General features: G+C 57.1%; 67 protein-coding genes and 1 tRNA gene (1 of these 68 only partly in view). 30 read left to right on the top strand and 38 right to left on the bottom strand.

Annotated features, from left to right (window positions below):
- Positions 1-416: 416 nt before the first annotated feature.
- Together Q1B21_RS19650 and Q1B21_RS19645 are read right to left on the bottom strand one after the other, a co-directional pair.
- Positions 417-492, bottom strand: a tRNA-Ala gene (locus Q1B21_RS19650).
- 143 nt (positions 493-635) lie between these two features.
- Positions 636-962 carry a TIGR02300 family protein gene (locus Q1B21_RS19645; RefSeq protein ID WP_298937178.1) on the bottom strand — a complete coding sequence of 109 codons (327 nt, stop codon included), beginning with the start codon at positions 960-962 and terminating at the stop codon, positions 636-638.
- A 100-nt stretch (positions 963-1062) separates the two neighbouring features.
- Here Q1B21_RS19645 and Q1B21_RS19640 point away from each other — a divergent pair, with 100 nt between their 5' ends.
- The 3 genes from Q1B21_RS19640 to Q1B21_RS19630 all read left to right on the top strand — a co-directional run bounded on the left by Q1B21_RS19640 (position 1063) and on the right by Q1B21_RS19630 (position 3679).
- Entirely contained in the window at positions 1063-1758 is a 696-nt protein-coding gene (locus tag Q1B21_RS19640; RefSeq protein ID WP_299892374.1) for a M48 family metallopeptidase, read from the top strand.
- 30 nt (positions 1759-1788) lie between these two features.
- Positions 1789-2436: a GntR family transcriptional regulator gene (locus tag Q1B21_RS19635; RefSeq protein WP_298937176.1), complete on the top strand. Its 648-nt coding sequence runs from the start codon at positions 1789-1791 to the stop codon at positions 2434-2436.
- A 112-nt stretch (positions 2437-2548) separates the two neighbouring features.
- Positions 2549-3679: a lytic murein transglycosylase gene (locus tag Q1B21_RS19630; protein WP_299892371.1), complete on the top strand. Its 1131-nt coding sequence runs from the start codon at positions 2549-2551 to the stop codon at positions 3677-3679.
- 4 nt (positions 3680-3683) lie between these two features.
- Here the strand turns inward: Q1B21_RS19630 and Q1B21_RS19625 are convergent, their stop codons facing one another.
- Entirely contained in the window at positions 3684-4646 is a 963-nt protein-coding gene (locus Q1B21_RS19625) for an acetyl-CoA carboxylase carboxyltransferase subunit alpha (protein ID WP_298937174.1), read from the bottom strand.
- Positions 4647-4770: 124 nt separating this feature from the next.
- On the opposite strand from Q1B21_RS19625, the gene Q1B21_RS19620 reads away from it, so the two are divergent.
- A complete protein-coding gene (locus tag Q1B21_RS19620; protein WP_299892367.1) occupies positions 4771-5604 on the top strand; it encodes a GyrI-like domain-containing protein in 834 nt (277 codons plus the stop codon).
- Position 5605: 1 nt separating this feature from the next.
- Here Q1B21_RS19620 and Q1B21_RS19615 read toward each other — a convergent pair whose 3' ends face one another.
- The gene (locus tag Q1B21_RS19615) at positions 5606-6202 is read right to left on the bottom strand and encodes a LysE family translocator (protein ID WP_299892364.1); all 597 of its coding nucleotides are present in this window, start codon (positions 6200-6202) and stop codon (positions 5606-5608) included.
- A 73-nt stretch (positions 6203-6275) separates the two neighbouring features.
- Here Q1B21_RS19615 and Q1B21_RS19610 point away from each other — a divergent pair, with 73 nt between their 5' ends.
- The gene (locus Q1B21_RS19610; RefSeq protein WP_366525418.1) at positions 6276-6728 is read left to right on the top strand and encodes an Lrp/AsnC family transcriptional regulator; all 453 of its coding nucleotides are present in this window, start codon (positions 6276-6278) and stop codon (positions 6726-6728) included.
- A gap of 116 nt (positions 6729-6844) precedes the next feature.
- Positions 6845-7423, top strand: coding sequence for a PA14 domain-containing protein (locus Q1B21_RS19605; protein WP_299892358.1), 579 nt, complete (start codon positions 6845-6847; stop codon positions 7421-7423).
- A 72-nt stretch (positions 7424-7495) separates the two neighbouring features.
- On the opposite strand, the gene Q1B21_RS19600 is transcribed toward Q1B21_RS19605, so the two are convergent.
- Positions 7496-8458 (bottom strand): L-malyl-CoA/beta-methylmalyl-CoA lyase, encoded by a 963-nt coding sequence (locus tag Q1B21_RS19600; RefSeq protein WP_299892355.1) that lies wholly within the window; start codon positions 8456-8458, stop codon positions 7496-7498.
- Positions 8459-8752: 294 nt separating this feature from the next.
- On the opposite strand from Q1B21_RS19600, the gene dgcN reads away from it, so the two are divergent.
- The 3 genes from dgcN (at position 8753) to Q1B21_RS19585 (ending at position 11661) form a co-directional block, all read left to right on the top strand.
- Entirely contained in the window at positions 8753-9754 is a 1002-nt protein-coding gene (gene dgcN, locus Q1B21_RS19595; RefSeq protein ID WP_299892352.1) for an N-acetyltransferase DgcN, read from the top strand.
- 69 nt (positions 9755-9823) lie between these two features.
- Positions 9824-10789: an N-acetyl-D-Glu racemase DgcA gene (dgcA, locus tag Q1B21_RS19590; protein ID WP_299892349.1), complete on the top strand. Its 966-nt coding sequence runs from the start codon at positions 9824-9826 to the stop codon at positions 10787-10789.
- Positions 10790-10800: 11 nt separating this feature from the next.
- Positions 10801-11661: a D-amino-acid transaminase gene (locus Q1B21_RS19585; protein ID WP_299083651.1), complete on the top strand. Its 861-nt coding sequence runs from the start codon at positions 10801-10803 to the stop codon at positions 11659-11661.
- 58 nt (positions 11662-11719) lie between these two features.
- On the opposite strand, the gene Q1B21_RS19580 is transcribed toward Q1B21_RS19585, so the two are convergent.
- The 3 genes from Q1B21_RS19580 to Q1B21_RS19570 all read right to left on the bottom strand — a co-directional run bounded on the left by Q1B21_RS19580 (position 11720) and on the right by Q1B21_RS19570 (position 13208).
- A complete protein-coding gene (locus Q1B21_RS19580; RefSeq protein ID WP_298937166.1) occupies positions 11720-12034 on the bottom strand; it encodes a DUF1244 domain-containing protein in 315 nt (104 codons plus the stop codon).
- A gap of 108 nt (positions 12035-12142) precedes the next feature.
- Positions 12143-12382, bottom strand: coding sequence for a DUF6868 family protein (locus tag Q1B21_RS19575; RefSeq protein WP_298937165.1), 240 nt, complete (start codon positions 12380-12382; stop codon positions 12143-12145).
- A gap of 88 nt (positions 12383-12470) precedes the next feature.
- On the bottom strand, positions 12471-13208 hold the full coding sequence (locus Q1B21_RS19570) for an N-formylglutamate amidohydrolase (protein ID WP_299892346.1): 738 nt from the start codon (positions 13206-13208) through the stop codon (positions 12471-12473).
- A gap of 117 nt (positions 13209-13325) precedes the next feature.
- Here Q1B21_RS19570 and pyk point away from each other — a divergent pair, with 117 nt between their 5' ends.
- The 5 genes from pyk (at position 13326) to rplT (ending at position 17814) form a co-directional block, all read left to right on the top strand.
- A complete protein-coding gene (pyk, locus tag Q1B21_RS19565; protein WP_299892344.1) occupies positions 13326-14771 on the top strand; it encodes a pyruvate kinase in 1446 nt (481 codons plus the stop codon).
- Between the two features lie 276 nt (positions 14772-15047).
- Positions 15048-15485 carry a universal stress protein gene (locus Q1B21_RS19560; protein ID WP_120634485.1) on the top strand — a complete coding sequence of 146 codons (438 nt, stop codon included), beginning with the start codon at positions 15048-15050 and terminating at the stop codon, positions 15483-15485.
- Between the two features lie 13 nt (positions 15486-15498).
- Positions 15499-17052, top strand: a complete 1554-nt coding sequence (locus Q1B21_RS19555) for a sodium:alanine symporter family protein (RefSeq protein ID WP_298937161.1) — start codon at positions 15499-15501, stop codon at positions 17050-17052.
- Between the two features lie 181 nt (positions 17053-17233).
- The gene (rpmI, locus tag Q1B21_RS19550) at positions 17234-17434 is read left to right on the top strand and encodes a 50S ribosomal protein L35 (protein ID WP_010443552.1); all 201 of its coding nucleotides are present in this window, start codon (positions 17234-17236) and stop codon (positions 17432-17434) included.
- A gap of 14 nt (positions 17435-17448) precedes the next feature.
- Positions 17449-17814: a 50S ribosomal protein L20 gene (gene rplT / locus Q1B21_RS19545; RefSeq protein ID WP_120634483.1), complete on the top strand. Its 366-nt coding sequence runs from the start codon at positions 17449-17451 to the stop codon at positions 17812-17814.
- 132 nt (positions 17815-17946) lie between these two features.
- Here rplT and Q1B21_RS19540 read toward each other — a convergent pair whose 3' ends face one another.
- The 3 genes from Q1B21_RS19540 to Q1B21_RS19530 form a co-directional block, all read right to left on the bottom strand.
- Complete coding sequence (locus Q1B21_RS19540) at positions 17947-18765, bottom strand: DUF2189 domain-containing protein (protein WP_299892340.1); 819 nt, start codon at positions 18763-18765, stop codon at positions 17947-17949.
- 174 nt (positions 18766-18939) lie between these two features.
- Complete coding sequence (locus Q1B21_RS19535) at positions 18940-19389, bottom strand: hypothetical protein (protein WP_298937159.1); 450 nt, start codon at positions 19387-19389, stop codon at positions 18940-18942.
- A 144-nt stretch (positions 19390-19533) separates the two neighbouring features.
- Complete coding sequence (locus Q1B21_RS19530) at positions 19534-20925, bottom strand: aminotransferase class III-fold pyridoxal phosphate-dependent enzyme (protein ID WP_298937158.1); 1392 nt, start codon at positions 20923-20925, stop codon at positions 19534-19536.
- Positions 20926-21146: 221 nt separating this feature from the next.
- Between Q1B21_RS19530 and Q1B21_RS19525 the strand changes: the two genes are divergently transcribed.
- Entirely contained in the window at positions 21147-22775 is a 1629-nt protein-coding gene (locus Q1B21_RS19525; protein WP_299892337.1) for an acyl-CoA synthetase, read from the top strand.
- Here Q1B21_RS19525 and Q1B21_RS19520 read toward each other — a convergent pair.
- From Q1B21_RS19520 to hmgA, 7 genes are all read right to left on the bottom strand, one after another.
- On the bottom strand, positions 22772-23113 hold the full coding sequence (locus tag Q1B21_RS19520; protein ID WP_299892335.1) for a DOPA 4,5-dioxygenase family protein: 342 nt from the start codon (positions 23111-23113) through the stop codon (positions 22772-22774). The two genes, Q1B21_RS19525 and Q1B21_RS19520, sit on opposite strands and share 4 nt — an antisense overlap.
- A 99-nt stretch (positions 23114-23212) precedes the next feature.
- Positions 23213-23851: a maleylacetoacetate isomerase gene (gene maiA / locus Q1B21_RS19515; protein ID WP_299892333.1), complete on the bottom strand. Its 639-nt coding sequence runs from the start codon at positions 23849-23851 to the stop codon at positions 23213-23215.
- An 11-nt stretch (positions 23852-23862) separates the two neighbouring features.
- A complete protein-coding gene (locus tag Q1B21_RS19510) occupies positions 23863-24060 on the bottom strand; it encodes a DUF2783 domain-containing protein (RefSeq protein WP_299892331.1) in 198 nt (65 codons plus the stop codon).
- A gap of 5 nt (positions 24061-24065) precedes the next feature.
- Entirely contained in the window at positions 24066-25676 is a 1611-nt protein-coding gene (locus tag Q1B21_RS19505) for an FAD-dependent oxidoreductase (RefSeq protein ID WP_299892329.1), read from the bottom strand.
- Positions 25677-25809: 133 nt separating this feature from the next.
- Complete coding sequence (locus Q1B21_RS19500; protein ID WP_299892328.1) at positions 25810-26760, bottom strand: MBL fold metallo-hydrolase; 951 nt, start codon at positions 26758-26760, stop codon at positions 25810-25812.
- Positions 26761-26823: 63 nt separating this feature from the next.
- Positions 26824-28080 carry a fumarylacetoacetase gene (fahA, locus tag Q1B21_RS19495; protein WP_299892327.1) on the bottom strand — a complete coding sequence of 419 codons (1257 nt, stop codon included), beginning with the start codon at positions 28078-28080 and terminating at the stop codon, positions 26824-26826.
- A gap of 30 nt (positions 28081-28110) precedes the next feature.
- Positions 28111-29466, bottom strand: a complete 1356-nt coding sequence (gene hmgA, locus Q1B21_RS19490; protein ID WP_299892326.1) for a homogentisate 1,2-dioxygenase — start codon at positions 29464-29466, stop codon at positions 28111-28113.
- A 57-nt stretch (positions 29467-29523) separates the two neighbouring features.
- Here hmgA and Q1B21_RS19485 point away from each other — a divergent pair, with 57 nt between their 5' ends.
- Complete coding sequence (locus tag Q1B21_RS19485; protein WP_299892325.1) at positions 29524-29976, top strand: MarR family transcriptional regulator; 453 nt, start codon at positions 29524-29526, stop codon at positions 29974-29976.
- Between the two features lie 60 nt (positions 29977-30036).
- Positions 30037-31272 (top strand): adenylate/guanylate cyclase domain-containing protein, encoded by a 1236-nt coding sequence (locus Q1B21_RS19480; protein ID WP_299892324.1) that lies wholly within the window; start codon positions 30037-30039, stop codon positions 31270-31272.
- Here the strand turns inward: Q1B21_RS19480 and Q1B21_RS19475 are convergent.
- The 3 genes from Q1B21_RS19475 to rplS form a co-directional block, all read right to left on the bottom strand.
- Positions 31269-32078, bottom strand: a complete 810-nt coding sequence (locus tag Q1B21_RS19475) for a division plane positioning ATPase MipZ (RefSeq protein WP_298937147.1) — start codon at positions 32076-32078, stop codon at positions 31269-31271. The two genes, Q1B21_RS19480 and Q1B21_RS19475, sit on opposite strands and share 4 nt — an antisense overlap.
- 999 nt (positions 32079-33077) lie before the next feature.
- On the bottom strand, positions 33078-33299 hold the full coding sequence (gene rpmE / locus Q1B21_RS19470) for a 50S ribosomal protein L31 (protein ID WP_170636256.1): 222 nt from the start codon (positions 33297-33299) through the stop codon (positions 33078-33080).
- Between the two features lie 11 nt (positions 33300-33310).
- Complete coding sequence (rplS, locus tag Q1B21_RS19465; RefSeq protein WP_120634534.1) at positions 33311-33694, bottom strand: 50S ribosomal protein L19; 384 nt, start codon at positions 33692-33694, stop codon at positions 33311-33313.
- Positions 33695-34074: 380 nt separating this feature from the next.
- On the opposite strand from rplS, the gene Q1B21_RS19460 reads away from it, so the two are divergent.
- Positions 34075-34878 carry a GH25 family lysozyme gene (locus Q1B21_RS19460; RefSeq protein WP_299083611.1) on the top strand — a complete coding sequence of 268 codons (804 nt, stop codon included), beginning with the start codon at positions 34075-34077 and terminating at the stop codon, positions 34876-34878.
- A 115-nt stretch (positions 34879-34993) separates the two neighbouring features.
- Here the strand turns inward: Q1B21_RS19460 and trmD are convergent, their stop codons facing one another.
- From trmD to Q1B21_RS19395, 13 genes are all read right to left on the bottom strand, one after another.
- Positions 34994-35803: a tRNA (guanosine(37)-N1)-methyltransferase TrmD gene (gene trmD, locus Q1B21_RS19455; protein WP_298937145.1), complete on the bottom strand. Its 810-nt coding sequence runs from the start codon at positions 35801-35803 to the stop codon at positions 34994-34996.
- Positions 35800-36615, bottom strand: a complete 816-nt coding sequence (locus Q1B21_RS19450) for a hypothetical protein (protein WP_299892323.1) — start codon at positions 36613-36615, stop codon at positions 35800-35802. The genes trmD and Q1B21_RS19450 overlap by 4 nt, the downstream gene beginning before the upstream one ends.
- Positions 36615-37118 carry a ribosome maturation factor RimM gene (rimM, locus tag Q1B21_RS19445; RefSeq protein ID WP_298937143.1) on the bottom strand — a complete coding sequence of 168 codons (504 nt, stop codon included), beginning with the start codon at positions 37116-37118 and terminating at the stop codon, positions 36615-36617. Before rimM ends, Q1B21_RS19450 begins: the two co-directional genes overlap by 1 nt.
- Positions 37111-37260 (bottom strand): hypothetical protein, encoded by a 150-nt coding sequence (locus Q1B21_RS19440; RefSeq protein WP_299892322.1) that lies wholly within the window; start codon positions 37258-37260, stop codon positions 37111-37113. Before Q1B21_RS19440 ends, rimM begins: the two co-directional genes overlap by 8 nt.
- Positions 37261-37266: 6 nt before the next feature.
- Positions 37267-37902: a 5,6-dimethylbenzimidazole synthase gene (gene bluB / locus Q1B21_RS19435; RefSeq protein ID WP_299892321.1), complete on the bottom strand. Its 636-nt coding sequence runs from the start codon at positions 37900-37902 to the stop codon at positions 37267-37269.
- Between the two features lie 12 nt (positions 37903-37914).
- Positions 37915-38304, bottom strand: coding sequence for a 30S ribosomal protein S16 (gene rpsP, locus Q1B21_RS19430; RefSeq protein WP_298937140.1), 390 nt, complete (start codon positions 38302-38304; stop codon positions 37915-37917).
- A gap of 70 nt (positions 38305-38374) precedes the next feature.
- On the bottom strand, positions 38375-38671 hold the full coding sequence (locus tag Q1B21_RS19425; protein ID WP_298937139.1) for a chorismate mutase: 297 nt from the start codon (positions 38669-38671) through the stop codon (positions 38375-38377).
- Positions 38668-39225: a GNAT family N-acetyltransferase gene (locus Q1B21_RS19420; protein ID WP_299892318.1), complete on the bottom strand. Its 558-nt coding sequence runs from the start codon at positions 39223-39225 to the stop codon at positions 38668-38670. Before Q1B21_RS19420 ends, Q1B21_RS19425 begins: the two co-directional genes overlap by 4 nt.
- Positions 39225-39752, bottom strand: a complete 528-nt coding sequence (locus Q1B21_RS19415) for a GNAT family N-acetyltransferase (RefSeq protein ID WP_299892315.1) — start codon at positions 39750-39752, stop codon at positions 39225-39227. The genes Q1B21_RS19420 and Q1B21_RS19415 overlap by 1 nt, the downstream gene beginning before the upstream one ends.
- Positions 39749-40300 carry a GNAT family N-acetyltransferase gene (locus Q1B21_RS19410; protein ID WP_299892312.1) on the bottom strand — a complete coding sequence of 184 codons (552 nt, stop codon included), beginning with the start codon at positions 40298-40300 and terminating at the stop codon, positions 39749-39751. Before Q1B21_RS19410 ends, Q1B21_RS19415 begins: the two co-directional genes overlap by 4 nt.
- Positions 40297-40854 carry a GNAT family N-acetyltransferase gene (locus Q1B21_RS19405; RefSeq protein WP_299892309.1) on the bottom strand — a complete coding sequence of 186 codons (558 nt, stop codon included), beginning with the start codon at positions 40852-40854 and terminating at the stop codon, positions 40297-40299. The genes Q1B21_RS19410 and Q1B21_RS19405 overlap by 4 nt, the downstream gene beginning before the upstream one ends.
- Positions 40851-42356 (bottom strand): signal recognition particle protein, encoded by a 1506-nt coding sequence (gene ffh / locus Q1B21_RS19400; RefSeq protein WP_299083585.1) that lies wholly within the window; start codon positions 42354-42356, stop codon positions 40851-40853. Before ffh ends, Q1B21_RS19405 begins: the two co-directional genes overlap by 4 nt.
- A gap of 162 nt (positions 42357-42518) precedes the next feature.
- Positions 42519-43037, bottom strand: coding sequence for a hypothetical protein (locus Q1B21_RS19395; RefSeq protein WP_299892305.1), 519 nt, complete (start codon positions 43035-43037; stop codon positions 42519-42521).
- 88 nt (positions 43038-43125) lie between these two features.
- On the opposite strand from Q1B21_RS19395, the gene Q1B21_RS19390 reads away from it, so the two are divergent.
- Positions 43126-43656: a prolyl-tRNA synthetase associated domain-containing protein gene (locus Q1B21_RS19390; RefSeq protein ID WP_299892302.1), complete on the top strand. Its 531-nt coding sequence runs from the start codon at positions 43126-43128 to the stop codon at positions 43654-43656.
- Positions 43657-43664: 8 nt separating this feature from the next.
- Here the strand turns inward: Q1B21_RS19390 and Q1B21_RS19385 are convergent, their stop codons facing one another.
- Together Q1B21_RS19385 and Q1B21_RS19380 are read right to left on the bottom strand one after the other, a co-directional pair.
- Positions 43665-44408, bottom strand: coding sequence for an aspartate/glutamate racemase family protein (locus Q1B21_RS19385; RefSeq protein WP_299892299.1), 744 nt, complete (start codon positions 44406-44408; stop codon positions 43665-43667).
- Positions 44409-44482: 74 nt separating this feature from the next.
- Positions 44483-45064, bottom strand: a complete 582-nt coding sequence (locus Q1B21_RS19380; RefSeq protein WP_299892296.1) for an NAD(P)H-dependent oxidoreductase — start codon at positions 45062-45064, stop codon at positions 44483-44485.
- A 121-nt stretch (positions 45065-45185) separates the two neighbouring features.
- Between Q1B21_RS19380 and Q1B21_RS19375 the strand changes: the two genes are divergently transcribed.
- From Q1B21_RS19375 to Q1B21_RS19360, 4 genes are all read left to right on the top strand, one after another.
- Positions 45186-46064 carry a LysR family transcriptional regulator gene (locus Q1B21_RS19375; protein WP_298937131.1) on the top strand — a complete coding sequence of 293 codons (879 nt, stop codon included), beginning with the start codon at positions 45186-45188 and terminating at the stop codon, positions 46062-46064.
- Positions 46061-46960, top strand: coding sequence for a DMT family transporter (locus Q1B21_RS19370; RefSeq protein WP_299892293.1), 900 nt, complete (start codon positions 46061-46063; stop codon positions 46958-46960). The genes Q1B21_RS19375 and Q1B21_RS19370 overlap by 4 nt, the downstream gene beginning before the upstream one ends.
- A 96-nt stretch (positions 46961-47056) precedes the next feature.
- On the top strand, positions 47057-47335 hold the full coding sequence (locus Q1B21_RS19365; RefSeq protein ID WP_299892290.1) for a hypothetical protein: 279 nt from the start codon (positions 47057-47059) through the stop codon (positions 47333-47335).
- Positions 47336-47431: 96 nt separating this feature from the next.
- The gene (locus Q1B21_RS19360) at positions 47432-47845 is read left to right on the top strand and encodes a universal stress protein (protein ID WP_299892287.1); all 414 of its coding nucleotides are present in this window, start codon (positions 47432-47434) and stop codon (positions 47843-47845) included.
- Between the two features lie 7 nt (positions 47846-47852).
- On the opposite strand, the gene Q1B21_RS19355 is transcribed toward Q1B21_RS19360, so the two are convergent.
- A complete protein-coding gene (locus Q1B21_RS19355) occupies positions 47853-48188 on the bottom strand; it encodes a helix-turn-helix transcriptional regulator (RefSeq protein ID WP_298937127.1) in 336 nt (111 codons plus the stop codon).
- A gap of 232 nt (positions 48189-48420) precedes the next feature.
- Between Q1B21_RS19355 and Q1B21_RS19350 the strand changes: the two genes are divergently transcribed.
- From Q1B21_RS19350 to Q1B21_RS19330, 5 genes are all read left to right on the top strand, one after another.
- Complete coding sequence (locus Q1B21_RS19350) at positions 48421-48753, top strand: AtpZ/AtpI family protein (protein WP_298937126.1); 333 nt, start codon at positions 48421-48423, stop codon at positions 48751-48753.
- A 2-nt stretch (positions 48754-48755) separates the two neighbouring features.
- The gene (locus tag Q1B21_RS19345; protein ID WP_299892282.1) at positions 48756-49514 is read left to right on the top strand and encodes a F0F1 ATP synthase subunit A; all 759 of its coding nucleotides are present in this window, start codon (positions 48756-48758) and stop codon (positions 49512-49514) included.
- A gap of 48 nt (positions 49515-49562) precedes the next feature.
- Positions 49563-49787 (top strand): F0F1 ATP synthase subunit C, encoded by a 225-nt coding sequence (locus tag Q1B21_RS19340; RefSeq protein WP_005981269.1) that lies wholly within the window; start codon positions 49563-49565, stop codon positions 49785-49787.
- A gap of 86 nt (positions 49788-49873) precedes the next feature.
- Positions 49874-50425, top strand: a complete 552-nt coding sequence (locus Q1B21_RS19335) for a F0F1 ATP synthase subunit B' (protein ID WP_298937124.1) — start codon at positions 49874-49876, stop codon at positions 50423-50425.
- 5 nt (positions 50426-50430) lie between these two features.
- A complete protein-coding gene (locus tag Q1B21_RS19330) occupies positions 50431-50991 on the top strand; it encodes a F0F1 ATP synthase subunit B (protein ID WP_298937123.1) in 561 nt (186 codons plus the stop codon).
- 149 nt (positions 50992-51140) lie between these two features.
- Here Q1B21_RS19330 and Q1B21_RS19325 read toward each other — a convergent pair whose 3' ends face one another.
- The gene (locus tag Q1B21_RS19325) at positions 51141-51911 is read right to left on the bottom strand and encodes a FadR/GntR family transcriptional regulator (protein ID WP_299892277.1); all 771 of its coding nucleotides are present in this window, start codon (positions 51909-51911) and stop codon (positions 51141-51143) included.
- Between the two features lie 151 nt (positions 51912-52062).
- Between Q1B21_RS19325 and Q1B21_RS19320 the strand changes: the two genes are divergently transcribed.
- Positions 52063-53262: a PLP-dependent aminotransferase family protein gene (locus Q1B21_RS19320; RefSeq protein WP_299892275.1), complete on the top strand. Its 1200-nt coding sequence runs from the start codon at positions 52063-52065 to the stop codon at positions 53260-53262.
- A 58-nt stretch (positions 53263-53320) separates the two neighbouring features.
- Positions 53321-53360: the 5' end (the start) of a hypothetical protein gene (locus tag Q1B21_RS19315; RefSeq protein WP_299892272.1), read on the top strand. Its footprint extends 368 nt past the window's final position; the window shows 40 of its 408 coding nt (coding positions 1-40); it begins with the start codon at positions 53321-53323; its stop codon lies beyond the right edge, outside the window.

Here is a 53360-nt window from a genome sequence, read left to right as displayed (position 1 = left end):
TAGAGGTGGATTGAGGTATACATGCGCTCTTTCTCAAGCTCGGCATAGCGGCCGAGTTCATCCCAGCGCGCCTTCGCTTTTTTAGTTATTCTTGAAGTGCTCATACATCTTTGCGCGCAGTTCGCCGTGGTTCATGCCTGATGCTTTTAATTGGGTAGTTGGCGTTTCGCCGCACTCTGGAAGATGCCATGCCAGAGGATCAACCTCTTCAGGGCATCTCGTACGCAATGACACCCGAAGGGTCCTACGTGAGGCGTTTGGTCTTTTGTGGGGTTTTGGTCTTGTGTCGGGCAGTGGCAACGGGAGTAGTAGATGCCGTGTCTGGACAGCGAAAGACGCGCATGCAGCTTCATTTTGTGTCACACCTGTGTGTCACGCGGCTCTGATGGTTGCTTTTGAGTTATTCTATTAGGTTTTGGTGGAGCCTAGGGGAGTCGAACCCCTGACCTCTTGCATGCCATGCAAGCGCTCTCCCAACTGAGCTAAGGCCCCATACTGGTACCGCATCGGCGGTGGGCGGACGTTTATGAGACGACGCGGTTGAGTTCAAGTCCAAAATTGGATTTGCGAGAAAAGTTTCCGCTTGCGTTGGCCGCTAGTTGGTACGAGGCGGCCGCGGCCGCCTCGTACCGAATTTAGCTTTCGTCTTCTGCCGCGATGTCGGTGATCTCGTCCAACGATACATCATCGTTGCCGTCATCATCATCGTCCAGAAGATCGTCGTCGAGTTCGACATCGACGGTATCATCCTCTTCAAGAGTCACTTCTTCTTCGGATGTTTCCTTGCGCGCCTTGGCCGACGCAGCGTCTTCGGCATCTGCCGCAATCATGCGGCTTTTGCCGGTTTCAAGCTCCACGACATCGCCGGTGTAGGGGCTGATGATCGGGTCTTTGTTCAGGTCGTAAAATCGCTTACCGGTGGTCGGGCAAACACGCTTTACGCCCCATTCTTCCTTGGGCATGTCAAATCCCCTTGATATCAGGTGTGTCGTCTAAATGATTCAGCTCACCTGCCACAGGCGGCGGGCACTGTCAAAGCCTTTGCGCAGGAGAAATTGCAATATGGAAGATCACGCATTGCCGGGGACGCCTCCTGTGCCGCTGACATTGCGAAAATCAGCGCGTGCGCGGCGTATCAGTTTGCGGATTTCCCAATTGGATGGGCGGGTTACCCTGACTTATCCGCAAGGTGTCCCCGAGTCTGAGGCGCTGAGTTTTGCGCGCACCAAGGAAGAATGGATAAGGCAGCACCTACAAGAACAGCCAGTTCTCGCAGAGGTTCAAATCGGACTGACGATCCCAGTTGAAGGGTCTGACCGCCGAATCGTTCCCACGTCCGGCCGACGGGTGTTGTTGCAGCCCCATGCGGTCGCCGTTCCTGCCGGGGCTGAGCCGCGTCGATTGGCTCGGTTTTTGAAAGAACTTGCGCGGGATCGATTGACCGGAGCCTGCGATGACTATGCGGCGATTCTGGGTCGTTCATATACCAGCCTGAGCCTTCGTGATACGCGGTCTCGGTGGGGGTCTTGCAGTTCGCAAGGCGGACTTATGTTCTCATGGCGATTGATCCTCGCGCCGCCAGAGGTCTTGCACTATGTGGCGGCACATGAGGTGGCACATCTGGCTGAAATGAACCATTCGCCCGCATTTTGGTCGCAGGTCGAGCGAATATTTGGCCCTTACGAAAAGCAGCGTCGATGGTTGCGGGATAATGGGGCAGAATTGCATCGCTACAGGTTTGATGCATCGCCCAGTTGACCCCAAAGGTTTTTGTGATCACATGGGGCTATGTTAAGTACACGTCCAACTGACAGCCAGCCAGCCACTCATGACCGGGTGTATCGCGCCCTTCGATCACGCATTATGCATGGCGAGATTGCCCCGGGCCAGGCGCTGACGTTGCGTGGCATCGGCAAGGAATTCGGAGTGTCGATGACGCCGGCGCGCGAAGCTGTGCGCCGCTTATCCGCCGAAGGGGCGCTGTTCTTGTCATCATCTGGACGCGTGTCGACTCCCGAGCTTACAAATGACCGGATCGAGGAACTGGCCGCGCTGCGAGCGCTTCTCGAGGTTGAACTGGCCAGCCGGGCTTTGCCACGCGCGCACATTGCTTTGATCGACCGGTTGCAGAGCATCAACATGAACGTGGCTGAGATGGTGACCAAGCGCGATGCGGTTGGATACATTCGCGCCAATCTGGAATTCCACCGGACGCTTTATCTGCGTGCGCAGGCCCCAGCAATGTTGGCGATTGCCGAGACGGTGTGGTTGCAACTGGGCCCCACGATGCGCGCGTTGTACGGGCGGCTCAGACGCACCGAGCCTCCTCATTATCACAAACTGATTATCGCTGCGCTCAAGGCCGGAGACGAGCCAGGGCTGCGGTTGGCCGTGCGCTCGGATGTGACCCAAGGTCTGCGTCTTTTGGTGAGTTGAGCGGCTTGTTGCCGACCTGCCAACCGGCTGCAAGGCAATGCGCACAGTTCTGGTCTGAGAAAGCCGACTGCGTTACGCTGAGGCAAATCACAAACAAGAGCAGATTACAGTCATGATCAATCGACGGACCTTTTCTATCGGGCTTGGGTCAACACTGCTGGCCGCCTGTACAGGTGGCGGAGTGCCATCGAGCGCGCCAGCATCGCGCATGCGACCGGTTCCCGACACAGGTTGGGATGCGTGGGTAACAAATTTCAAAGGGCGTGCTGTCTCTCAGGGAATTTCCCAGACCACGATCGACCGCGCTTTCGTCGGGGCAGGGTATCTGCCTGATGTGATCGAGCGTGACCGCAATCAGGTCGAATTCAAACGCTCGCTGGAAGACTATCTTGCGATCGCAGCCTCGGATGAACGCATCAGTACCGGTCAGCAGATGCTGCAACGCTATGGCCCCGTTTTGTCGCAGATTGAGTCGCAGTATGGCGTCGACAAAGAAGTGGTCGTCGCCGTCTGGGGGCTTGAAAGCCGCTATGGCGAGCGACGTGGTGACGTTCCTGTGGTCTCGGCGCTGTCGACCTTGGCCTATGACGGGCGGCGTGGTCAGTTCTTTGAAAGCCAGTTGGTCGCGGCGATGAAAATTCTGCAGAATGGCGATACGACACCTGCCAACATGACCGGCAGCTGGGCCGGAGCCATGGGGCACACCCAGTTCATCCCAACCTCTTACCTGGCCTATGCCGTGGACTTCACCGGGGACGGGCGCAGGGATATCTGGTCAGATGACCCGACGGATTCACTGGCTTCGACAGCTGCGTACCTGTCGCGCGCCGGTTGGGTGCGCGGACAACCCTGGGGTGGAGAGGCCGGAACAGTATCCGGTACACCGGTGGCCGTTCTGCAGCCACAGACACCGGGACCACGGATTGCCGTGTTCCGCAACTTTCAGGTGATAAAGCGCTATAACAACTCGGACAGCTACGCGATTGGCGTTGGGCATTTGTCAGACCGGATTGCGGGTGGTGCGCCGTTTCAGGCCTCATTCGGACCAGATGCCACCGGCCTGACGCTGGAAGATCGCAAGGACCTTCAGCGCCGCCTGACGTCGGCAGGATATGACACGCAAGGTGCGGATGGTGTGATTGGTAAAAACACCGAAGCCGCGATCAGCGCGTATCAGCGGGCCAATGGTTTGCCGGTGACCGGAGACCCGTCTGTTACGCTGCTGCGCCAGCTGGGTGGTTGACGGTTTAAGCCGCCAACCCTTTTGAGCCGATATCCAGAAACTTCTGACGGCGGTCCTTGATCAGGGCCGCCGAATCCTTGCCGTCCAGCTCTTTCAGCATTGCAGCGATAGCGGCCCGTACCGATTCAACCGTTGCTTCACGGTCCCGATGGGCGCCGCCTTTGGGTTCGGTGATGATCCGGTCACAAACGCCTAGCTTGTAAAGGTCCTGAGCAGTCAGACGCAGCGCTTCGGCCGCCTCGCGCATCTTCTCCGAATCCTTCCACAGGATCGAGGCGCAGCCTTCAGGTGAAATCACCGAGTACACTGAATGCTCCAGCATCGCGACGCGGTTGGCTGTGGCAAATGCGACCGCGCCACCCGACCCGCCTTCACCGATAATCACGGAAACCAGAGGCACACCAATCTTCAGGCACATCTCCGTCGACCGTGCGATGGCTTCGGACTGGCCGCGTTCTTCGGCACCTTTGCCCGGATACGCGCCTGCTGTGTCAATCAGAGTGATCACCGGCAAGCCAAAGCGCCCCGCCATTTCCATCAGGCGTACAGCCTTGCGGTACCCTTCGGGCCGCGCCATGCCAAAGTTGCGTTCGATCCGCGACTTTGTGTCCGAGCCCTTTTCGTGCCCGATCACCATGACGGGCTGATCGTTGAACCGCGCCAGACCACCGATCACCGCCAGATCGTCAGCAAAGTTTCGGTCGCCCGCTAACGGGGTAAACTCAGTGAAAAGCGCATCAACATAGTTGTTGCAATGCGGGCGCTCAGGGTGACGCGCTACCTGACATTTCCGCCAGGGGGTCAGTTCTGCATAAAGCTCGTCCAGCAGTTTGGCGGCCTTGGTATCCAGCGCAGCTGCTTCTTCGGCCACGTCCATCTCTTCATTGGCGCGGGCCAGCGCACGCAATTCTTCGGCTTTGCCTTCGATCTCGGCCAGCGGTTTTTCGAAATCCAGATACTGGGTCATGACGCCTCTCAACGCGGAAGTTCCCTGCTATATGACCAAAGGTCGCCCGGGATGCAACTCAGCAAGATTTGTGGGTTGGGAATATGCGAACTCGGTAGGGCAAGCAGACGAAAGGGATATCCTTATGGCCACAAGCTATGAAGACCGCGTATTGCGCGTATTGGCCTATATCCATGACAACCCAGCAGGTGACCTGTCTTTGGACACGCTGGCGGATGTCGCAGCCATGTCGCGGTTTCACTGGCATCGTGTTTTTCGCGCGCTCACCGGTGAAACCTGTGCGCAATCCGTGCGGCGCTTGCGGTTGCACCGCGCCGCCATCTGGCTGGTGCAATCGGACAAGCCAGTTGCACAGATCGCGGTCGAGGTTGGTTATCCCAATCTAAAGTCTTTTGCGCGGGCCTTTTCCGAGGCCTACGGCAGAAGCCCCACAGCCTTTCGCAAGGCCGGGCAGTTTCTGCCAGCCAACCCTCATTTCAAAACCGGAGAATATCCAATGCATCCCGTTACAACACGTACCGAACCCGCACGTCGCGTTGTCGCCCTGCCGCACAAAGGGGCCTATGGCGAAATCGGCAAGAGCTTTGAGGCCTTTAGCGCCCTGTGCGAGTCGCGCGAATTGTGGTCCAAGGTGGGCCCGGTGATTGGCCTGTACCTCGACAGCCCTGATACGGTGCCCGAAGATCAGCTGCGCAGCTTTGCGGGGGCCGAATACCGAGGAGATCAGACACCTGAAGGAATGGATGACCTTAAGATACCGGGTGGGAAAACGGCAGTGCTGACGTTCAAAGGACCGTATTCCGGCCTTCACGCCGCCTACCACAGCTTGTTTGGCAACTGGCTTCCGGAATCGGGTGAAGAACCGGCAGATCAACCGTGTTACGAGATCTACCTGAACGACCCCCGTGAAACCCCACCAGAAGAACTGCTGACCGAAATCTGCCTGCCGCTGAAGTGATCTAGCTTGGCCAGAGGACCGGGTAGAGCGAGGCCACAAGCAACGCTGCCATGGTCCAATTGAACACCAGCAACCGGCGCGGGTTGGTCAAGATCCGCGCCATCTGCTGCCCCAGCAACGTCCACGTGCTGACGGATGGTAAGTTGATCGCACCAAACACCAGCGCGACGACCACAATTGCATTCAACGTCTGATCAGGTGTGTAAGCCGTTGTCGCTGTCAACGCCATCGCCCAAGCCTTTGGATTGACCCATTGAAAGACAGCGGCCTGCAGAAAAGTCATTGGTGTGCCTGACGGATCTTGTCCCTGCGCCGGTGCGGCATGTGCGATCTTCCAGGCGAGATAGAGCAGATAGGCAACCGATGCGAATTTAAGGACGGTGTAGCTGATGGGATACCGGTCGAACACCTGAACCATACCGGTGCCGACAAGCAAAACCATGAAGGTAAACCCCAGACCAATTCCCAGCATATGCGGGATTGTTCGCCGGAACCCAAAATTTGCGCCTGAGGCCATCAACATCAGATTGTTCGGACCCGGCGTGATCGAGGACACGAAGGCAAAAGTGATCAGGGCCAGCAATATGTCATAAGTCATGTTGCGGATAATTGCCGCTTTGGGGGCAAATGAAATTGCGTTTTCGTGCGCTTATGCATATTTGCTGCAACTAATGGCGAAAACTGATCGAATAAACCAAGAAATATTGCGTGAGCTTTCTTTGGATGGGCGTATCAGCAATCTGGAACTTGCAGATCGCGTCGGTCTGTCCCCATCTGCCTGTCTGCGCCGTGTGCAAGAGCTTGAGCGGGCTGGTGTCATTACCGGCTACCGGGCGGTTTTGAACCCGGCGGCACTGGGTGTTGGGTTTGTCGCCTATATCGGCGTTGGTCTGGGAGAGCACACCAAAGCGGCTCAAGAAGGCTTCGAACGCGCGCTGCAACAGGCGCCTGAGGTTATCGAGTGTCATAACATCACGGGCACCATCGAATATCTGCTGCGGGTCGAATGTGCCGACCTGCCATCTTACAAAACGTTCCATACCGAGGTGCTGGGAACCTTGCCGCATGTCACCTCAATTACGTCTTATGTGGTTATGGGATCACCCAAGGATTTGCGGACCTGACGGTGAAATTGTGAACTTTCACGCTCTTGCAGGGTAAAAAATCACGTCCTAGTGTCATCCCAAGGACGTTGCCAACGGGGCTAATCCCAAAATAAGGCGCGCACAGGGAGACAAATATGAACTACGTTCGAACCGGGGCGATGGCGTTTGCCATTGCGCTTATCGCCGGAGCTGCCGTTGCAGCCCCTCTGAAATTGCAACCTGCAAGCCCGCAGCCCAGCCCCAAGGCAGGGCTGGATGTGAAATACGCGTGGGAGGGAAATCCCCCTCGGAAAATTCAGAACCTGTCCAAAGTGGACCACCTTTTGAAGAAGGCAAAAGCGGGGCCGCCTTTGAAGGGCCTGGACTATCGCGATACTGAAGATGGTGACCCTGTTCTGACGTTTGGCAAGGCCTACAACGTTGCCGCCGACATTTCCGGATACATTCGTTTCGACTCTGCTGGCGTCTATGAGTTGGAGACATGGTCAAATGATGGGCTTGAAGCGTGGGTCGGTGGCCAGCAGATTGGATATGTGAACGGGCGTCAGCCGTGCGAAGCCAATCAACGGACCGAGGTCGAAGTTCCGCAGGCGGGTTGGTACCCATTGAAGATTAAGTATTTCCAGAAATACGGGTCATCTTGCCTGATGATGAAATGGGGTAAGCAGGGCGAACGCTTCACCTGGACGCCGAACGATGTGTTTGGCCGCTGACCCGAAAAGACGGTCGACTAGAAACAATCAAAGGCGCCATACAGGCGCCTTTGATTTGGGTTCTTACGGCTATTAGCCGTTCGATGCGATCAGTTCCGCCTGAGCAACGATAACCTCGGCCTGCTTGATCGACGCGATGTCGACCAGTCGGCCTTTGTAGACTGTTGCGCCTTCACCATTCGCTTTGGCTTGTTCCATCGCGGCCAGGATTTCACGGGCCTCTGAAACGGCCTCATCTGTTGGGGTGAAAACCTGATTGGCCAGCGCGATTTGTTTGGGGTGAATGGCCCATTTTCCGACCATGCCCAGCGTTGCGGACCGTTTGGCCTGTGCGATGTACCCGTCGTCATCCGAGAAATCCCCGAACGGGCCGTCGACCGGCAGCACGCCATGTGTGCGACACGCGGCGACGATTGCAGCCTGCGCCCAATGCCACGGATCGGACCAGTGTTTTTCGCCTTCGCGCAGCATGTAGTAGTTTTCCTGTGTGCCGCCGATGCCTGTGGTCTGCATGCCCATCGAAGCGGCAAAATCCGCGGCCCCCAGGCTCATCGCTTGCATCCGGGGGGATGAAGCAGCGATTTCCTCGACATGCGCAACGCCGGCTGCGGATTCGATGATGACCTCGAACGAGATCGGTTTGGTCCGCCCCTTGGCGCGTTCGATCGCTGTGACCAGCGCGTCAACTGCATAGACATCTGCCGCACAACCAACCTTTGGGATCATGATCTGATCCAGACGATCCCCGGCTTGTTCCAGCACGTCGACCACGTCGCGGTACCAATAAGGCGTGTCCAACCCGTTGATGCGAACGGACATGTATTTGTCGCCCCAATCGACGGTGTTCAGCGCCTCGATCACATTGGCGCGCGCGGTATCCTTGTCCGACGGGGCCACCGAGTCCTCAAGATCCAGATTGATCACATCCGCGGCTGATGCCGCCATCTTAGGGAACAGCTTTGTGTTCGAACCGGGGCCAAACAACTGGCAGCGATTGGGCCGAGCCGGTGCGGCGGGTTGGATGCGGAAACTCATCTGGACCTCACGTGAGTAATGAAATTACGATTTTCTTGCTCAATGAGGTATTAAATTGCGCAGAGTAGCGCAAGCATCATTGTGCAAGTGCGGCAATGCAAGCGCAGAATATACGTCGATAAGCTGGAAACGAGCGATGAAAGTTTGATCAGTTTGGAAACTTCGAAGATTTTCGCGTCGATTCACAAAAATGCGCAAGAATACTGCGTGCGTATACAAGGCGGCCAACTAAAACGCGAAACGCTCGTCTTGTTGCTTCTCTAGCTTATGGCAGAATCAAAGGAGTGCACCGCAATGATCGAGACACCGTATCTGCTGTTTTTGGGCGATGCGCCCGACCAATTGGCAGCCAAAGTGGCTATAGGCATTAAGGATTGGCGCCCGGAAAACGCCGTAGGGCAATACCGGATGGACGGGTGCAAAGCGGATCTGGGCCTGACCGACATGACTTTGGCCGAGGCGCGTGACTCAGGTGCCAAGACGCTCGTCATCGGGGTGGCCAACCGTGGTGGTGTGATCAGCCAGGAATGGAAAAAGGTTCTGGTGATGGCGCTGGAGGAAGGTTTTGATCTGGCGTCCGGCTTGCATAACTTGCTGCGTGACGAACCGGATCTAGTCGCCGTTGCCGAGGCCACCGGTCGCAAATTGCACGATGTCCGTGTGCCCGAAGTCGAATATCCGATCGCTAATGGCATCAAACGCAAAGGTAAGCGCTGTCTTGCCGTGGGCACCGATTGCTCGGTTGGTAAGATGTACACCGCCATGGCAATGGATGCCGAGATGCGTAAGCGAGGTATGAAGTCCACCTTCCGCGCCACTGGTCAGACCGGCATTCTGATCACTGGTGACGGTGTTCCATTGGACGCGGTGATCGCGGACTTCATGGCCGGTTCAGTCGAATGGCTGACACCGGACAATGACGACGACCACTGGGACCTGATCGAAGGGCAGGGGTCCTTGTTCCATGTGTCTTATTCTGGCGTGACTATGGCGCTGATCCACGGAGGTCAGCCGGACGCATTGATCCTGTCCCATGAGCCGACCCGTGAACACATGCGCGGACTGCCAACCTATCAGTTGCCGTCGCTTGCAACTCTTCGGGATACAGCGTTGGCACTGGCAAAGGTTGCAAACCCGGAGTGTCAGGTCGTTGGCATCTCGGTCAACACTCAGCACATGAGCGAAGCAGATGCGAGTGCATATCTGACTAGGGTTGAGGAAGAAATGGGTCTGCCTGCGACTGATCCTTTCCGTTTTGGCTCGGGCAAGCTGGTCGACGCGTTGGCGGCACTTTAAGAGGTTCGGATGCCACGTGCCCAATGTGAGGGTCGCGGGGCGCCCAATGAGGCAGACAAGGGAACAAGCATGCAAGTTGATGTTTCGCGGGATGTATTCCGGTTGGCGCAGGTTTTTACCATTTCCCGCGGGTCACGTACGCAGGCCGAAGTTCTGACGGTGCGTCTGTCGGACGGCACGCATCAGGGATGGGGCGAGTGTGTTCCCTATGCCCGCTACGATGAAACGCTGGCTTCGGTTGAGGCCGAGATCGCAGGTCTGCCCGCAGATTTCACGCGCGACAGTCTGATGGGTTTGCTGCCTGCAGGCGCCGCCCGCAATGCGGTCGATTGCGCGCTGTGGGATCTGGAATGCAAACAAGCAGGCCAACGCGTCTGGGAACTGGCAGGCCTTCCGGTACCAACCCCCGAGATCACGGCTTACACCCTTTCTTTAGACACACCCGAGGCGATGCGCGCTCAGGCTGCCCAAAACGCCCATCGCCCATTGCTGAAGATCAAGTTGGGAACACCTGATGACATGCCCAGGCTTGAGGCCGTGCGGGCCGGCGCCCCAAATGCAACCATCATAATCGATGCCAACGAAGGCTGGTCGGCCGAGGTTTATGCCGATCTGGCCCCTCATCTGGTGCGGCTTGGCGTTGCATTGGTCGAGCAACCTCTGCCTGCTGGGGACGACGATGCGCTGATCGGGATGGAGCGTCCGGTGCCCGTTTGTGCAGACGAATCCTGTCACGACCGGTCAAGCCTTCCGGCGCTCACGGGCAAATACGATGTGGTCAACATCAAGCTGGACAAAACCGGCGGTCTGACCGAGGCGCTGCAACTGCGCGAGGCAGCGCTGGCCGAAGGGTATAGCGTCATGGTTGGCTGCATGGTCGGTAGCTCGCTGGCCATGGCGCCTGCGACATTGCTGGCGCAGGGTGCGATGGTAACGGACCTTGACGGCCCGCTTCTGTTGGCCGAAGACCGCAACACCCCGCTGACTTTTGATGACGCCGGAGTGCACCCACCCGAAGTGGCGCTCTGGGGTTGAGGAGAGAAGACATGACCCGCACCGTTTATGTGAATGGCGAGTATTTGCCGGAAACCGAGGCGAAGATTTCGATCTTTGATCGAGGTTTTCTGATGGCGGATGCCGTCTACGAAGTGACCAGCGTTCTGGATGGAAAGCTGATCGACTTTGAAGGCCATGCGGTACGGCTTAAACGGTCTTTGGATGAATTGGATATGGCTGCCCCTTGCAGCAAGGAGGATCTGCTCATTATTCACCGCAAGTTGGTAGAGCTGAATGACATCGAAGAGGGGTTGATTTACCTTCAGGTCACGCGCGGAAGCGACGGCGATCGGGATTTTGTATTCCCGGCGGATGACACCAAACCAACCATCGTTTTGTTCACTCAGAACAAACCAGGATTGGCGGATAGCCCAGCCTCCCGTAAAGGCGCCAAGATCATTTCAATTGACGACATTCGGTGGGGTCGCCGCGATATCAAAACGGTGCAGTTGCTGTACCCATCGATGGGCAAGATGATGGCGAAAAAGGCTGGCGCGGATGATGCGTGGATGATCGAAGATGGCTATGTGACCGAAGGCACCAGTAATAACGCTTACTTCGTCAAAAACGGCAAGATTGTCACTCGCCCATTGTCAACTGACATCCTGCACGGAATCACCCGCAAGGCAGTACTGCGCATGGCGGCTGAAGCACAGATGGAAATCGAAGAGCGCCTGTTCACCATTGATGAGGCAAAAGAGGCTGACGAGGCCTTCACCACCTCGGCCAGCGCGTTTGTGATGCCAGTGGTCGAAATTGACGGTGTACAGCTGGGCGACGGAACGCCGGGTCGGATCGCCAAACGTCTGCGTGAGATTTACCTGGACGAAAGCCGTAAAGCCGCAATCTGACGGCAAAACGTAAAAAGCCCGCCAGACCGGCGGGCTTTCGACATATCAAACCGGCCAACTAATCCTTCTTACCTACGTTTTCTTCAAACGCGACGTCGAATTCGGCCTTTTTCTCGGGGCTGGCTTCAGTTTGATAATTATCTTTCCACTCATCCATCGTCATGCCGTAGAAAACCTGACGGGCCTCATCTTTGCCCATCTCGATGCCTTTTTCGTTGGCCGCTTCCTGATACCAGCGCGACAGGCAGTTTCGGCAGAAACCGGTCAGGTTCATCATATCGATGTTTTGCACATCCGTTCGGTCCTGCATCAGGTGTTTTTGCAACCGGCGGAAGGCAGCGGCCTGAAGTTCGATTTCGGTTTGCTGATCCATGGTTGGGCTCCGAGTTGTTGGCGTATTGGTTTCGAGTGACCTAGCAAGCCTCAGGCTGTGTTACAATGATACCGCGCTTATGACCGATGGCGATTGCCGGCAAATACCTTATGCAAGGTGCAGCGCCAGCCATGGCATCAGGCAGAATACGATAATCAGGATCTTGTAGTTTGCCAAATATCGAAAATAGGCCTTTTTGACATCCGCGCGCTCCATCTGAAACATGCGCCCGTGGATGCCGGCGATCCAGTCCTGCATGATCAGGATCATCAGGGTGCTAAACAGCAAAACGGCAATGTTGAGAACGGTCATCCAGCCGAAAGCCGTTGTCAGGAATTCCTGTGTCATCTTTGCCTCCTTCGTCCCAATAATGTGGGAGTTGTCGGCCTGTCTCACAATAGTTTGAGGCTTAAAACGGGCGTTGCTGGCCCTTATGTCACAGGCAGCTATCTGCCAGAGCGTCTTGCAGAATCTTTGCCAGTCGCTCCGCCCATTCGCGTTGCCCATGGTGATCCGCAATCAGATCATTGCGCAATTCAATCAGCGCGTTGGGACGCCCGTGCACTGTGCAATGCCTGTCTATCGCATCACCGGGCAGCACGCCCGTATAAGGCTCGTTCACGCCAACACACAGATCACCTTCGGCCTCTAATCGGTTGATCAGCGGATCCGCGAACCGCTTGTCCGGGGTGTGCAGGACACCCACATGCCAGGGGCGCGGCTCACGTCCACGAAGTTGCCGCGTGAATGAGTGCATGGACACGATCACAGCATGGGGCAGGGCAGCCATGCGTTCCAAAGCCTGATGATAGGGGCGGTAGCACATGTTCAGACGTCGCTCACGCTCGACAGCATCGGCGCGGCGGTTGCCCGGAATGATCGACCCATCATAGAGTTTCATCAACAGCGTCGGATCATCCTCGCCGCGGTTCGGATCAATGACGAGGCGTGAGAAATTGGCGGCAATCACTGGGGCGTTCAGGATCTCGCCCAGATGTTTCGAAACCTCGTAGGCCCCGACATCATAAGCGATGTGACGCTCCATATCTTCGCGGGGCAAGCCCAGATCTCCGCCGTTGATTTCCGGGGGAACCATGTTTGTTGCATGGTCGCATGTGATCAGCCAGCGGGACGGGCGATCCTCGCCGTGCATAAAGAAGGGGGTGTACGTCATGTGCCTGTCATCAAGTTTGTCGCAGGTGTAGTGCAGTTGCCTCAGAAAGGGAATTGCGCAATAAGCACCCTAACGCTGTTTGCGGTAACATTGAGAGATCTAGGAGAGCAACTACCAATGCGACGCCTGAGAAATGTAAAAATCGTGGCGACGCTGGGACCGGCGTCTAATGATTACGACACCATCCGCGCTTTGCACGAGGCGGGTGCCGATGTGTTTCGTCTGAACATGAGCCATGGCAGTCACGATGAAATCCGCGAACGGCATCGGATTATTCGGCAAGTCGAAAAGGATCTTGATAGCCCGATCGCCATTCTGGCTGATCTTCAGGGACCCAAGCTGCGTGTGGGTGTTTTCGCCGCGGATGCGGAAGAGCTGGAAGAGGGCGCATCCTTTCGTCTGGATCTGGATCCAGCAGCAGGGGACGGAACCCGCGTTTGTCTGCCACACCCCGAGATATTTGCAGCACTTGAGCCCGGGTCACGCCTGCTGGTGAATGATGGCAAGATACGCCTGTTTGTGCACGAGTGCGGTCAGGACTTTGCCAATTGCAGCGTAGAAGTCGGTGGCACGATATCGAACCGCAAGGGCGTGAACGTTCCGGATGTCGTGTTGCCGCTGGCAGCACTTTCAGCCAAGGATCGTGGCGATCTGGAATTTGTCTGCCAACTGGGCGTTGACTGGCTCGCGCTGAGCTTTGTTCAGCGTGCAAAGGATGTGTTCGAAGCGCGCGCACTGGCCGATGGCCGCGCTGCTATTCTTTCCAAGATCGAAAAACCCGCTGCGGTCGAAGCGTTCGACGATATCCTCGACGCGTCAGACGGGATCATGGTCGCCCGGGGCGATCTTGGTGTTGAACTGCCAGTTTCAGCGGTTCCACCAATCCAGAAACGTTTGGTTCGCCGTTGTCGCGGTGCGGCCAAACCCGTGATCGTCGCTACGCAGATGCTTGAAAGCATGATTGAAAGCCCAATGCCCACAAGGGCCGAGGTCTCGGATGTGGCAACCGCCATCTACGAGGGCACAGACGCCATCATGCTCAGTGCCGAATCTGCCGCCGGTTCCTATCCGATTGAGGCTGTGCAGACCATGAACAAGGTTGCGATCGAGGTTGAGGCCGACCCGACCTATACCCAGATCATCGCCGCCTCGCGTAGTGCCAAAGGAACCACAGTTGCTGATGGTATCGTTGCAGCGGCCCGTGAAATTGCCGAGAAAACTGACATCAAGGCTATCTGCTGTTTTACCCAAAGCGGGACAACGGCGTCGCTGACCGCGCGCGAACGGCCCGGTGTGCCGATCATCGCCATGACCTCACAAAAAGGCACGGCGCGTAGATTGTGCCTCAGTTGGGGCTGCAACTGCGTGATGACGCCCGAGCTGGAGCGGTTCAAAAGTGCCGTTGTGAACGCAGCCCGCGCAGCCCGCGCGGGTGGATTTGCCACCGAAACCGATCAGATCGTTGTGACAGCAGGTGTGCCTTTCAACGTGCCCGGTTCGACAAATATCTTGCGCGTTGCCCCGTGTGACGAACGCCTGATTTACAGCACTGATCCGGAGTAAACCGGGCCAAGACCCCGGCTGATTAGAGAGATTCTGGCAGCGGCCTCATCTGGTGTGACACCTGATGAGGCCGCTTCTGTCGTTTCTGGTGCTCAAAAAAGCATTGATTTTCAGCATTTTATGACACTTATGAGCGAATTCGACAAAATGAGTTTCCTTTTCAGGTAGAATTTCCTGATAAATGACCTAAGGGCAGTCAAAGCCAAATGTTCCAAGTTCCGGCTGCTCTGCCGGGGGCACGGGCCCCGGTGAAATTAACAATAATGGAGGAACGAGATGACAACAAAGATTGTCATAGGACTGGACGGGACAGAAACCGGAGAGCGCGCGATCGCATTTGCCAAAGACTTGGCGAAGCGGATCGGGACATGCGAACTTCTGGTTGCGTATGTAATCGAATGGTCCCCCTACACTTTCCAAACACCGGAAGAAAACGCACAGCGTCACAAGCGGCGCGAAGAAGAGGTTGATCTGGCGACAACACGCATTGTCACGCCGGCTGTCGACGCTCTGAAAGCAGCCGGATTTGAAGCACATGGAATAGTGCGTCACGGAGACGTGGCGGAAACGCTGAATTCCATAACGGTTGAGAACGGCGGTGTGCAAATCGTCGTTGGCCGGGCTTCGGCGGATGGGTTCAAGAAACGCCTGTTTGGCAGCTCGACCCAAAATCTGGTGATGCACGCAGATGTTCCGGTCACGGTTGTGAATTGAGGGAGGCGCAAGAATGAAAACGCTAAAACAACTGGGCCTGCCCGCCGCAATTGCGGCTTTCACGGCCAGCGCGGCAGCCGCGCAAGAGGCGCCTGGCCTCGATGATAAAATCAACCAAGCTTTCGCTGATCTGACAGGACCGTTTGTCAGCTTTATCTTTGCCCCGTTTCCAGGAACGGGATTCCCATGGATCGTGGGGTGGCTGGTAATTGCGGCCACTGTGTTCACGCTCTACTTTGCCTTCGTGCAGCTCCGGTTTTTTAGCCACGCGATCAGCCTCGTTAAAGGCGACTATTCTGATCCCAACGATGCGGGTGAGGTCAGCCACTTTCAGGCCCTGGCCACGGCTCTCTCGGGTACGGTCGGTCTGGGCAACATTGCTGGTGTGGCCGTCGCCGTGGGTATCGGCGGGCCGGGCGCCACGTTCTGGATGATCGTCGCAGGCCTGCTGGGCATGGCGTCGAAATTCACCGAATGTACTTTGGGTGTGAAGTACCGGAACGAATATGATGACGGCACAGTGTCCGGTGGTCCGATGTACTACATGTCCAAAGGGTTCGACGAGCTGGGTCTGCCGGGCGGCAAGATACTGGCGGTTCTGTTCTCAATCTTCTGTATCCTCGGTGCGCTGGGCGGCGGCAACATGTTCCAGGCCAATCAGGCGCATCAGCAGATTGCGGGCATTACCGGCGACTATCCCGGCTGGATCACCGGTCTGGTTTTTGCGGCAATCGTGTTCATGGTGATCGTTGGCGGTCTGAAATCCATTGCGCGCGTGACCGAGAAGGTCGTGCCATTTATGGGGGTCATGTATGTGGCAGCGGCACTGGTGATCATCATCATGCACGCCGATCAGATTGGTTGGGCCTTTGGTCAGATCTTCGCTGGTGCCTTCACCGGCCTGGGCGTTGCCGGTGGCATGGTCGGTGCATTGATCCAGGGCTTCCGTCGTGCGGCGTTTTCGAACGAAGCAGGTGTTGGTTCTGCGGCCATCGCACACTCGGCGGTTCGGACCAAAGAGCCGATCACCGAAGGCTTCGTGTCGCTGCTTGAGCCGTTCATCGATACGGTCGTGATCTGTACCATGACTGCGCTGGTGATCATCATCACCCAGCAGCTGATCGTCGATCCGGATACCGGCAAATACATGCTCAACGAAGCAGGCAACGCGATTGCCACTGTCGATGGCAACTCGGGTGTCAGCCTGACCTCAGCGGCCTTTGGCAGCGCCTTCAGCTGGTTCCCATACGTGCTAGCGATTGCAGTGGTTCTGTTTGCCTTCTCAACCATGATCAGCTGGTCCTACTACGGCCTCAAAGCCTGGACCTATCTGTTCGGCGAAGGCCAGACAAAGGAACTGGTGTTCAAGGTCATCTTCTGTATCTTCGTGGTCATCGGTGCCGCCGCCAACCTCGGCCCGGTCATCGATTTCTCGGATGCGGCGATCTTCGCGATGGCGGTTGTGAACGTCTTTGCGCTCTACTTCCTGATGAAAGTGGTGCGTCAGGAGCTTGCCTCCTATAGCGAAAGACTGAAGAGCGGTGAAATCCGTAAATTCGGCCATTAATCATACCACCGGGGCGGCCCTTGTCGCCCCGGTGCCTGACCAACCTGCAAAAACCGCAGATTCTGGTCCAAACCCCCTTGCCAGTATGACCGAACTTGCGTAAACGGCGCTTCTGATCGCGTGACCGGCCAATGTGGCATGCCGAGTCGCGTTTAGTACCGAACCCCGAAAGGAGACGGAAATGCCTAAGATGAAGACAAAGTCGAGCGCGAAAAAGCGCTTTAAGGTGACTGCGACCGGTAAGGTCCTTGCTGGCCAGGCCGGCAAGCGTCACGGTATGATCAAGCGGACCAAGAAATTCATCCGCGATGCCCGTGGCAACACCACCCTGTCCGCCCCCGACGCCAAGATCGTCAAGGGCTACATGCCCTACGACCGCTAAGAGGAGATTTAGAGATGTCCCGCGTTAAAGGTGGAACCGTAACCCACGCCCGTCACAAGAAGATCATCAAGGCCGCAAAAGGCTATTATGGTCGTCGCAAAAGCACCTTCAAGGTTGCCTCTCAGGCCGTCGACAAGGCCAACCAGTACGCAACCCGTGACCGTAAGAACCGCAAGCGCAACTTCCGCGCGCTGTGGATCCAGCGGATCAACGCCGCTGTGCGCAGCCATGACGAGGCTCTGACATATTCCCGCTTCATCAACGGCCTGACTCTGGCCGGTATTGAAGTGGACCGCAAAGTTCTGGCCGACCTGGCCGTGCACGAACCGGAAGCGTTCGGCGCGATCGTCGCCCAGGCACAGGCTGCTCTGACCGCCTGATTGTCTTTTAGAGAGACAGTGAATGTAGGGCCGTCCTGTATGGGGCGGCCTTTTTTGTTGATAGCCGAAAGTGAACTCAGCAACACTCCGGCAAAATAATGCCCACAACGCCCATGGTGATGCTCGGATAGATCACTCCTGCGCTGGTGATATCGCCCGTTGATAAAGATGCCACGTGGCGTGGCCCAGGATCGGCAGGGTGAAAATCAGGCCCAAAAACGCTGGGACCAGCGACAACAGTATCGTAACTGAGGTGATCGCTGCCCAAGTGAGCATGACACCCGGACTTTCCGCAACGACGCGCAAGGACGTTAACATGGCTGAAACGAAATTGATCTCCCGGTCGAGCAGCATGGGCATGGCAACGACGGTCACCGAAAATAGTACCGCCGACAGAAATGCGCCGACGCAGGTGCCGATGGCAAGGAAGGTCCAGCCCTGAGATGTGAAGAATACGGTATTCAAGAACCCTTCAAAATCCGAAAAGGATGCGTTCTGCAGGGTGATCGCCAGCCAAAGCCGGATTTGGTAAATCCACACCCAGAAAATGAACAGGGTGACAAAGGCCATCCATCCCATTTCGCGTTTGCGTTGATTGGCCATCACGGTAAGGATTTCTGACCAGCCGAAACTCTCTCCGTTCTGCAACCGCCGGGACATTTCGTAAAGCCCGGCAGCGGCAAAGGGCGCGACCAGCGGAAAGCCTACGATGGCAGGAATGATCATCCAGATCTTGCCGAGCCAGACCAGACTCCAAACCATCAGGATTCCGAAAACCGCATAGAACAAACCGAAGAAGCAGCTCATGAAGGGACGCGCCAGAAAGTCGGAAAACCCTGCATTCAGCGATGCTGTGATATCACCCGTAGTTACCTTATTGATTTGGGGCCCGGCCGCATGTTGCGGCCTCAGGTTTTCCGGTGGTGGGGATCCTGTAGTTTTGGATGCCATGACACACTCCTCTCAAAGAATGGTGTCGCGCTGGGTGGTCTGCCAACTTGCTAAGCGGTGAAGCAGACATCCTTCCTGATTAAAGTCTGCATCAGTGGAGGTATAAGAGCAAGAAGTACGATGGCGGCCAAAATTCTGCTGGCGTGCATAGTTAACTTTAGCGGAGCCTCGTACCTAATTGCTGGGGTCTTTCTTCACCAACTGGGCCGCAAACGCCACGCCCGTACCGGGTCCGGCATAGGTGATCATAATCACGTCATCCAGATAAACGCCGTTGAATATTCCCGCTGAAACATCATCGCCCGATATCCCGGCCTCGGCCAGAACAAAGCGGGTTGGGTCATCCAGGCTGAAGGTGCCCATTGCTTCTTCGACGATCCAGTCTTTGTCACCGATCCGCCGCCAGCGGTTGGTGGCGGTGATCAGGTTGCCATCCAGCTTCGTGATCTCCAACTCCATTTCGGTCTGCAGCAGACCTCTATCGTGGTTTGGGTTCGATTTGGCGAAGGCCACCAGATAGGTGCCGGTCCAGGTTCCGACGATCTGCGGAAAGCCGCTGCCGTCATCAGCAGAGGCCGGAGTGGCGATGGCAAGGATAAGGGCTGCGACGAGATTGCGTAACATCAAGAGGGTCTCCTGCGTCGGGATGTGGTGATCACAGGCTATCCGAGTTCGGGAAATTGACAAACTCTGGTGTTCCAAAGAAAAAACCGGCGCGGATAGCGCCGGTTTTCACAATTCCAACAGGGCAGGTGCCTAGATATCAGGTCAGCCAAACACCCGGCCCAACGCGCCATCGACTGCATCGGTGATTTGATCGATATCATCCGCTGTTGCGATCAGTGCCGGTGAGAAGCACAGCGTGTTGTTGCGACCTGGAACCGAGCGGTTGGTGACGCCGATGATGACGCCTTGCGCCATACAATCCGCCACAACCGCTTGTGCCAGCTTCTCGTCAACAGGTTCGCGAGATGACCGGTCCGCGACCAACTCGGCCCCCAGGAACAGGCCCTTGCCGCGCACGTCGCCGACGACTTTGTGCTTTTCCATCAGTGCCTGCAGGTTCGCTGTCATGCGATCGCCCATGTCGACACAATTGCCCAGCAGATTTTCATCTTCGATGATTCGCATGTTCTCGATCGCGGCCGCCGGACCAGCGGTACAGCCGCCAAAGGTTGAGATATCGCGGAAGTAGTTCATCGGATCAGCGGCATCGTCCTTGAACATGTCGAACACATCTTCGGTGGTCACAAGGCACGCAATCGCCGCATAGCCCGAGGCAACACCCTTGGCCATGGTCACGAAATCGGGCTGGATGCCGTATTGCTGATAACCGAACCAGGTGCCGGTACGGCCAACGCCGCAGACGACCTCATCAATATGCAGCAGGACATCGTATTTCTTGCAGATCTCCTGCACGCGCGGCCAATACCCGTCGGGCGCTTCGATCACGCCGCCGCCAGCGGTGACCGGCTCAAGGCACAGGGCGCCAACAGTCTCGGGGCCTTCACGCAAGATCACCTCTTCGATCTGGTTGGCCGCCCATTCACCAAAGTTCTCTTCTGGTGCGCCGTCCAGCTCGTGCTTGCGGTATTCCATGCAATGGGGCACGCGCACGAAACCCGGTGCAAAGGGGCCGTACTGCATGTTGCGTTCGTCCTGACCACCTGCCGACATCGCTGCCAAGGTCGAGCCGTGGTAGTCACGGTCGCGATACAGGATCTTGGTCTTCTTGCCGCCATAGCGCTTATGTGCGATCTGGCGGATCATTTTGAAGGCTTTCTCGTTCGCCTCAGAGCCGGAGTTGGTGTAATAAACCCGGCTCATTCCTGGCATCTTTTCGATCAGCTTTTCTGCAAACAGGGCACCGGGGATCGAACCAGCTGAATTCGCGAAATAGCACAGTTTCATCAACTGGTCGTAGACCGCTTTACAGATCGATTCGCGACCATAGCCTACGTTCACAGTCCAGACCCCACCCGAGACCGCATCCAGATGCTCTTTGCCCTTCTGGTCCCAGACCCGCATGCCTTTTCCTTCGACAATGATGCGCGGATCATTGGTTTCAAAGGGTTTATGCTGGATCAGGTGGTGCCAGATATGGGCGCGGTCGGCCTCGACCACGCGGGAAAGATCGTTTTCGTTGAACGTGCCGTCCATGACATGTCCTTTCAATGAGATGCGGTGTGCGGGAGATGGAATGACCACCTCCCTGCATGTGTTTAAGATGCTTCAGATCACCGCGAAAGACCGGATGTAGATAGGGCCAGATCACACCATCCCGTATCGCCAGTCGAAACGGCCGACGTATTTCTACGGGTTTGTCAGACGGGTAACTTTATGCTCAAGTCGCGCGCACTGCGATAACGGAGGATTGGCGGATGACTGACCCTAACATCTATGAACGTCATTTGGACAAATGCCGCGCAAATTACACGCCTCTGTCACCGCTCAGTTTTATTGAACGCACCGCGCAGGTGTATCCGGATTACCCTTCGGTGGTGTACGGCGATCGCAGATACACCTGGGCAGGCACCTACGCCCGCTGCCGCCGGCTGGCCAGCGCCCTGAATGCAAGGGGCGTGGGACTGGGGGATACCGTTTCGATCATCGCAGCCAACATCCCCGAGTTGTATGAGGCGCATTTTGGCGTGCCCATGGCAGGGGCGGTTCTGAACGCGATCAACACGCGATTGGATGCGCCGGTCATTGCGTTCATTCTGAACCATGCGGAAGCCAAGGTGCTAGTCGTCGATCCTGAGTTTTCAGAAGTCGCTAAAGAGGCCTTGAAGCATGTCGAGCGCGACCTTCTGGTCATCGATATCGAAGATCCCAGCTTTAATGGCGGCGTGCGTCTGGGCGATCTGACCTATGACGCATTGCTGGGCGAAGGTGACCCGGAATTCAATTGGTCACTACCCGCCGATGAATGGGACGCAATCACGCTGAACTACACGTCGGGAACAACCGGCAACCCAAAGGGAGTAGTTTATCATCATCGTGGGGCCACGCTGAATGCGCAGTCGGACATTCTGGACTGGGATATGCCAAAGCATTCTGTCTACCTGTGGACGCTGCCGATGTTTCATTGCAATGGCTGGTGTTTCCCTTGGGCCATGGCGGCCAACGCCGGGGTCTCGGTCTGTTTGCGCGCGGTGCGGGCTGAACCGATCTATGCGGCCTTCAGGGATGAAAAAGTCAGCCATTTTTGCGGCGCGCCGATTGTGTTGAACATGCTCGCCCATGCGCCGGATCACCTCAAGGACTTCGGCCACCAGATCAAGGTGATGACCGCCGGTGCCCCGCCACCCGCAGCGGTAATCGAGGCGATGGAGGCGATGGGTATCGAAGTGACCCATGTCTATGGGCTGACCGAAACCTACGGCCCATCGGTTGTGTGCGCGTGGAAAGAAGAATGGGATGACAAGACAGCCGAAGAACGCGCTGCGCTCAAAGTGCGGCAGGGTGTCAGATACACCGCCTTGTCTGGGTTGATGGTGGCTGATCCGGAAACGCTGAACCCGGTGCCAGCAGACGGCGAAACCATGGGTGAGATCTTCATGCAGGGCAACGTTGTGATGAAAGGGTATCTGAAGAACCCCGAAGCCACGGATAAGGCTTTTGCTGGTGGCTGGTTCGCCTCAGGTGATTTGGGTGTCATGCATCCCGATGCCTACATCGCGCTGAAAGACCGATCCAAGGACATAATCATCTCCGGGGGTGAGAATATTTCATCCGTCGAGGTTGAGGGCGTTCTGTACAAACACCCTGCTGTGATGGAGGCCGCAGTCGTGGCCAGACCGGATGAGAAATGGGGCGAAACACCGTGCGCCTTCGTCGAGCTAAAGCCGGAAGCATCGGTGACTGAAGCAGATCTGATCGCCTTTTGCCGGGACAACATGGCCCATTTCAAAACGCCAAAATCGGTGGTGTTCGGAACCTTGCCAAAAACGTCAACGGGCAAGGTTCAGAAGTTCGTTCTGCGGGATCAGGCGCGCGCCCTGGTTTAGGTGTGAACCTTGTCAAAGATGGATAAATCCAGGTCCAGCATCTCGCCCATCCATATGGCTCTATCACGGTGATCCGCGAGATGATCACCGGTTTCCGGGTGGGTGAATATCGTGAGCCCCTGTCGGTTCAACATCAGCCATGGAATGACCTGATCAAACGCGTCTGCCGCAAAACCCAGTTGGCAACTCCAGCGGGGATGCGGTCCAACGTTTCGCGCGTGCATCCGTCCCATTTGGACTGGAAAAAGGTGCGCTGCCTCTTCGCAGATCTGTTGCGCTGTCGGTTGGGTGTCTGCGTCGAAATAGATATGCGCGTGATAGCCGGTGATTTCTGACATCTGAACCTCATTTTGTAGTGAAACAAAGCTAGGTCCAATCGCCGCTCTGGGCTACCCGCACCAGCACACAGGGTCTGTGCTGAACGCCACAAAAATTTGCTATGCTGGCGCGTGCTGGTCGGGACGGGCTGCGACAAAGGCGGGATGATCGCTGCAGGCTGCCTCGACAGCCAACAGGCGTGGCAAGTGTGACAGATCAACCTCCCAACGGCGGGCGTTAAAAAGCTGAGGGATCAGGCACAGATCGGCGAGCCCGGGTTGTGTGCCTGTGCAATAAGGCGATTGCGTGAACTCAGCTAGCAGTGCTTCGAACGCTTCCAGCCCGGGCCGAATATAGTGTTGCATCCATGCGCCGGGCATATTGCTGGCATCCGCGCTTAGCACGGTCGCATGTTTGGCGACTGCAAGGTTGCAGATCGGGTGTATGTCCACCGCAATCGACTGGGCCAGCGCCTGCGCTTTGGCGCGATCTGCCGGGTTTTCGGGCAACAGGTTTAGCTGTCGTGTGCGGTCCAAATATTCGATGATGGCCAGGGATTGGGTCAGTCTCAACCCGTCGATCTCCAAAACGGGGACCAGACCTTGCGGGTTGCGTGACCGATGCGCGTCGCCCTTTTGCTCTCCGCTGACCAAGTCAACGACGACTGTGTCATATGAGATCCCGGCCAAATTCAGCGCAATTCGGACCCGATAGCTGGCCGAGGATCTCCAAAAATCATAAAGAACAGTCTTGCTCACACAATTCCTCGCTAAGTCATCTTCAGGCGTGCCGCGTTGATCGCTTGGACCAGAACCGCGTTGTCGCCGATGTGATTGGCCAGAACCAGAACCAGCCGCGCGTTCAGCGCATCGCTGTCGACTTTATCTATTCCGTCATGCGCCGCCAACAGGTCGGCATAGAAGTCATCCGCATTATCGATATTCGGGGTGAGGATCAGATCAGCCATTTCGGTTACTCCTTCCCACTGGCCCGGCGGATTGCATGCCGGAACGCGTTTTCTTCATAGGTGTCGCGCCGCGCGGCCACATGCTGATCCGGGCGGATCAAATAGACCGCACTGGGGGCATCGCCCAGATAGCGCCGTTTGAGCGCCAGAGTCATGTCATCCTTGACCGATAGTGCCAGCCGTCTGACTTCGATCCCGTCTTCCTGCAAAATCTCTGGCGCATCCGCGTCAATTGTCAGCAGGGTGAACTGTCCGGCTAGTTTGGGCAAAAGAAAATCGCCACCTAGTGGTACGTCCGGACAGGCCGAACCGGGCCGCGTTTGGGCAGGCCCATCCAGCGCATCGGCTGAATTCAGGGAGGACCCGTCGTAGGTGCAGGGTTCGCTCAACCGTCCCGAATTCACCATGGGACGGGCAAATTCGAAATGCTCGCTCAGGTCCAGAACTGCATCCCTCAGCACCCGTGACATATCGGATTTGGGCGTGATGAAATCGGTCGAGCGGCTGGATTTCCGAATGTTCTCGTCTGCGCCCTGAATGCGTTCGGAATCATAGCTGTCCAGCAAGCTTTCGGGGGCGTCGCCATCCAGCACGAGTTTGAGTTTCCAGCACAGATTGTCGACGTCCTGCAGGCCCGAGTTTGCCCCCCGTGCCCCAAAGGGACTGACCTGATGCGCACTGTCCCCGGCAAAAATCGCGCGTCCTTGTCTGAAGCTTTCCATGCGGCGGCATTGGAACGTGTAGATCGAGACCCATTCAAGCTGAAACTCGACCTCTTCGCCGAGCATCTCTTTCAGGCGGGGGATCACGTTCTCGGGGCGTTTCTCGCGTTCCTTGTCGATATCCCAACCTAATTGCAGGTCGATCCGCCAGACATTGTCCGGTTGTTTGTGCAACAGCGCGGATTGGCCCCGATTAAAGGGCGGGTCAAACCAGAACCATCGTTCAGACGGAAAGTCCGCCTCCATGATCACATCCGCGATCAGGAAATTGTCTTCGAATACACGCCCGTCAAAATCGATCCCCAGCATCCGCCGTGTGGGCGAATTGGCCCCGTCGCAGGCAATCAGCCAGTCAGCTTCGACTGTATAGGGGCCTTCCGGGGTTTCGACCTCCAACCGGACATGATCTTCATGGGTACCGACAGCCTCGACCTTGTTGCGTCCGCGTATTTGAACCGGCGCGCCTTCAGCCTGCAACGCGCGCAGCCGATCCATCAGGAAGGTTTCCACATAGTATTGCTGCAGGTTAATAAAGGCCGGGTTCGCAAAGCCCTCGTCGGGCTGCAGATTGAAATCATAGACCTGGCGGTCGTCGAAAAACACTTTGCCACGGTCCCAGCGCACACCTTTGTCCAGTAGGCGCTGCCCGCAGCCCAGCCGATCAGCAATATCCAGCGTACGCTGGGAAAAACAGATGGCGCGGCTTCCGAAGCTGACTTTGTCATTGTCGTCTAGGACCAGAACTTCGACATCTTGCTGCGCCAGATCAATCGCAGCTGCCAGACCCACTGGCCCGGCGCCGATCACGATCACCTTGTGTCGAACAGGTGTTGCGGCGTCCTGATCCGGACTGCGTTCATAGGCATAAAGTGGAACTTCGAAAATCTTGTTCATGGGCTTTCCCCCAAGCAGCTGCGCCAAAGGTCGCTTTGCAATTCCGCTGGCGGCGTGCACCAACGGCCTTGAGTTCATGGTTTCATCGATTTGAGCTCGTGAAAACGATCTGGATCAATGTCGGCTGACTTTCTTAGTCTTGAAGCGCCTCCCACATCTCCAGATCGCGCTGGGCGGTCCAGATGCGGGGTGTATCAATGCCCCGTGCTTCGTCAAAGGCGCGTGACACGTTAAAGGGCAGGCAGTGTTCATAGATCGCATAGTCCGAAAACTTGGGGTCACATTCGGCCCGTACTGCGTCCCACGCCTCTTTCAAGGTGCCACCACGGGCGGCCACTTTGGCTGCGGGGCGATATGTGCTGTCCACGAAGTCGCGCGTGTTTTCGATTGCGGCACTCACCATGTCCTTACCAAGCAGTGCATCGCCGCGACCCGGCGCAATCGCGTCGACATCGAACCATTTGATCTCGTCCAGTGTGTCGCCCCAATCGCCGAAATGACCGTCGCCGCAGTAACAGGCCGAGTGGTATTCGACGATGTCGCCGGTGAACATCACGTTCTGATCCGGCACATGGATCACGATATCGCCCGCCGTGTGGGCCCGGCCCAGATGCATCAGATTGACCCGGCGGTCGCCGAGATACACGGTCATCGTGTCGCTGAATGTTGTGGTCGGCCAGGTCAGGCCGGGAATGCTTTCATGCCCCTGGAACAGGCGTGGGAAGCGCTGGAACTCGCTGTCCCAGTCTTCTTGACCCCGTTCGACAACCATTGCACGGGCCATGTCGGACATGAGGATCTGTTGCGCACCAAACGCACTGGCCCCCAGCACACGCACCGCGTGGTAGTGGGTCAGCGCGACATGGGTGATAGGCTTGTCGGTGACAGAGCGCACGCATTCGATCACCTTATTTGCAAGGCGCGGGGTGGCCTGCGCCTCGACAATCATCACGCTGTCATCGCCGATGATGACACCGGAATTCGGGTCGCCTTCGGCCGTGAAAGCGTAGAGCCCGTCACCAACTTCGGTGAATGAAGTTTGTTTGTCAGTCATGTCCCCCTGGGACGCGAATGCTTTGGTCATCGACTTATCCTTTTGGAAACCGCCTCCGGCGGGAGTATTTGGGAAAAGATGAAGATTGGGTGCTTATCTTTTAAATGGGTCATCCAGCGCGGGCAGTATGGTACCGGTGCAATCGCCAAAGCCAATTGTGTAACCATCGCCACGGGCCGCGCCAGACAGTGTCAGTGTGTCGCCATCTTCGATGAAGCTGCGTGTTTCACCGGTGTCCAGCGTTAGGGGTTCTTTCCCACCCCAGCTGAGTTCCAACAGTGAGCCCCGTTCGGGTTTGGTCGGGCCGGAAATAGTACCCGATCCCAATAGGTCACCGGTATTCATGGGGCACCCAGAGGTTGTGTGGTGTGCCAGTTGTTGAGCTGCGGAATAGTACATCTGGTTGTAATTTGTCTGGCCGATCACGGTCGCCTCTTTGTTTTTTGGCGCCATAGTGATGGACAGATCAATGTCATAAAGCATCGGGCCGCAATCCTTCAGGTGATCAAGCAGCTCGAAAGCGCGCCTGGGCGTTTCACAGCGAAACGGTTCCAACGCGGCTTTGGTCACAATCCACGGGCTGATCGAGGTCGCGGTTGCCTTGGCCTGGAACGGGCCGAGCGGTTGATACTCCCAGGCTTGGATATCTCGTGCAGACCAGTCGTTCAGAACGACATAGCCAAAGATATTGTCGTCTGCTTCTTGCACGGTGATCGGGCCGTCAGATGGGGTACCGACGATTGCCCCCATTTCAAGCTCGATGTCAAAGCGGCGGCTGGGCAGGAACGCAGGCAATTCCTGATCTGGAGATTTCAATTGCCCCCATGGGCGGCGGATATCTGTGCCCGAGACGACAACAGATGATGCCCGACCATTATAGCCAATCGGAATGTGTAGCCAGTTTGGCGGCAGCGCGTTTTCTGGGCCGCGGAACATTGTGCCGACATTTTGCGCGTGATGCCGGCCGGCGTAGAAATCGGTGTATTCACTGACTGCGAATGGCATATGCATCTGGGCAGTGTTTTGCGCGACCAGCAAGGGTGCGACTTGGTTTTGCTCCTCTGGCCCGTCTGCCAGAAGGGCTGTCACGCGGTTTCTGAAAGCGGCCCAAACAGCTGGCCCTTCCTCCATCAAGGGGTTCCAGAAGGGCAGATCGAACAGCGGCTCATCTGCGAGCACGATAACCCCTTCCGCTTCTGCCTCCGTGACGTCGAGGATCATGTCCCCGATTGCAACGCCGCATCGGGGTTCACCGCCATCGATCGAAAAGACCCCGTAGGGCAGGTTATTCAGGGGAAACGGATGCGCGGCATCGTTGGCCGAGATCACCCAGGATTTCATCAAAGGCATGTTTTCTCCAAACCTTGGAAATTAGAACGGTTACTTCTTGCCCGGTGTGCCGTCGAATTTCTTCTCAAGCGATGTCCAGCAATCGATATAGTCATCCTGCAACGGGGCCTCGGTCGCTGCAAATTGCGTCAAATGCTGAGGGAACCGGGTTTCGAACATGAAGGACATGGTCTGGTCCAGCTTGTCAGGACCCAGGTTGGCGTTAGATGCTTTTTCAAAGGCTTCCTTATCCGGGCCATGTGGGATCATCATGTTGTGCAGGCTCATCCCGCCAGGAACAAAGCCCTGAGGTTTCGCGTCGTACTGGCCGTAAATGTTGCCCATCAGCTCGGACATGATGTTTTTGTGGTACCAAGGTGGACGGAAAGTATCTTCCATCACCATCCAGCGTTCGCGGAACAGGACAAAGTCGATATTCGCCGTGCCCGGCTGCCCCGAAGGCGCGGTGAGCACGGTAAAGATTGACGGGTCCGGATGGTCAAACAGGATCGCGCCGACCGGGCAATAATTGCGCATGTCGTATTTGTAGGGTGTGTAGTTGCCGTGCCAGGCGACGACATCCAACGGGCTGTGAGGGATCTTGGTGGTATGAAATTGGCCGCACCATTTGATGGTGACGGTCGAAGGTACTTCGCGATCTTCAAAGGCGGCAATAGGTGCTTTGAAGTCGCGGGGGTTGGCCATGCAGTTGGCGCCAATCGGACCGCGCCCCGGCAACTCGAATTTCTGTCCGTAATTCTCGCAAACAAAACCCCGCGCCGGACCGTCCAGAACCTCGACGCGGTAAAGCAACCCGCGTGGGATGATCGCGATTTCTTTGGGTTCCAGATCAATGATCCCCAATTCGGTCGCGAACCGCAGACGGCCCTCTTGCGGAACCACCAGCAATTCAGAATCGGCCGAGAAGAAATAGTCATCCACCATTGATTCCGTGACCAGATAGATATGACTGGCCATACCGACCTGAGTGTTGACGTCGCCAGCGGTCGTCATTGTCCGCATGCCGGTCAGCCAGTTCAGTTCGGCGTCTGAATGCGGAACCGGATCCCATCGATATTGACCCAGACTGATCACGTCCGGGTCAATGCAGGGGGCGGATTTCCAGTAAGGTAGATCGATTTTTTCGTAGCGGTGAGAGTGCTTTACCGAGGGTCGAATGCGATAACACCATGTGCGCTCCGGCGGGTTGGCAGTGAAGGCGGTGCCGCTCAGCTGCTCTCCGTAAAGACCATAGTTGCACTTTTGCGGGCTGTTCATGCCTTGCGGCAGAGCATCGGGCAGGGCTTCGGTTTCAAAGTCGTTGCCAAAGCCGGGCATATAGCCTGCATGGGTTCCAACAGGCGTGCTGGCCTGTGTCATCGTATGTGGGTTTGGCGGACGATTCATCGTGTGTTCCTCCGTTTGCTACTTGTCGAATAATAGTTGTTTTTGTAACTAACAAGCATGACAAACGATGACTCTGACAAAAAAGATGATTTTGAACTGCAACATTTCCTGCCGTTCCTGCTGAACCAGGCGGCCGAGGAAAGCTCTCTTGATTTTCAGCGGGTCTATAAGAATCGCTATGGCATGCTGAGGACTGAATGGCGGGTACTGTTTCATCTAGGTGTTTTCGGCCAGATGACAGCAAAAGAGATTGGTGCACGTGCCAAAATCCACAAAACCAAAATCAGCCGCGCCGTTCGCAAGCTGGAACAACGTCGATACTTGACCCGGACCCGGCATCAGGATGACCGCCGGGTGGAATGGTTGACGCTGACACCGGCGGGTAAAACGGTTTATCACGAGTTGCGCGGGATCGCGGAACAGTATGACGCCAAGCTGGCAAACCTGTTCAGCACAGACGAAGCAGCGCTGCTACGCCGCATGCTCCGACGTCTTGCCGCGATGGACTAACTACTGGTAATTCTGCCGCGGCACCCCCAGATGTTTCACATGCTTGATATGGACAAAAACATGACGTCATTCGATCCCGCGACGGCCCCTGCGACCAGTCTGATCGACTGGCTGGTGACCAAAGGGCTTGAAGGCGCCGGGCAAGAAGAATTGCTGGAAGAGTTCTGCACCCGACTTGTCGAGATGGGCGTCCCGCTGATGCGGTTTCACGCGGCGCAGTCGACGCTGCACCCGGTCTATGGCGGAACCGGGTATAGCTGGTACCATGACAAAGGTGGTGAATCCGAGAAATTCGAAAACACGGATACGCCCAGTGAGCAGTGGCAAAGCAGCCCGCTTTATGCGTTGCTACACGAGGATTTGGGCGAAATTCGGGTGAAACTTTACGAGCAGAATGAATCCAGTCGGTTTCCCCTGCTCAATGACCTGCGAGAGGTCGGTGCCACGGAATATTATGCGACAGGTGTTTCTTTTGAAAGCTCCGGTCAAGTGCGCCCGAACGGGGCGCAAAAGGCTACCGATGGTGTTTTGATGTCGTGGACCAGCAATGCACCCAAAGGGTTTGAGGACACAGATCTGTCCCTGATCCGCGAGGTCCTGCCACATCTGGGGTTGGCGCTAAAGTCAGCCAAGAACCAGACACTGGCACGCGATCTGTTGCGTGTTTATCTGGGGCGGGATGCAGGTAGGCGTGTCCTGTCCGGTGAAATCCGGCGTGGTTCTTTGCAGCAGATTGATGCGGTGATCTGGAATTTCGATCTGGAAGGCTTCACCAACCTGTCCGAGGAACTGCCCGGGTTGGATATTATCGAAATGCTGAATGACTACCTGGCGGTGGCTGTTCGTGTGGTTCACGATAGCGGTGGGAACATTCTGAAATTCATGGGCGACGGGTTGATGGCCATGTTCGATGTGGGAGAGATTGACGCGGATGCCCGTGCCGCCCTGTCCGCTGTACCGTTGCTGCAGACTCGGATGGCCGAACTCAACGCCCAACGGCAGGCTGCAGGGCAACCAGTCGCCAATTTTACGCTGGCGCTGCACTCTGGCGAGATTCTGTATGGCAATATTGGTTCAGAAACCCGTCTGGACTTCACGGTGATCGGCCCTGCTGTAAATCAGGCCGCACGGATCGCAGGAATGCACCGCTCGTTGGGGCAAAGGATTCTGATTTCAGACGACGTCGCCAGTGCGGCACAGCCTTGTGCGCAAGAACTTGTCTCGGTGGGCCGTTACATGCTGCGCGGCGTGTCCGAGCCCAAAGAGCTGTTCACGATCTACACGCCAGCAAGTTAAAAGTCGATCTCAACGCCCGGCAGGTTCAACTCGCGCATCATGTCGCGCAACTCCTGCCGCGCTGCGATGTTCGAGATGTTCAACTGTTTGACCCCGATATCCTTGAGATCCAGCAAAGTCAGGCCGCGCGGGAACAGCTCGCGAAAAATGACCCGTTCGGAAAAGCCCGAGGCGACGCGAAACCCGATGCGCTGCGACAGCATCTCGATGGCGCGCTGCATCTTTTCCTTGTTCACCATACGCTGCGTGCCGACCCGGTTGCGTACGACCACCCAGTCGATCGGCTTCAGTCCGGCCTGTGCCCGCAATTGCCGCGCGTTCCAGACCATCTCGGAATAGACAGACGGGCCCAGGATTTTCTCGCCCTTTGAATCGATCCGCGCCAGCAGATCGAAATCGATGAAACTGTCATTCAGTGGCGTGATCAGCGTATCCGCCAACGAATGCGCTACCTGGCTTAGGCGGGTATGCGAGCCTGGGCAGTCGATCAGGATGAAATCGCTGTCGCTTTCCAACTCGGCCACGGCGGCGGACAGCCGGTGGTCATAGATGTTTTCGCCGGGCTTCAGCTTGCTGGCATCGATCTCGGGCAGGTCGTGATGAAGCGGGCTAGGCAAACCCGTGTCCGTGCCATTCAGAAAATTGACCCGGTTCTCAAAGTAACGTCCCAAGCTGCGCTGTCGCAGGTCAAGGTCCAGTGTGCTGACCTTGTGTCCCAGCCGCGCCAAAGCTGTGGCCACATGCATCGACACGGTCGATTTGCCTGCGCCGCCCTTTTCGTTTCCGACCACAATGATATGTGCCATGCTTGTGTTCCCAAGTCGTACCGTGTTTGTCCACACGTTGTTGTGAGCCACTATATGTTGTGTCAGCGGGGAAGGAAAGAACCTCAAGCGGCGCTTTGGGTCAATATCAGTCTCTAATTTGGAAAACCACGCCCGGATCGCAGGTTAGAGCGAACCATTTGCCAAAGGCGCCCCCTGATTCACTGCCCAAACCAACTTTCAGCGAGCAGGACAAGGGTAAGAGCATCTGTTCCTGAATGTTTTGATCGTCTTCCTGCAAGTCCTGATTTGCGCGGGCGTACTGGGTACGATCCGGCATATAGAAAGGATCGCCTGTTCAGATATACTGGAATTCGTCGGGCACGCTGTGCCGACCTACACAGCAGTCTGCGGTTCAGGCAAACCGGACTTGTGCAGTGCCGCTAATTCTGACGCAAAAACCCTTGCATGCGCGGCGTAAGATGCACTGCAGTGAAGCGAATCTCCCAACTAGTCGTTCAGTCATGACGAAACTAGCGAAATGCAAAGTAACTTTTCATTGCGATCTTTCCCAAATATCGAGACGCGGACACTGTTGCCGTCTCCCATGACCTCACCGGTGGGCTATCGGTGCCGTTGGGCAGCAAAGAGCTCTTTTGAACCAAAGAGAAGGAGTGCGAGCGGCTGCCGAAAAACACGCGGCGTACTCAAACAAAACGCAAAGCCACTCGCAGCTGGTGATTAGCTGTATTCTTTGCGCGCGTAAAGTATTCAATTATGGCGATTTGAAGGTACTACTTTGCTGGCCGCCTTGTCCCGCGATCAGTGAATTCGAGCGTTGGTCTTCGCTGTAGACTGCATGAAGGGCTGGTTTCGAAATCGCTCTGAGGCGTGGTCTTTAATGCATCTGCATAAGTTTTTGTCTTGGGAGTATGTGCAGCTTAGAGATCGGATTGACAGAATCGGCTCGAAGCAGCCACCCACGAGACAAAAAAAGGCCGCCCCATCGGGACGGCCTTTCGAAATCGAAACGGAAAGGGTTTAGAAACCCAGGCCTTCGTACTTCTTTTTGAACTTCGACACGCGGCCGCCGGCGTCCATCAGGCGCGACGAGCCACCGGTCCATGCAGGGTGCACAGAGGGGTCGATTTCCAGAGCAAGCTGGTCGCCTTCGGCGCCCCAGGTGGATTTCATCTGAACGACGGTGCCATCGGTCATTTTGACGTTGATGACGTGATAATCGGGATGGATGTCTTTTTTCATCTTTCCGCTCCTTACGCCTCGGCGCCAGCCTTGGGCTTGTAGTTGGTGACTTCTGCGATACGCGCGGATTTACCACGACGCGAGCGCAGGTAGTACAGTTTGGCGCGACGAACGCGGCCGCGGCGGACAACGGTGATGCTGTCGATGTTGGTCGAGAACAGCGGGAACACACGCTCCACGCCTTCGCCAAACGAAATCTTGCGAACGGTGAACGAACCGGCAATGCCATTGCCGTTGTTGCGCGCGATGCAGACGCCTTCGTAGTTCTGCACACGGGTGCGCGACCCCTCGGTCACTTTATAGCCGACACGGATGGTGTCTCCGGCTTTGAAATCGGGGATATCTTTCCCCAGGGCGGCAATTTGTTCCGCCTCAAGCTGTGCGATCAGGTCCATCGCATTTACTCCTATATGCTCGTGGTTGGTCCACGAAGTTTGGGCACGGCCTGAGAGCTCTTGGTCTTCACCGGGTCCTGCGTACAGCCCGCCAGAGGTCAGATCGAATGTTCCTTTGGTGTAGTCCGCCACGTCGCGTCCGGGCTGAAGAAAGCAGGACGTCACGCCATGATGCAAACCAAAACACCGGAGTCGCAAAAAGCGGCACCGGATTGCGGTCGTTTAAGGGCTTTGCGGCGAAGGATCAAGACTAAATCGCTGTGATGTGCAGCACGGGCTGGTGGGATTCCGCCATTTACAAAATGCAGCGTTGCCTTACGTCCATGATTGGGCATTCTGAAGCTAATTAAAAGAGCAGAAATTTAGAACAGGAACTCATCATGCGATTTGCGCTTTTGCTGGCATTTGCAGGTGCTGTGCTTGTGTCTTGCGGGCGTGGCGGCCCGCAACCTCAGGTGATCGAACCCGCACCGGGCGTCGACAGAACAGCACCATCGGTTGTCTATCCCGATTTTGGCGACGATGACCCACATGAATGGGAAGGGCGACATCCCGGTCTATACCCTGTTCATGGGCTCGATGTCTCACGCTGGCAGGGGCCGATTGATTGGCGCACAGCCAAGGCTTCGGGGGTAAGCTTTGCGTTTTTGAAAGCAACGGAAGGCGGGGATGTTGCCGATCCGCTGTTTGACGACCACCGCCGTGGTGCGCAGGCGGCGGGGGTGCCTTGGGGGGCGTATCACTACTATTACTTCTGCCGTCCGGCGCGGGAACAAGCCCGTTGGTTTATCCAGAATGTCCCGAAAGGTGCCGACCTGCCGCATGTCCTAGACATGGAGTGGACGCCGCATTCCAGAACCTGCACATTGCGCCCCGACGGTGCGACGGTGCGCGCCGAAGCCCAAAGGTTCCTTGATATTCTGGAACGTCACTATGGCCGCCGGCCCATCGTCTACACCACCGTGGACTTTTTCGAGGACACAGATATCGCGCGGCTACCTCGGACCGAGTTCTGGCTCAGATCGGTGGCGGGTCACCCGCGTCAGGTCTACCCGCGGGCACTTTGGCGGTTCTGGCAATACACGGGCACCGGTTTGGTGCCCGGCGTGCGCGGTCGGGTCGATATCAACACGTTCAACGGCACGCCGGAAACCTGGGCTCAATGGAAAGCTGGCGGCTCTTAGATCTTAGGCACGTCGTCGGTTGCGACCGTGCCGCCGCCAATCAGGATTCCCGTCAGAAGGATGTTCGTTGTGTATCCGCCGATCACTGCTGCAGGTGCGCCACACATCGACACCGCTAATCCGCGTTATCCTCTTGGGAAGAAACATATTCTTCCCACACGTCCGGCCTTCTTTCCCGAGTTATATTCTTGGCTTTGTTGTGACGCCATTCTTCGATGCGCCCATGGTGGCCGGACATAAGGATGTCAGGGATCGGGCGGCCGTTCCACTCAGCTGGGCGGGTATATTGCGGATGTTCCAGCAGGCCGGACGAAAAGCTTTCTTCCTCGGTCGAGGCTTGGTTTCCCAGAACGCCGGGGATCAGCCGAACGGTGGCGTCAATCAAGGCTTGCGCAGCGATTTCCCCGCCGGTCATGACAAAGTCCCCCAGCGACACTTCCTGGACCCCGTAGTGTTCGAGCACACGTTCATCCACACCTTCGAAACGGCCACATAGCAAGGTCATACCATCGCAACGCGCCAGGTTCTGCATCATGCGCTGGTCCATGCGGCGTCCGCGTGGGCTGAGATAGATCAGCGGCCAGTTGCCCTGAACACCTGCCATTGTGTGCTCGATCGCCGCCCCTAGAACGTCGGCACGCAAAACCATGCCCGCGCCGCCCCCTGCGGGTGTGTCATCAACGTTGCGGTGTTTGCCAATCCCAAACTGTCGCAGATCCACGGTTTCCATCTGCCACAGCCCTTCCTGCAGGGCCTTGCCGGTCAGGCTTTCGCCCAGAACGCCTGGAAAAGCCGACGGGAACAGCGTGATGATCTTGGCCTTCCACACGCCTTGCAAATCTGGCGTGGGTGTAAGCAGCTCGCGCGGTTTCAGCGTTGGGCGCAGCGCCTTGCGGCCGTGGGATTTGGTGGGCTTCTCTGTCATTTTTGACCGATCGTTTCGCTCTGGCTGGTTTCGACCACGGCTTTCTTTCGGGCGTTCAGCGCCGCATCTTCCAGCGACGAACGGTTCAGCGCCAATAGGTCAGCCAGTACCTCTTTGGACGGGCTGGAGTTGGTTCGATCGGGGGCTACAAGTCGTAAGGCCTTGCTTTGCGAAAGGTCCAGAAATTCAGCAAATGGCGCGCCGGGGCCGAATTGGCGTTTTTGCAGGTCTTCCAACCATGCGGTCTGGACAGTGACCGATGGAAGCCTTTTGCGTATGGTGTCCGCAGTGCCCTGAAGATCTGGCAAGTGATCCAGATCTGCGCAGAACTCATCAAAATCCCGCACGACCCGGCTGTGTTGCAGGTCATGTGCCCACAAGCTGTAAAGCCAGCTGTCCCGCTGTCGCAGGGACAGATACACAGTCATGTCGACCTCTTCCCCCAAAAATCGACGGTGAACGGCGCTGACGACAGTGGCCACAAGATCAGGCGCTGCCGCGTAGCCTTCGACGCGGTTTCGGCTTGGCCGCAGTCCCGAGAAATTCTCTTCGCTTAGGATCAGCCCGCGGCGGGTGCCGAAATCCAGCTTGCCCAGAAAGTCGTTCATTCGGATTCCGAAGTCTGAAAGCGTTGAATCCAAACGGTAAATCGAATGGCGTGTAGCAGCCTCGGACAACCCGGCCTTGCGGGTCTTATAGGGGAGGGCCAATGAGAAATGCGGCCAGATCAGCTCGCGGTTTTCGTACAGAAAGGATTGCGCCGCTGTGGTGCCGGTTTTGTGTAGCCCCAGATGCAGCAGGACGCGCCGCATCAGATCAAGCCTTCGGGCGGGTCAGCAACGATACGACCCTGATCCAGATCGACTGTGGGTACCGCCTCCAGGGTGAAGGGCAGCAGAACCGTTGATTTCAATCCCGCTCCGTGAAGCTCCAATAAATCTGTCGCGCCATGGTTTTGCACGGATTTGACCTGGCCCAGCAACGTGCCACCTGTGTCATACACATCAAGCCCGATCAGATCGGCGTGGTAGAATTCGTCATCGGGAAGCGACGGCAACTGGGCGCGCCTGGCATAAAGGCGCAAGCCGTTGATCGCGTCAGCCTGTTCCTTGGTCTCGATCCCACCCAATCGGGCGGCAAAGCCGTTTTTTATCGGACGGGTCAGAACCACAGGATAACGCTCTTGGCCCGCCTCATCTGTTAGTGGGGAATAGGTCTCGATATCTTCCGGCACAGCGCAAAAGCTCTTCAGCCGTACCTCACCGCGTACCCCGTAAGAGCCCGCAATACTGCCGACACAGATCAGATCAGTCATTTGATCCCGCCGTTGTTACACATACACCGTCCTGCCATTTACCTCGCTCGGCACAGGCCTCGCGCTGATTGCTGCGTTCAAAGAACACGCCGACAATAAATGCGATCAGCAGCAGGATGGAAAGTCGTATCAGTCCAAACATTATCAATCACCGCGTTTCGATGGGCAGGCAGCCGTCACGGATTTCCCAGCCGACACGCTCAAGCTCGGGCGTCTCCGAGGGTTCTTCAGGCCAGCCAACGCAGAAATACCCGATAAGTCGCCAATCAAGAGGGACTCGCAAGTCCTGGGCCATCTTGTCGGGGTCAAGGATGGACACCCATCCCAAACCCAGCCCCTGTGCCCGCAATGACAGCCAGAACAGGGTGATGGCCGAAACCACGGAATACCGCCGCATCTCGGGCATGGTGCCCGCACCCAGGCCTTGCCCTTTGTCAGTGGCATCGTCACAGAAGACTGCCAGCTGCACCGGGGCCTCTTGCATGCCCGTCAGTTTCAGGCGGCTGTAAAGCTGCGCCTTCTCACCGGAGTATCCACGAAGGGCAGCGACGTTGGCTGTTTGAAAATTCTTCAGCGCTGCGGCCCGTGCGTCTGCGCTTTTAACGCGGATCACCCGCCAGGGTTCGCTCAGCCCCACCGAGGGGGCCAATTGAAACGCGTCGAGGCAGCGCGTCAGCACTGCCTCGTCTATCGCGTCGGTGCGGAACCGGCGCACATCGCGCCGGAGCCGCATCAACAGATCGAACTGCGTGCGAAAATCGTCAGTGAACGCCTGATCCTGCACGCGCTCGCCTGCTTATTCTTCCGCAGCCGCTTCTTCGGCAGGAGCTTCAGCGGCCTCAGTAGCTTCAGCAGCCTTCGCAGCCTTCTCTTCCGCACGTTCCTGAGCTTTCTTGCCCGGGGTGCCCTTGTTGGGGTTGTTGCGCTCGGCTTTGTCACGGGTGCCGGCTGCTTCTAGCATACGTGCGATACGGTCGGTGGGCTGTGCACCCTGATCCAGCCAGTACTGAACGCGCTCAACATCCATTTTTACGCGCTCTTCGCTGTCTTTCGGCAGCAGCGGGTTGTAGGTGCCAAGCTTTTCGATGAAACGGCCGTCGCGCGGCATGCGGCTGTCAGCAGCCACGATGCGGTAGAAGGGCCGTTTTTTCGAGCCGCCGCGGGCGAGACGAATTTTCATTGCCATGGTGATATCTCCTTTGAATGGCGTGACCGGAAGATGTCCGGTTATTTCTGGTGTTTGTTGAACCAAAGGTTCACTTTTGATGTTTCCTGTGGTGTCGGATGACTTCCTGAATGATGAAGTTCAGAAAAGCCTTGGCGAAATCGGGGTCCAGATCGGCCTCTTTCGCCAGGTCTTCTAACCGTGCGATCTGCGCGGCTTCGCGCGACGGATCGGACGGGGGAAGGTCGTGTGTGGCCTTGAGCTTGCCAACGGCCTGGGTGTGTTTGAACCGCTCGCCTAGCGTATAGACAAGGATCGCGTCCAGCCGGTCGATGCTTTCGCGATGCTCTTTCAACAGCGTGGCAGCCTGTGTCACGGGGTTGGTCATTGGCCGGTCCTCTCAGCGGTCAAAGCAGGGGTATTCACGTCAATCTTTGGGTGTCGCCAGATCTGGGCGCGTTTGCCCAACAGCTCGGCGTCTTCATGCTCCAGCGTTGCACCCAGGCGTCTGGCCAGCAGACGAGAGCGATCATTGGCATGTGCGATGTACGAAATGACACCGTTCAGGTCCTGATATCGCGCGGCATAATCCCGTGCCGCCGTCGCAGCCTCGGACCCCAGCCCTTTGCCCTCGGCCTCTGCCATCAGCGCCCAGCCCAACTCGGGCTCAGCCCAGCCTGGCACGTAAATCATACCGGTCCATCCTACGAATGTGCCGCTGGCCTTGTCGGTCAGGTGCCACAGGCCATAACCGCGCAACGCCCAATGCCCCAGCCGGTTTGACAGCGAACTCCAGCACTCGAACACGTCTTTGGGACCACCCACCATATAGCTGCGCTCGGTCGCAAAGAATGCGGTCATTGCGGGCAGATCATCCAGATGCGGCGCGCGCAGGATCAGGCGGTCGGTCTCGACGTGAGGGATTACAAAGCTGCTTTGCATCACTGCCCCTCGCCTGACTGCGGCCTGTGACGGTAGGCTATGCAGTTTTCCAGCGGAACCACCGCGTTCTGGTCCAAAGATGCCCCCAGCCGCTCAGCCAGCTTCTGCGAACGGATGTTTCCGGTGTCGATATAGCTGACAACGCTGGTCCAACCCAATTCCTTGAACAAATGTGAAAGGACGGTTTGGCAAGCCTCGCGTGCCAGCCCTTGCCCTTCGAATTCAGGCCCGACAACCAGCCATGACATCTCGGGTTCCGGAAAATCAATTGGATGATAGGGCCCGGCCATACCAACCATGGCCATATCGGCCTTTCGGTAAATCGAGAACAAGCCATAGCCGCACAAAGTCCACTGCCCAGCATATAGCGTCAGCTTGCGCCACGCCTCGGCTTCCGTCATTGGGCCACCGTAGAACAGGCTGTGATCGGATTTGAAGAACTCGAACATCGGAGCGACATCGTCAGGCGAAGGGCCACGAAGGATCAGACGTTCAGTTTCAAGTTGAGGATTTGCCGCTGAGGTCATGCGTAGGCCTCCAGCCCGCCGTTCGCCAGATCAGACGGGGCAGGGTGTCGCCAGACATTCATCGTGCCAAAGGCCGGATGCTCGAACGTGTAATCGAACTGTGCGCCCATGCGTTCCGCAACCGCTTTGCTGCCCAGATTGTCAGGATCGATCAGTGAGATCGCCGTTTCCCAACCCAGAACGTCATATGCATGCGCGCGCGCGGCCAGCGCAGCCTCGGTCGCATAACCCTTACCGGTGGCGTTGTTCATCAGGGTCCAGCCGATCTCGGGTTCGGGCCAGCTGTGTGGGAACCACAGTCCGACATGGCCGACATATGCGCCAGTGTCCTTTTCCTCGACGCCCCAGAAGCCATAGCCGCGCATCGCCCAATGGCCCAGCAGCATGGCGATGGCCCGCCATGTCTCGTCGTGACGCTTCGGCCCGCCGACAAATTTTGAGGCGTCGCTGGCAAAGAACTCTGCCTCGGCTGCAACGTCCGCTTCGCAAGGTGCGCGCAGGATCAGGCGCTCGGTTTCAAGTCGGGGGATGTTCATTGCGAGTGTCATGCCCGCGCCTCGCCATACCGCCAGACATGCTGATCATTGTCAAAGGCACCTTCAGCGGTCTTGTCCCGTAATGCGCCCAGCCGTTCCGCAAGAGCGTTCGAGCGGGTATTCGATTGTGACACGTAGCTTACGAATCGACCCGATCCCAACAGATCAAAGCCGAAATCTCGCACAGCCGTGCAAGCCTCGGTCGCATAGCCTTTCATGCGGTGTTCGGCGCGGAACATGTAGCCAAGCTCCGGCTCTTGGTCGTCCCATTCGAGGCCGAGAATGACGAAGCCGACGACCTGATCATCCTCCTTAAGCGTGACCGAAAACAGGCCGTGACCATGCAGAAGCCAGCCGGAAGTGTAGTAGGAAAACTCTGTCCACGCTTCCTGCTCAGTATCGCCGAAGCTCTCCTTGCAGATTGAAGTCCACACCGGCAGGTCATCCAGAGTGGGCGCACGCAGAACCAGCCGCCGGGTCTGAATGACCGGCAGGGCCGCGCGATACTGCGCTGCTGCCATCGCCGCCTTTCCGGACGGGGGCTGGGTGCAGCGTGCTGGTGTCACTTTTTCTTTCCGAAACCGCTCAAACCCGGGGGCAGGGCCATGCCGCCACCCATTCCAGGCATACCGGGCATCTTGCCTCCCATCGCCTTGGCCGCCTGTTCCAGCGCCTTGGGATCCATGCCCGCTGCCATATCCTCGGGCGAGGGGCCGCCTTTGCCAAACATGCCTTTCATGGCCTGCTTCAGCATCTTGCCTTTGCCCATCTTGCCCATCTTCTTCATCATATCCGACATCTGTCGGTGCATCTTGAGCAGCTTATTGAGGTCGCTGACTTCCATGCCGGAACCTGCCGCGATGCGCTTCTTGCGGCTCGCTTGCAACAATTGAGGGTTGGCGCGTTCGCGTTTGGTCATCGACTGGATCATGGCGATCTGGCGCTTGAGCACTTTGTCATCCATGCCCGCTTCTTCGACCTGCTTGGCCATCTTGCCCATGCCGGGCATCATGCCCATCATGCCCTGCATGCCGCCCATCTGGATCATCTGCTCCAGCTGCATCTTCAGGTCGTTCATGTTGAACTGACCTTTGACCATGCGCTTCATCATGCGCTCGGTCTGTTCCATCTCCATCGTTTCCTGGGCCTTTTCGACCAGAGCAACGATGTCGCCCATGCCCAGAATACGACCGGCGATCCGGTCCGGCTCAAAGGTTTCGAGCGCATCCATCTTCTCGCCCAAACCGACAAAGCGGATCGGCTTGCCGGTGACCGCGCGCATAGACAGCGCCGCACCGCCGCGCCCGTCGCCGTCCATCCGGGTCAGAACTACGCCCGAGATGCCGACCTTGGCTTCGAATTCTTCGGCCACTTCAACGGCGACTTGACCGGTCAGGCCATCGACAACCAGCAGGGTTTCACGAGGGTCGACCGCATTGCGAACGTCTTCGACTTCCTGCATCAGCACTTCGTCGATGTGCAATCGACCTGCGGTATCCAGCATATAGACGTCATAGCCGCCCAGCGTCGCCTGCTGCTTGGCACGTTTGGCGATATCGACCGGTTTCTGTCCGGGAACAATCGGCAGGGTGTCGACTCCGACCTGAGTACCCAGCACGGCCAACTGATCCATCGCCGCCGGGCGATAGACGTCGAGCGAGGCCATCAGGACCTTCTTGCCTTCTTTCTCCTTCAGGCGCTTGGCCAGCTTGCCGGTCGTGGTCGTCTTACCCGAGCCCTGAAGGCCAACCATCAGGATCGGGGCAGGCGGGTTGTCGATCTTCAGAACGCCTGGGTCCTCTTCGCCGCGCAGCACCTCGACCAGCGTGTCATGCACGATCTTGACGACCTGCTGACCAGGGGTAATCGATTTGGTAACAGCCTGACCGGTGGCCTGATCCTGCACCTTCTTGACGAATTCGCGCGCGACCGGCAGCGAGACATCGGCCTCAAGCAGGGCCACGCGAACCTCACGCAGGGCGGTTTTGACGTCTTCCTCGGACAGGGCACCTTGTTTGGTCAGCCGGTCAAAGACGCCAGAGAGGCGTTCGGATAGATTTTCAAACATGCCTGCGGCCTCCTTAGCCGGTTATCTTGTGGCACTTCCTAGGTAGGAAACGCCGGTTAAATACACAATTGCCCCCACGGGCGAAACTCGCTGGTGGGGGGCGATCCCTGAACGACTCAAGGGACCGGAAGATCAAACGCTTCCGGATGTTTGGAGGGGGCATTAGGCCGATTGGCTGTCAGAGTCAACCTTGCGCTTCGGATGCCAGGCATTGACCGCATCGACCATCCGCTGCGCGCCGCGTCCACTGACATAGGCTTCGACAATCGGGTGACGACCAGCGCTCATGCCTTTCTCCAGGATCAGAACGGGACGATGCATCTTGGACGTGGTCCTGTCGCGGGTTGAGGTGGTGGTTTCCACCTCGGCATGAGACAGGTTCGACAGCTCATGTTCTACGGTGTCATATCCAAAGACCGATTGGCGACGGATCAAAATGCTATTGTGGTTGCGGTCCAATATAACCTGCACGCGGCGCACAAAGGCGCAGAACGCGCCAAAGCCTAACCCGCCACCGAACAAAGAAAAGATAATGCCGAACCAGACACCCTCACTCCCTTCGGTGGCCAAGAAGAGGCCTGCACCGACAAAGCAAAGGATAAAGATCGCCAACATGATGCCAATCAGCCAGGGCGTATTGGATAGAATGAGTTGGTCCGGGGTGTTGCGCGTCACTTTCATGGCGGCACGCTAACACTGAGATTGCAGGTTGTCGTGGCTTGAATTTACCCGCGTGATACGCGATGAGCGCATGAAACATGAGGTTCCCATGGGCGCATCATCCACTTTTCAGGACACATTGCCGCTCAGTTCCGACGCACTGTTGGCGCAGCTGGATGCCTGGGGCCTGACCTATCGGCTGCATACTCATATCCCGCTGCGCACTGTCGAAGATGCCAAAGGTGTGGAAGATCAGTTTCTGGTGCCCGGCGAGAGCACCCTGCGCCTCAAGAACCTATATCTGCGCGACAAGAAGAAACGGAACTATCTGGTCACGCTGGAGCAAAGTCGCGAGATTGACCTCAAAGCGCTGGGCGCCGAGCTTGGTGTGGGAAGCCTATCTTTTGGTTCAGCTGATCGCCTGTTCCAGAACCTCGGTATTCGCCCCGGCGCGGTCAGCCCGCTGGCGATGATAAATGGCGTACAAAACAACGTGCGGTTCTTCATGGACGCTGCCGCGCAGCAGGTAGATGTCATTAATATGCACCCGTTGGTCAATGACAGAACTGTCGCGATGGCCCGTGGGGATGTGATGGCCTTCTTTGACCGAATCAAATGTGAAGTAGGCTGGTTGCAGTGAACTAAGGCTCAGCCTTCCTCAAGCGCTTCGGTCAGGGCCGCAGCAACATGGGCTGCGGACGGGTTAACAAACAGATGCCCCGCGGCCTTGAACACCGGATCATCCAAATGGTTTGGAAAGGCCAGCGGTAATTCGGTACAGGCCAGCAGGATGGCGGTGCCCGGCGTGGCGTGCCTGTTGCAATAAGCCAGCAGCCGGCCGCGTGCGTTCTCGGAGGCTCCGCCATAGAAATCGGTATCGATCATCGACTGCATTTTTGCGATCTCGGGCTGGGGCAAGCGTTCGTTTGCCGAAATACCTTCAACCGAAAGCCGGTCAGCGTAGTTGCGAGCTTCCATCGTCACCGAAGTGCCGAGGACCAGCGCCTTTTCAGCCCCGGTTTTGGCGGTTGCTTCGGCGGTCGCGTCAAAAATGCTGAGGATCGGCATGCTTACACCGCGCCGGATCGCATGCAGGCGGGCATGCGGCGTATTGGATGCGATAATCCCAAAATCACATCCGGCCCGCTCCAGAGTCAGCAAAGCCGCACGAAACACCGCATCGAAATCTGCCCAGCTGTCTTCATCGCCGGCCATCCCTCGCAGCGCGCGCGTGTGGGCCTGCACAACAGATTCGATTGTCATCGGAGGGATCGGAAGCGGGGATCCGTGGCCGCATTTGGCAAAGTGACTGCTCGCACCTTCAGCGATGGCCCGGTAGTAGTCTACGGTCGATGCCCAGCCGACGCCCCCAAGAATTCCGATCTTTTTCATGACAAAACGTCCAATCTGCCGAGAGAAACCTCTGAACAGATTGAACGCTTTGGCGGCACAGCACCAGAGGGGGATTAGGCGGCCAGCTCGCTTACAGCCTTTTGTGCGGTGCTGAGGGTGTTTTCGGGATCCAGCGCCATTTGATCGGCGGCGACGACATCGACATCGGTGATTCCGATGAAGCCCAGCACATGGCGGGCATAGCCCGAAGCATAGTCGACCTCGGATCCGACAGCCGTTCCGCCCGAGGCGATGGCCAGAACGGCGCGCTTGCCTTCCAGCAACCCTTTAGGGCCGTTTTCGCTGTAGCTGAATGTCAGGCCGACGCGGGCAACAAGGTCGATCCAGGCCTTGAACGCTGCGGGCACCGAAAAGTTGTAGATCGGCAAACCGATAACAATCGTGTCCGCATCCTGCAGCTCCTGTACCAACTCGTCCGACAGGGCCAGCCGGTCACGCTGTACCGAGTCGCGATCATCGGCAGGTGTAAAGTTTGCAGCAATCCAGTCTTCGGTCAGCAGCGGCAGAGGGCTGGCCAGATCACGCCGGATGATGCGGTTGGCACCCAGGTGCCTGACGATCCGATTGGAAAGATCGCGGGTTGCTGAACCGGTGCGGCGGGCCGAGGCGTCGATGTGAAGGATAGTTTTGGTCATGTCTTGGCGTCCTTTGAGAGGGTTGGTCTTTGGCTTCCCTTCAATATGAATGTTGCACTCACGAACAAAACTCGGATACATCAACAGTTACTGTTGGAAATTGCACAAAGAAGGCACTGCCATGGATAATTGGGACGAAGTGAGAACCGCCTATCAGGTGGCGCGGATGGGAACGGTGAGCGGCGCTGCCGAAGTATTGGGTGTCCACCACGCCACGGTGATCCGTCACATCGATGCAATTGAGGCCCGGTTGGGCGTCAAACTCTTCCAGCGTCACGCGCGTGGCTATACGCCGACCGAGGCCGGAGAAGATCTGTTGCGGGTGGCCCAGGCCACCGAAGATCAGTTCAACCAGCTTGTCGGTCGGATGAAGGGCCGGGGCGATGACGTCTCGGGCGAATTGGTTGTAACCTCGCTGGCCTCATTGGCGCCTTTGATTGTGCCGACACTCAGCGAGTTTCAAAGAACGCATCCTGATCTGATCGTGCGCTATTTGACCGGTGATCGCCTGTTCCGGCTTGAATATGGCGAAGCGCATGTGGCCATCCGGGCCGGGGCCGCTCCCGACCAGCCCGACAATGTGGTGCAGCCGTTTATTCCGCAAGAGGTCGGACTGTTTGCGAGCAAGGACTATATCGCGCGACGCGGCAAACCTTCTGGTGTGGAGGATTTCGCCAACCACGCCTTTGTCGGCAACGATGATGAAAACAGCCGCGCCCCGTTTTCGCGGTGGTTGCGTGCCAATGCCCCCGCCCAGGCGATCACATTCCGCTGTTCGAACAACTTCACGGGTGGCGAGGCAGTCCGGGCCGGGGCCGGGATCGGGTTCATGGCCCGATGGGAAGCGGCGCGCCTCCCCGAGTTGGAAGAGGTCATGGACCCGCTACCGGAATGGTCCGGCAAGCTGTGGCTTGTGACTCATGTCGATTTGCATCGCACAACCAAGGTGCAGGCCTTTTTGAAATACCTGAAAGAACAGGCCAAGGGCTGGCTGCCATGAGCGCACAGGCGCGTGGCCATCTGGCCATGTTGGTGTTCTCGGCTCTGGTCGCAGGCAGTTTCTCACTTGGGTCGATGATTGCCAATGAAATCGCTCCGGCCGCGTTGAACGCGGTTCGATTTGCCATCGCGGCGGTGGTGATCGGGGTTGCTGCGCTGATTACGACTGGGGTGTCACGGGACGCCATGCAAGCGCCCTGGCGGTACTTCATATTGGGCGGCTTGTTCGCGGCCTATTTTGTGCTGATGTTTTACGGCCTCAAGACCGCGCCGCCGGTCAGCGCAGCAGCGGTGTTCACTCTGACCCCGGTGATGTCGGCTGTTGCCGGGTGGTTTCTTTTGCGGCAGGTCACCACGTCACGCATGGCGTTGGCCCTCACCGTCGGCGCTGTCGGCGCGTTATGGGTGATATTTCGCGCAGACTGGCAGGCGTTTCGGGCCTTTGAGATTGGTATAGGGGAAATCATCTACTTTTGCGGTTGTGCGGCGCATGCAGTATACACACCGATGGTTCGGAAACTGAACAGGGGCGAGCCCGCAGTGGTGTTCACCTTTGGCACATTGCTGGCTGGTTGTCTGTTGCTTGGTGTTTTTGGATGGTCCGATATCGTTGCAACCGATTGGGCGGCGTTACCTGGGATTGTCTGGATCGGCCTTTTGTACCTATCCTTTTTTGCCACTGCAGCCAGCTTTGTTCTGGTGCAGTTCGCTGCGCTGCGCCTGCCATCGGCCAAGGTCATGGCTTATACCTATCTGGTGCCCAGCTGGGTGATCTTGTGGGAGGTCGCGCTAGGCAACGGTGTGCCGCCAGGGCTGATCATCATTGGCGTGGTATTGACGATCGTCGCTTTGCTTTTGCTGCTGAAAGACGAGATTTCAAGCTCTGCGCCTAAGTAAAGTAATCCTAGTTGAAACTTGCTTTCCGGGCAGGTTCTGGCAGCATCAAAAGGAAAGGCCAGCCCCTGATCTGGCCGCAGACTTAAAGGCTTTATTATGAACCGACGTTACTATGTTTCCATTCTGTTTGTTTTAGGCGCATGCGCACCGGGCACTCAAAGCAGCTCGGACGTTTCCGATTTGCAAGCCAGTTGCGAGGCACTCGTCTCGGCCCAAACCGGCGTGCGTGCAAGTGACGTTACCGCCGTATCGACGCAATCGGTGCCGGCCGGATCGGTCACGACGGTCTCGGTCGTCGGCGCCGAAGCACCCTGGCTGTGTCAGGCCGGCCCGACCGGAGTTGTTTTTGGCGTGGAGTACAGTCAGGAAGGATAACCCCGGGTGGGTTTGCCGCCACAACACCCCTTGAGGCAGATCAAGGCCACTATCGAGCGTCCCTTCTACCATCCTTGTGAATGAGAGGAGAAAGCTATGTTCGACCACATCATGATCCCAGTTGATCTGCATATGCCGCCAGAGGTACACAAAGCCACCAAGGTCGCGGCAGAGGTGGCCAAATGGCAGAATGCCAGGATCACCGCAGTCAGTGTAACCGGTACGCAACCCGGCGATGTCACCCAATCCGACTCGGCGATTGCCAAGGACCTCGCGGCGTTTGCCGACCAACTGGCCGAACAAAGCGGGTCGCAGGTAGAAACGCGCAACATTCATTCGGTTGACGTGGCAGCCGAAGTTGATGGAGATCTCACACGCGCCGCAGAAGAAATCGGCGCCGATCTGATCGTCGTGGGAACGCACGCGCCGCGGATCACCGATTATATATTCTCAAGCCATGCGGGATATCTGGCCAAGCACGCCAAGGTGTCTGTATTCGTGGTTAGATAGGCCCAACCTAGGTGTCGTCCGTTGCCGGAAGCTCAATTTCCAGAAACCTTTCGAACGCGTCCAGGTTGACGGGTTCGAATTGACCAAACCCCTGCATCCAGACAGACGCAGCCCGCAAGGCGTCGGGCTCCAGCTTGCACCATTTCACACGCCCCCGTTTTTCCTGTGAAATCAGACCAGCCTTGGTCAGGATGACCAGATGTTTTGAGATGGCTGCCAGCGATATCTCAAACGGTTCAGCCACATCTGTCACGGCCATATCATCCTCGAGCAGCATGGCAAGAATGGCGCGGCGGGTCGGATCGGCAAGGGCGGCAAATACAGTGTCGAGATCTTTGGACATGCTTTTGCTGAACCACAGTGCCTGAGTTTGGTCAACCATTTGGTTGAATATACGATTTCGCGGGTTTGTAGCCGCGGCGGGGTCTTGTTGGACAGAGTGGTCTTCATTGGATGTCGGTTTAGTATTTATAAATCAACATGTTGAGCTGCGTCAATTGCGGCGGTCAATGGCGTTGACTCTGTGGCCGCGCGCCCTTAGCACCTAGCTTCAAGACTGTGCGAGGAAAACGCCCGTGACTGATGATGACCAAAAGCAGCGTATGGCGCAGCTGGAGGCCAAGATCGATGCGGCGAAAAAGGCCAAACAGCCTGAGACCCGCGCAGACGCTGACTATTCGGGGGGCGAGCTTGCCTGGCGGATGGTCATTGAAATGGTATCCGGTCTGGGGATCGGATTTGGCATCGGATACGGGCTCGACAGCCTGTTCGGGACGCTCCCGATCTTTCTGGTGCTGTTCACATTGCTGGGTCTTGTCGCCGGGGTAAAGGTTATGCTCCGCAGCGCACAACAGGCTCAAGAGAAACAAACGGCGGCCGAGGCCACCGATAAGGACGAGAGGGACTGAACGTGGCGACTGAGACCACCGCAGCAGAAGGCAGCAGCCTGGTATTCCACCCGATGGACCAGTTCATCGTCAAGCCGTTGTTCGGCGACGGTGCGATTGCCTGGTACACGCCCACCAACGTGACCCTGTGGATGTTCCTGGCCATTGCCGCGATCTTTGGTCTGCTGGTTCTTAGCACTTCGAAGCGCGCGATTGTTCCGACCCGGATGCAGTCGGTCGCCGAATTGACCTACGGCTTTATCTACAAGATGTTGGAAGACATTTGTGGCAAGGAAGGCGTCAAGTACTTTCCCTATGTCATGACGCTGTTCATGTTCATTGTCTGTGCGAACTTCCTGGGTATGATCCCGACATCATTCACCACCACATCGCATTTCGCCGTGACCATCCCGTTGGCACTGGCCGTGTTCCTGACCGTGACCATCCTTGGTTTCGTCAAGAACGGCGCCGCGTTCCTGGGCCTGTTCTGGGTGTCCAGCGCGCCTCTGGCGCTGCGCCCTGTCCTGGCGATCATCGAGCTGATCTCGTACTTCGTACGCCCGGTCAGCCACTCTATTCGTCTTGCCGGTAACGTTATGGCGGGTCACGCCGTGATCAAGGTGTTTGCAGGCTTTGCCGCAATCGCTGTGATCTCACCGGTGTCCGTTCTGGCGATCACCGCAATGTACGGCCTTGAGGTCCTCGTGTCCTTCATTCAGGCCTACGTCTTCACCATTCTGACCTGTGTTTATCTCAAGGATGCGCTGCATCCGTCGCACTAAGGTCCGATACCCAAACATCGAAACTTCCAATTCGTAAGGAGAAACATCATGGAAGGCGATCTCGCACACATCGGCGCAGGCCTGGCAGCAATCGGTTCCGGCGCAGCCGCAATCGGGGTGGGCAACGTTGCAGGCAACTTCCTGGCCGGCGCCCTGCGCAACCCTTCGGCGGCTGCTTCGCAGACCGCAACCCTGTTCATCGGTATCGCATTCGCAGAAGCTCTGGGGATCTTCGCATTCCTGGTCTCGCTGCTGCTGATGTTCGCCGTCTAACCAGCGGAACCTGATCCTTACGCGCAGGTGGGCCCAAGCCATAGCGGCCTACCTGTTGTAAAGACAACGTTCCGACGGAGGACAACATGGCGACTGAACCCATTGCCGAAGAAATAGCTGGCTCGTGCGTCGACGCTTATGGCTCTGCCATCGGTATGCCGCAGCTCTGCTTCGATTGGTTCCCCAACCAGATTTTCTGGCTGGTCATTACGCTGGTCGTCATCTTTCTGGTCCTGTCCCGCGTGGCCTTGCCTCGCATCGCGGCAATCCTGGCGGAACGTCAGGGGACCATTACAAATGACCTGGCTGCAGCCGAAGACCTGAAGGCCAAGGCTGTTGAAGCTGAAGAGGCCTACAACAAGGCGTTGGCCGATGCCCGCGCCGAGGCACAGCGTATTGCTGCCGAGGCCCGCGCTGAAATCCAGTCCGGTCTGGATGACGCGATTGCCATGGCAGACTTGGAAATTGCTGCCAAAACGGCTGAATCGGAAAAGGCAATTGCTGGCATCCGGGCCAGCGCGCTGGATAGTATTCAAGTGGTTGCCAAGGATACGGCAGCTGAACTGGTCACTGCACTGGGTGGCAAGGCAGATGCCAAAGCCATCGACGGTGCCGTTGACGCGCAGACGAAAGGATAAGTGACATGCGGAATACTCTTGCCCTTATCCTGACCGTTGGCACTGCCAGCCCTGCTCTGGCCGCAAGTGGCCCGTTCTTTTCGCTTGGCAATACCGATTTTGTCGTGCTTCTGGGCTTCATCGTCTTCATCGCGGTCCTGTTCTACTTCAAGGTACCGGGCATGATTGGCGGTGCGCTGGACAATCGTGCCGAAGGCATCAAGTCCGAACTGGACGAAGCCCGTGCCCTGCACGAAGAAGCCCGCAGTCTGCTGGCCTCGTACGAACGCAAGCAGCGCGAAGTTCAGGGTCAAGCGGACGCTATCGTTGCGGCCGCCAAAGAAGACGCCGTGCTTGCTGCCGAACAGGCCAAGGTTGATCTGGAACAATCCATTGCCCGCCGTCTGGCTGCGGCACAGGATCAGATCGCTTCGGCTGAAGCGTCGGCCGTCAAGGAAGTTCGCGATCAGGCCATCACCGTTGCGGTTTCCGCCGCCAACGCCGTGCTGGCCAAGCAAATGACCGCTGCGCAGGCAAATAAGCTGATCGACGCCTCTATTGCGGATGTCGGTGAAAAACTGCACTAATCGGCCTTACAGCAAATAGATGATGACCCGAGAGCCTAAGGCCCTCGGGTTTTTCTTTGCCTTAAGAGTTCGGCCACTTTAGCGAATTGCGCAAACCGGATCTGGATGTGCATTGACCAGATAAGCCTCAGCGTTGCGCGCTATTTGTGTCAGCCCTGCGCGGTTTCATGATCCAACCGCTGCTGCGCAATCGCTTCGTTCCGCGCGGCTTTTTGCTGATCCGCCATACAGCGTTCGACAAACCCCAGGTGATGCTCGACGGCTTCACGTGCACCTTTGGGGTCTCGGTCTTGTAATGCATCGTTGATCGCGCGGTGCTGATCCAGAATGGCGTCGCGCGTTGTGCGCTGCTGGAACATCATCTGGCGATTATAGAACACACCCTGACGCAGCAGATCGAACATCGACCGCATCATGTGCAGCATCACGACGTTATGGCTGGCTTCGATGATGGCCATGTGAAACTGGGCGTCTAGCTGCGCCTCTTCCTCGGTGGCATTTCGGTCATGCGCCGCGACCATCTTATCGAATATCGTCTGAACAACCTTCAGATCGCTCTCGGATCCAAGCCGTGTGGCCCGTTCGGCGGCCAACCCTTCCATGTCCCGGCGGAAAGATAGATAGTCGAACACCGCTTCGTCATGGCTGCTGAACAACTGTATCAATGCCGGTGAAAAGGCCGATCCCAGCACCTCGGCCACATAAATCCCGGACCCAGCCTTGGCGGTCAGCAGCCCCTGGTCCTGGAGGTTTGAAATTGCTTCGCGCAGCGACGGGCGCGATACCCCCATACGCTCGGCCAGCTCGCGTTCTGAGGGCAGACGCTCGCCCGGTCTCAGAATGCCGCGGAGGATCAGCAGTTCAATCTGTCGGACAACGGCAAGAGAGAGTTTTTCGGTCTGAACTTTTTGGAAAGGCATGGTGATTTCCGGAATTGGTCAAATCATATGACCACGTAATCCGGGCACATTCAAGAAGATCGGGTTCACGCCGATTGAAACATTGGGTCAGCAGTGTTGACTTTGTTGTGCACCTGCCTAAGCTGCCCCGAATTGAGATCGGAGGAGCCTCATGTCCCTGCACCCGCTATTTGCCACCCGAGCCTCTCGGATGAAGGCGTCGGAAATCCGCGAATTGCTGAAACTGCTCGATCAACCCGGCATCATTTCATTTGCCGGAGGCATCCCGGACCCCAAGCTTTTTCCGTCGTACGAGTTCGCCAAAGCGTATCAAGCGGCGCTCGGAACAGAGAGCAAGGACCAGGCGCTGCAATATTCCATCAGCGAAGGCTACGTTCCTTTGCGCCAATGGCTGGTGGACCATATGCGGCAGATCGGTGTGGAGTGTGACATCGACAATGTGCTGATCACGTCGGGGTCTCAACAAGCGCTGGACTATCTGGGCAAGCTTTTCTTGTCGCCCGGAGATACAGCATTAGTGGGCTGGCCCACCTATCTTGGTGCGATCAATGCGTTTGATGCGTATGAACCGCGTTTTGATCAACTGAGCATCAATGGCAATCGGGGCGCTGCAGAATACAGGGCGGCGGCCGGCGACGGCGCCGTCAAGTTTGCCTATCTCTCAGCAGACTTTGCCAACCCGACCGGTGAAACAGTCGATCTGCGGGGGCGGGAGGCCGTACTTGATCTGGCCGAAGACCTGAACTGCGCGGTGATCGAAGATGGTGCCTATCAGGCGCTTCGATATGACGGCGCGCCGATCCCGCCAATTCTGGCATTGGAACTGTCCCGAAAGGGATCGATCGAGGCGTGCAGTACCATCTATTGTGGCAGCTTCTCTAAAACCCTGTCGCCGGGATTACGGGTGGGCTGGGTGGTTGCAGCCAAACCGGTCATTTCGCAGCTGGTTCTGTTGAAGCAGGCCTCGGATCTGCATTCAGCGACCATCAATCAGATGGCAGTGCATCAGGTGGCTGAGGCCTGCTTTGACACCCATGTGTCGACATTGCGCACCGTCTATCGGTCTCGGCGGGACGCCATGCTAACGGCCTTGGAACAGCACATGCCTGAAGGTGTGGAATGGACTAAACCCGAAGGTGGCATGTTTGTCTGGGTGACTTTGCCCAAAGGGGTTAGCGGGGCTGATCTGCTGGCGCGTGCACTGGACACGGTCAAAGTTGCCTTTGTTCCCGGGCGGGCGTTTTTTCCCGACCAAAGCGGCACCAACACTATCCGGTTGAGCTTTTCGAATTCCGACGAGGAGAAAATCCGAGAAGGCGTGCGCCGATTGGGAGAGCTTTTGCGAACCTGACAGGAGGAAGCCGAAAACCGGAAAGGTTCTGTTAACCAAATTACCCCAAAGCTGCGGCATGATCCGGTTTCTTGCCCCTCTGCTGATGGCCGCATGTT

It is taken from the genome of uncultured Ruegeria sp. (assembly GCF_947504215.1).
Classification (GTDB): Bacteria; Pseudomonadota; Alphaproteobacteria; order Rhodobacterales; family Rhodobacteraceae; genus Ruegeria.
The sequence above is the reverse complement of the archived record's forward strand: the minus strand, read 5'-3'. Positions and strand labels throughout refer to the sequence as shown.

Excerpts from the sequence above, each read along its gene's own strand:
- Q1B21_RS19525 (WP_299892337.1), top strand. The coding sequence starts at position 21,147 with ATGACTGACCCTAACATCTATGAACGTCATTTGGACAAATGCCGCGCA.
- Q1B21_RS19450 (WP_299892323.1), bottom strand. The coding sequence starts at position 36,615 with ATGCGGCGCGTCCTGCTGCATCTGGGGCTACACAAAACCGGCACCACA.
- rplT (WP_120634483.1), top strand. The coding sequence starts at position 17,449 with ATGTCCCGCGTTAAAGGTGGAACCGTAACCCACGCCCGTCACAAGAAG.
- Q1B21_RS19505 (WP_299892329.1), bottom strand. The coding sequence starts at position 25,676 with ATGAACAAGATTTTCGAAGTTCCACTTTATGCCTATGAACGCAGTCCG.
- Q1B21_RS19500 (WP_299892328.1), bottom strand. The coding sequence starts at position 26,760 with ATGACCAAAGCATTCGCGTCCCAGGGGGACATGACTGACAAACAAACT.
- Q1B21_RS19625 (WP_298937174.1), bottom strand. The coding sequence starts at position 4,646 with ATGACCCAGTATCTGGATTTCGAAAAACCGCTGGCCGAGATCGAAGGC.
- Q1B21_RS19330 (WP_298937123.1), top strand. The coding sequence starts at position 50,431 with ATGCGGAATACTCTTGCCCTTATCCTGACCGTTGGCACTGCCAGCCCT.
- Q1B21_RS19530 (WP_298937158.1), bottom strand. The coding sequence starts at position 20,925 with ATGGACGGCACGTTCAACGAAAACGATCTTTCCCGCGTGGTCGAGGCC.
- Q1B21_RS19360 (WP_299892287.1), top strand. The coding sequence starts at position 47,432 with ATGTTCGACCACATCATGATCCCAGTTGATCTGCATATGCCGCCAGAG.
- Q1B21_RS19560 (WP_120634485.1), top strand. The coding sequence starts at position 15,048 with ATGACAACAAAGATTGTCATAGGACTGGACGGGACAGAAACCGGAGAG.
- Q1B21_RS19375 (WP_298937131.1), top strand. The coding sequence starts at position 45,186 with ATGGATAATTGGGACGAAGTGAGAACCGCCTATCAGGTGGCGCGGATG.
- Q1B21_RS19585 (WP_299083651.1), top strand. The coding sequence starts at position 10,801 with ATGACCCGCACCGTTTATGTGAATGGCGAGTATTTGCCGGAAACCGAG.
- rpmE (WP_170636256.1), bottom strand. The coding sequence starts at position 33,299 with ATGAAAAAAGACATCCATCCCGATTATCACGTCATCAACGTCAAAATG.
- trmD (WP_298937145.1), bottom strand. The coding sequence starts at position 35,803 with ATGACAGAGAAGCCCACCAAATCCCACGGCCGCAAGGCGCTGCGCCCA.
- Q1B21_RS19480 (WP_299892324.1), top strand. The coding sequence starts at position 30,037 with ATGACGTCATTCGATCCCGCGACGGCCCCTGCGACCAGTCTGATCGAC.
- Q1B21_RS19540 (WP_299892340.1), bottom strand. The coding sequence starts at position 18,765 with ATGGCATCCAAAACTACAGGATCCCCACCACCGGAAAACCTGAGGCCG.
- Q1B21_RS19605 (WP_299892358.1), top strand. The coding sequence starts at position 6,845 with ATGAACTACGTTCGAACCGGGGCGATGGCGTTTGCCATTGCGCTTATC.
- Q1B21_RS19440 (WP_299892322.1), bottom strand. The coding sequence starts at position 37,260 with ATGTTTGGACTGATACGACTTTCCATCCTGCTGCTGATCGCATTTATT.
- Q1B21_RS19385 (WP_299892299.1), bottom strand. The coding sequence starts at position 44,408 with ATGAAAAAGATCGGAATTCTTGGGGGCGTCGGCTGGGCATCGACCGTA.
- dgcA (WP_299892349.1), top strand. The coding sequence starts at position 9,824 with ATGCAAGTTGATGTTTCGCGGGATGTATTCCGGTTGGCGCAGGTTTTT.
- Q1B21_RS19570 (WP_299892346.1), bottom strand. The coding sequence starts at position 13,208 with ATGACGTACACCCCCTTCTTTATGCACGGCGAGGATCGCCCGTCCCGC.
- Q1B21_RS19380 (WP_299892296.1), bottom strand. The coding sequence starts at position 45,064 with ATGACCAAAACTATCCTTCACATCGACGCCTCGGCCCGCCGCACCGGT.
- Q1B21_RS19635 (WP_298937176.1), top strand. The coding sequence starts at position 1,789 with ATGTTAAGTACACGTCCAACTGACAGCCAGCCAGCCACTCATGACCGG.
- Q1B21_RS19420 (WP_299892318.1), bottom strand. The coding sequence starts at position 39,225 with ATGCAAAGCAGCTTTGTAATCCCTCACGTCGAGACCGACCGCCTGATC.
- Q1B21_RS19325 (WP_299892277.1), bottom strand. The coding sequence starts at position 51,911 with ATGCCTTTCCAAAAAGTTCAGACCGAAAAACTCTCTCTTGCCGTTGTC.
- Q1B21_RS19355 (WP_298937127.1), bottom strand. The coding sequence starts at position 48,188 with ATGTCCAAAGATCTCGACACTGTATTTGCCGCCCTTGCCGATCCGACC.
- Q1B21_RS19320 (WP_299892275.1), top strand. The coding sequence starts at position 52,063 with ATGTCCCTGCACCCGCTATTTGCCACCCGAGCCTCTCGGATGAAGGCG.
- Q1B21_RS19410 (WP_299892312.1), bottom strand. The coding sequence starts at position 40,300 with ATGACACTCGCAATGAACATCCCCCGACTTGAAACCGAGCGCCTGATC.
- Q1B21_RS19520 (WP_299892335.1), bottom strand. The coding sequence starts at position 23,113 with ATGTCAGAAATCACCGGCTATCACGCGCATATCTATTTCGACGCAGAC.
- dgcN (WP_299892352.1), top strand. The coding sequence starts at position 8,753 with ATGATCGAGACACCGTATCTGCTGTTTTTGGGCGATGCGCCCGACCAA.
- Q1B21_RS19630 (WP_299892371.1), top strand. The coding sequence starts at position 2,549 with ATGATCAATCGACGGACCTTTTCTATCGGGCTTGGGTCAACACTGCTG.
- Q1B21_RS19485 (WP_299892325.1), top strand. The coding sequence starts at position 29,524 with ATGACAAACGATGACTCTGACAAAAAAGATGATTTTGAACTGCAACAT.
- Q1B21_RS19370 (WP_299892293.1), top strand. The coding sequence starts at position 46,061 with ATGAGCGCACAGGCGCGTGGCCATCTGGCCATGTTGGTGTTCTCGGCT.
- Q1B21_RS19415 (WP_299892315.1), bottom strand. The coding sequence starts at position 39,752 with ATGACCTCAGCGGCAAATCCTCAACTTGAAACTGAACGTCTGATCCTT.
- pyk (WP_299892344.1), top strand. The coding sequence starts at position 13,326 with ATGCGACGCCTGAGAAATGTAAAAATCGTGGCGACGCTGGGACCGGCG.
- Q1B21_RS19475 (WP_298937147.1), bottom strand. The coding sequence starts at position 32,078 with ATGGCACATATCATTGTGGTCGGAAACGAAAAGGGCGGCGCAGGCAAA.
- rplS (WP_120634534.1), bottom strand. The coding sequence starts at position 33,694 with ATGGACCTGATCGCACAGCTTGAGGCGGAACAAATTGCCGCCCTGGGG.
- Q1B21_RS19615 (WP_299892364.1), bottom strand. The coding sequence starts at position 6,202 with ATGACTTATGACATATTGCTGGCCCTGATCACTTTTGCCTTCGTGTCC.
- Q1B21_RS19535 (WP_298937159.1), bottom strand. The coding sequence starts at position 19,389 with ATGTTACGCAATCTCGTCGCAGCCCTTATCCTTGCCATCGCCACTCCG.
- Q1B21_RS19575 (WP_298937165.1), bottom strand. The coding sequence starts at position 12,382 with ATGACACAGGAATTCCTGACAACGGCTTTCGGCTGGATGACCGTTCTC.
- hmgA (WP_299892326.1), bottom strand. The coding sequence starts at position 29,466 with ATGAATCGTCCGCCAAACCCACATACGATGACACAGGCCAGCACGCCT.
- rpsP (WP_298937140.1), bottom strand. The coding sequence starts at position 38,304 with ATGGCAATGAAAATTCGTCTCGCCCGCGGCGGCTCGAAAAAACGGCCC.
- Q1B21_RS19555 (WP_298937161.1), top strand. The coding sequence starts at position 15,499 with ATGAAAACGCTAAAACAACTGGGCCTGCCCGCCGCAATTGCGGCTTTC.
- Q1B21_RS19510 (WP_299892331.1), bottom strand. The coding sequence starts at position 24,060 with ATGGCTGATCTGATCCTCACCCCGAATATCGATAATGCGGATGACTTC.
- Q1B21_RS19580 (WP_298937166.1), bottom strand. The coding sequence starts at position 12,034 with ATGGATCAGCAAACCGAAATCGAACTTCAGGCCGCTGCCTTCCGCCGG.
- ffh (WP_299083585.1), bottom strand. The coding sequence starts at position 42,356 with ATGTTTGAAAATCTATCCGAACGCCTCTCTGGCGTCTTTGACCGGCTG.
- rimM (WP_298937143.1), bottom strand. The coding sequence starts at position 37,118 with ATGACTGATCTGATCTGTGTCGGCAGTATTGCGGGCTCTTACGGGGTA.
- fahA (WP_299892327.1), bottom strand. The coding sequence starts at position 28,080 with ATGCCTTTGATGAAATCCTGGGTGATCTCGGCCAACGATGCCGCGCAT.
- Q1B21_RS19340 (WP_005981269.1), top strand. The coding sequence starts at position 49,563 with ATGGAAGGCGATCTCGCACACATCGGCGCAGGCCTGGCAGCAATCGGT.
- Q1B21_RS19645 (WP_298937178.1), bottom strand. The coding sequence starts at position 962 with ATGCCCAAGGAAGAATGGGGCGTAAAGCGTGTTTGCCCGACCACCGGT.
- Q1B21_RS19460 (WP_299083611.1), top strand. The coding sequence starts at position 34,075 with ATGCGATTTGCGCTTTTGCTGGCATTTGCAGGTGCTGTGCTTGTGTCT.
- Q1B21_RS19610 (WP_366525418.1), top strand. The coding sequence starts at position 6,276 with ATGGCGAAAACTGATCGAATAAACCAAGAAATATTGCGTGAGCTTTCT.
- rpmI (WP_010443552.1), top strand. The coding sequence starts at position 17,234 with ATGCCTAAGATGAAGACAAAGTCGAGCGCGAAAAAGCGCTTTAAGGTG.
- Q1B21_RS19620 (WP_299892367.1), top strand. The coding sequence starts at position 4,771 with ATGGCCACAAGCTATGAAGACCGCGTATTGCGCGTATTGGCCTATATC.
- Q1B21_RS19600 (WP_299892355.1), bottom strand. The coding sequence starts at position 8,458 with ATGAGTTTCCGCATCCAACCCGCCGCACCGGCTCGGCCCAATCGCTGC.
- Q1B21_RS19640 (WP_299892374.1), top strand. The coding sequence starts at position 1,063 with ATGGAAGATCACGCATTGCCGGGGACGCCTCCTGTGCCGCTGACATTG.
- Q1B21_RS19425 (WP_298937139.1), bottom strand. The coding sequence starts at position 38,671 with ATGACCAACCCCGTGACACAGGCTGCCACGCTGTTGAAAGAGCATCGC.
- Q1B21_RS19390 (WP_299892302.1), top strand. The coding sequence starts at position 43,126 with ATGGGCGCATCATCCACTTTTCAGGACACATTGCCGCTCAGTTCCGAC.
- Q1B21_RS19395 (WP_299892305.1), bottom strand. The coding sequence starts at position 43,037 with ATGAAAGTGACGCGCAACACCCCGGACCAACTCATTCTATCCAATACG.
- Q1B21_RS19335 (WP_298937124.1), top strand. The coding sequence starts at position 49,874 with ATGGCGACTGAACCCATTGCCGAAGAAATAGCTGGCTCGTGCGTCGAC.
- Q1B21_RS19365 (WP_299892290.1), top strand. The coding sequence starts at position 47,057 with ATGAACCGACGTTACTATGTTTCCATTCTGTTTGTTTTAGGCGCATGC.